Annotated in this window: 34 protein-coding genes, 1 pseudogene and 2 other annotated features (1 of these 37 cut by a window edge); of the genes and pseudogenes, 30 read left to right on the top strand and 5 right to left on the bottom strand. The window is 40.2% G+C overall.

From position 1 onward, the window contains the following. Positions 1 to 327: 327 nt before the first annotated feature. From BUB87_RS01315 to BUB87_RS01225, 20 genes are all read left to right on the top strand, one after another. Positions 328 to 3,093, top strand: coding sequence for an alpha-mannosidase (locus BUB87_RS01315; protein ID WP_073341270.1), 2,766 nt, complete (start codon positions 328 to 330; stop codon positions 3,091 to 3,093). Positions 3,094 to 3,264: 171 nt separating this feature from the next. Beyond that, complete coding sequence (locus BUB87_RS01310) at positions 3,265 to 4,281, top strand: zinc-dependent alcohol dehydrogenase family protein (RefSeq protein ID WP_073341269.1); 1,017 nt, start codon at positions 3,265 to 3,267, stop codon at positions 4,279 to 4,281. Positions 4,282 to 4,296: 15 nt separating this feature from the next. After that, positions 4,297 to 6,768, top strand: coding sequence for a beta-mannosidase (locus BUB87_RS01305; RefSeq protein ID WP_073341268.1), 2,472 nt, complete (start codon positions 4,297 to 4,299; stop codon positions 6,766 to 6,768). 12 nt (positions 6,769 to 6,780) lie between these two features. Next, on the top strand, positions 6,781 to 7,449 hold the full coding sequence (locus BUB87_RS01300; protein WP_234945918.1) for a helix-hairpin-helix domain-containing protein: 669 nt from the start codon (positions 6,781 to 6,783) through the stop codon (positions 7,447 to 7,449). 57 nt (positions 7,450 to 7,506) lie between these two features. Further along, positions 7,507 to 7,829, top strand: a binding site (T-box leader). 55 nt (positions 7,830 to 7,884) lie between these two features. Beyond that, complete coding sequence (trpE, locus tag BUB87_RS01295; protein WP_073341266.1) at positions 7,885 to 9,318, top strand: anthranilate synthase component I; 1,434 nt, start codon at positions 7,885 to 7,887, stop codon at positions 9,316 to 9,318. Beyond that, a complete protein-coding gene (locus BUB87_RS01290) occupies positions 9,319 to 9,897 on the top strand; it encodes an anthranilate synthase component II (protein ID WP_073341265.1) in 579 nt (192 codons plus the stop codon). Next, positions 9,887 to 10,903 carry an anthranilate phosphoribosyltransferase gene (gene trpD, locus BUB87_RS01285; protein WP_073341264.1) on the top strand — a complete coding sequence of 339 codons (1,017 nt, stop codon included), beginning with the start codon at positions 9,887 to 9,889 and terminating at the stop codon, positions 10,901 to 10,903. The genes BUB87_RS01290 and trpD overlap by 11 nt, the downstream gene beginning before the upstream one ends. After that, positions 10,900 to 11,715 (top strand): indole-3-glycerol phosphate synthase TrpC, encoded by an 816-nt coding sequence (gene trpC, locus BUB87_RS01280; protein ID WP_073341263.1) that lies wholly within the window; start codon positions 10,900 to 10,902, stop codon positions 11,713 to 11,715. Before trpD ends, trpC begins: the two co-directional genes overlap by 4 nt. A gap of 12 nt (positions 11,716 to 11,727) precedes the next feature. Continuing rightward, positions 11,728 to 12,366, top strand: a complete 639-nt coding sequence (locus tag BUB87_RS01275; protein WP_234945917.1) for a phosphoribosylanthranilate isomerase — start codon at positions 11,728 to 11,730, stop codon at positions 12,364 to 12,366. Positions 12,367 to 12,371: 5 nt separating this feature from the next. Further along, positions 12,372 to 13,547 carry a tryptophan synthase subunit beta gene (gene trpB, locus BUB87_RS01270; protein ID WP_073341296.1) on the top strand — a complete coding sequence of 392 codons (1,176 nt, stop codon included), beginning with the start codon at positions 12,372 to 12,374 and terminating at the stop codon, positions 13,545 to 13,547. After that, a complete protein-coding gene (gene trpA / locus BUB87_RS01265; protein WP_073341262.1) occupies positions 13,544 to 14,335 on the top strand; it encodes a tryptophan synthase subunit alpha in 792 nt (263 codons plus the stop codon). The genes trpB and trpA overlap by 4 nt, the downstream gene beginning before the upstream one ends. Positions 14,336 to 14,453: 118 nt before the next feature. Next, positions 14,454 to 14,849 carry a VOC family protein gene (locus BUB87_RS01260; protein WP_073341261.1) on the top strand — a complete coding sequence of 132 codons (396 nt, stop codon included), beginning with the start codon at positions 14,454 to 14,456 and terminating at the stop codon, positions 14,847 to 14,849. 151 nt (positions 14,850 to 15,000) lie between these two features. Further along, a complete protein-coding gene (locus BUB87_RS14305) occupies positions 15,001 to 15,165 on the top strand; it encodes a hypothetical protein (RefSeq protein ID WP_159432342.1) in 165 nt (54 codons plus the stop codon). Positions 15,166 to 15,296: 131 nt separating this feature from the next. After that, a complete protein-coding gene (locus BUB87_RS01255; protein ID WP_073341260.1) occupies positions 15,297 to 17,060 on the top strand; it encodes a Na+/H+ antiporter NhaC family protein in 1,764 nt (587 codons plus the stop codon). A 72-nt stretch (positions 17,061 to 17,132) separates the two neighbouring features. After that, entirely contained in the window at positions 17,133 to 20,147 is a 3,015-nt protein-coding gene (locus BUB87_RS01250) for an alpha-mannosidase (protein ID WP_073341259.1), read from the top strand. 165 nt (positions 20,148 to 20,312) lie between these two features. After that, a complete protein-coding gene (locus BUB87_RS01245) occupies positions 20,313 to 21,614 on the top strand; it encodes a phenylacetate--CoA ligase family protein (RefSeq protein WP_073341258.1) in 1,302 nt (433 codons plus the stop codon). Further along, on the top strand, positions 21,611 to 23,350 hold the full coding sequence (gene iorA / locus BUB87_RS01240; RefSeq protein WP_073341257.1) for an indolepyruvate ferredoxin oxidoreductase subunit alpha: 1,740 nt from the start codon (positions 21,611 to 21,613) through the stop codon (positions 23,348 to 23,350). Before BUB87_RS01245 ends, iorA begins: the two co-directional genes overlap by 4 nt. Continuing rightward, entirely contained in the window at positions 23,347 to 23,922 is a 576-nt protein-coding gene (locus BUB87_RS01235; RefSeq protein WP_073341256.1) for an indolepyruvate oxidoreductase subunit beta, read from the top strand. Before iorA ends, BUB87_RS01235 begins: the two co-directional genes overlap by 4 nt. Positions 23,923 to 23,928: 6 nt before the next feature. Next, entirely contained in the window at positions 23,929 to 25,227 is a 1,299-nt protein-coding gene (locus tag BUB87_RS01230; RefSeq protein WP_073341255.1) for a phenylacetate--CoA ligase family protein, read from the top strand. A 12-nt stretch (positions 25,228 to 25,239) separates the two neighbouring features. Then, positions 25,240 to 25,671: an ACT domain-containing protein gene (locus BUB87_RS01225; RefSeq protein ID WP_073341254.1), complete on the top strand. Its 432-nt coding sequence runs from the start codon at positions 25,240 to 25,242 to the stop codon at positions 25,669 to 25,671. A 65-nt stretch (positions 25,672 to 25,736) separates the two neighbouring features. On the opposite strand, the gene BUB87_RS01220 is transcribed toward BUB87_RS01225, so the two are convergent. After that, complete coding sequence (locus BUB87_RS01220; RefSeq protein ID WP_073341253.1) at positions 25,737 to 27,836, bottom strand: glutamine synthetase III family protein; 2,100 nt, start codon at positions 27,834 to 27,836, stop codon at positions 25,737 to 25,739. 246 nt (positions 27,837 to 28,082) lie between these two features. On the opposite strand from BUB87_RS01220, the gene BUB87_RS01215 reads away from it, so the two are divergent. Further along, positions 28,083 to 29,147: a tetraprenyl-beta-curcumene synthase family protein gene (locus BUB87_RS01215; RefSeq protein WP_073341252.1), complete on the top strand. Its 1,065-nt coding sequence runs from the start codon at positions 28,083 to 28,085 to the stop codon at positions 29,145 to 29,147. Here BUB87_RS01215 and BUB87_RS01210 read toward each other — a convergent pair whose 3' ends face one another. Beyond that, positions 29,148 to 30,146: a polyprenyl synthetase family protein gene (locus tag BUB87_RS01210; protein WP_073341251.1), complete on the bottom strand. Its 999-nt coding sequence runs from the start codon at positions 30,144 to 30,146 to the stop codon at positions 29,148 to 29,150. It abuts the gene before it with no gap. Between the two features lie 257 nt (positions 30,147 to 30,403). Continuing rightward, positions 30,404 to 30,634: pseudogene (locus BUB87_RS01205) on the bottom strand (helix-turn-helix domain-containing protein); the annotation flags it as partial. 134 nt (positions 30,635 to 30,768) lie between these two features. Next, positions 30,769 to 31,020 (top strand) — a binding site (T-box leader). Positions 31,021 to 31,092: 72 nt separating this feature from the next. Between BUB87_RS01205 and pheA the strand changes: the two are divergent. Together pheA and aroF are read left to right on the top strand one after the other, a co-directional pair. Continuing rightward, entirely contained in the window at positions 31,093 to 31,908 is an 816-nt protein-coding gene (pheA, locus tag BUB87_RS01200; protein ID WP_073341295.1) for a prephenate dehydratase, read from the top strand. Between the two features lie 23 nt (positions 31,909 to 31,931). Next, complete coding sequence (aroF, locus tag BUB87_RS01195) at positions 31,932 to 32,936, top strand: 3-deoxy-7-phosphoheptulonate synthase (RefSeq protein ID WP_073341250.1); 1,005 nt, start codon at positions 31,932 to 31,934, stop codon at positions 32,934 to 32,936. A gap of 208 nt (positions 32,937 to 33,144) precedes the next feature. On the opposite strand, the gene BUB87_RS01190 is transcribed toward aroF, so the two are convergent. Continuing rightward, entirely contained in the window at positions 33,145 to 33,432 is a 288-nt protein-coding gene (locus BUB87_RS01190) for a DUF503 domain-containing protein (RefSeq protein WP_073341249.1), read from the bottom strand. 214 nt (positions 33,433 to 33,646) lie between these two features. Between BUB87_RS01190 and BUB87_RS01185 the strand changes: the two genes are divergently transcribed. The 7 genes from BUB87_RS01185 (at position 33,647) to BUB87_RS01155 (ending at position 41,921) form a co-directional block, all read left to right on the top strand. Next, positions 33,647 to 36,157, top strand: a complete 2,511-nt coding sequence (locus BUB87_RS01185; protein WP_073341248.1) for a DsrE/DsrF/DrsH-like family protein — start codon at positions 33,647 to 33,649, stop codon at positions 36,155 to 36,157. A 50-nt stretch (positions 36,158 to 36,207) separates the two neighbouring features. Next, entirely contained in the window at positions 36,208 to 36,492 is a 285-nt protein-coding gene (locus BUB87_RS01180) for an ArsR/SmtB family transcription factor (RefSeq protein ID WP_073341247.1), read from the top strand. 111 nt (positions 36,493 to 36,603) lie between these two features. Continuing rightward, a complete protein-coding gene (locus BUB87_RS01175; protein WP_073341246.1) occupies positions 36,604 to 37,107 on the top strand; it encodes a hypothetical protein in 504 nt (167 codons plus the stop codon). Between the two features lie 59 nt (positions 37,108 to 37,166). Continuing rightward, entirely contained in the window at positions 37,167 to 37,373 is a 207-nt protein-coding gene (sspI, locus tag BUB87_RS01170) for a small acid-soluble spore protein SspI (RefSeq protein WP_073341245.1), read from the top strand. 138 nt (positions 37,374 to 37,511) lie between these two features. Continuing rightward, a complete protein-coding gene (locus tag BUB87_RS01165) occupies positions 37,512 to 38,585 on the top strand; it encodes a tartrate dehydrogenase (RefSeq protein WP_073341244.1) in 1,074 nt (357 codons plus the stop codon). Positions 38,586 to 38,598: 13 nt separating this feature from the next. Then, the gene (locus BUB87_RS01160) at positions 38,599 to 40,746 is read left to right on the top strand and encodes a Tex family protein (RefSeq protein ID WP_073341243.1); all 2,148 of its coding nucleotides are present in this window, start codon (positions 38,599 to 38,601) and stop codon (positions 40,744 to 40,746) included. Positions 40,747 to 40,766: 20 nt separating this feature from the next. Further along, positions 40,767 to 41,921: an amidohydrolase gene (locus BUB87_RS01155; protein ID WP_073341294.1), complete on the top strand. Its 1,155-nt coding sequence runs from the start codon at positions 40,767 to 40,769 to the stop codon at positions 41,919 to 41,921. A gap of 31 nt (positions 41,922 to 41,952) precedes the next feature. Here BUB87_RS01155 and BUB87_RS01150 read toward each other — a convergent pair whose 3' ends face one another. Further along, on the bottom strand, positions 41,953 to 42,305 hold the 3' portion of the coding sequence (locus BUB87_RS01150; protein ID WP_073341242.1) for a metal ABC transporter permease. 448 nt of this gene lie beyond the right edge of the window; the window shows 353 of its 801 coding nt (coding positions 449-801); its start codon lies beyond the right edge, outside the window — the gene reads right to left on this strand; it ends in the stop codon at positions 41,953 to 41,955.

Below are 42,305 nucleotides of genomic sequence, written 5' to 3'. Positions count from 1 at the left end.
ACAGAGACAACCTGAAGAAGAAAGAGGGAATACGTGTACTACAATACAAAATGCAGCAATCGAGCATACATCGCAGAGAGGATTATATGTTTGGTCGATGAGTAGTCAAGCCTAAAATGAACTCACTGCGTTCGGGCTTGACAACCCATCTTCCCAACCATGGGTAGTAGCTATGCGATGTATGCATAAGTATCAAGTGGCACTTGATAGATTTAATCATGGTGAAATTTAAAGAAACAATATTTAAATATCAAAGATCTTTATTAATCTTGTTAAAGGTCGACCTTTTTGGTTGATTACAAATCATATTATACGAGGGGGATTACCATGGATATATCATTAGAGAGTGTAAGCAAGTATCTGTCAACTTTGGAGGGAACAGTTGGCGATATAGAAAAGGATTTGAAGCGCTTTTTCTATGAGATAAAATTTGTGCAAAAACTAATAGAAGCATATCCCGAAAAAGAAGGACAATGGGCGGCTCAAGTACAGGATGCTGTAGAAGGCTTGAAAGAGGATATTGAAAAGGGATTGAGGATAAAAGATGCGGTGGCAAAGGCTGAAGATTCCTTAAAAGCTATTGCGGCAGTGGCAAAAGAATTTACTATACACTATATAGGCCATGCCCATATTGACATGAACTGGCTGTGGCCATGGCAGGAAACTGTAGACACTTGCTATAAAACCTTCAATACAGCAGATAAGCTTATGAGTGAATACCCAGATTTTAAATTTTCACAAAGCCAGACTTCAGTGTATAAAGCCATGGAAGACTATAGCCCTGAGACCTATGAGATGATCCACAGGAGGGTCAAAAGTGGACAATGGGAAATAACAGCCAATACGTGGGTAGAGGGCGACAAGAATATGGCGTCAGGAGAGGCATTAGTCCGCCAGATTCTTTATACAAAGAGGTATTTTAAAGAGAAGTTTGGTTTGCCCTATGATGCCATAAAAATAGATTGGGAACCGGATACTTTTGGCCATGCATGGACATATCCTCAGATACTGGCAAAAGCGGGCATAAAAAGATATTATTTCTGCAGAGCAGGCAAGGGCCATAGACTGTTTTTATGGCAAGCACCAGATGGTTCAAAAGTTTTGGCGTGGAATGACGAAAAGCTGTGGTATCTGGGAGCTGTGAGACCTGAGGACGTCGTGGAGGCAGTGGATCACTACAAAGCTACCGGTATGAAAGACTACATGATAGTTTACGGCGTAGGTGACCACGGAGGTGGGCCGACCAGAAGACATATCAACATGATAAAAGAGATGGAAAAATGGCCTGTATTTCCGAAAGTAAAATTCAGCACCACAGACGAATATTTCACCATAGCAGAGCGGTATATAGACAAACTCCCCGTAGTAGACGGTGAACTAAATTTCACATTCAGAGGTTGTTACACATCACAAAGTAACATAAAGAAAGCGAACAGATTTTCAGAAAACATGTTAGGCCAGGCAGAAGCTTACGCCTTAGTAGCCAACAAGCTGGTTTCAAAAGCCTATCCAGAAAAACAATTACATAAAGGCTGGATAAACACCATGTTTAATCAATTCCATGACATACTCCCAGGATCAGGTATTCACGCGACCTACGAATATTCCCAGGGATTGTATCAGGATACTAAGGCCCATGTGGACATGATAAAAGAGGCTTCATTTAAAGCTATTGTAAGCAAACTCAACACAAAAGGCAAAGGAGACTTATCCATTACAGTATTCAACCCACTGGCATGGACAAGGACAGATACAGTTACAGTAAACGTCTACGAAAAGTTTGATAGAGACGCCAGATTCATATTGGTTGATAATACAGGGAAGGAAATACCCGTGCAATATACCTTTAAGAGCTGGTTTGGATTTGATTTTCATGTTGTAACATTTACAGCAAAAGACGTTCCAGGCTGTGGGTACAAAACATATTACCTCAAAAAAACCTATTTGATGCCTGAAGAAAGCGGAGCAACAGTATCCTTTGACGGAGCTAACGAAAAGGTAATAGAAAACGAATATCTAAAATTGCGCGTGGAAGCCGGCTCTGGCACCATTGTAAGCCTTATTGACAAAAAGACCAATGTAGAATATGTGCCGCATGGCAAAAAATTGGGTTTGTTACAGGTATTGCATGAAGCTCCTAACGATATGTCCGCATGGGTTATAGGTCAGATTTTAGAAACAACCGATCTGGATAAAGGAGCACATATTGAAATCGTAGAAAGAGGCCCAGTAAAGGCAACAGTAAGGGTGAGCAGAAAGTACAACAAATCAGAAATTACAATGGATATAACCTTATGCAAAGATATGCCGAGGGTAGATTTCAAATTAGATATAAATTGGCTTGAGATAGGAGATAAGGTAAATGGTGGGCCGCTATTAAAAGTGGCATTTCCTCTCAATGCCTGCGATATATCTCCGACGTACGAGATACCATTTGGCAGCATAAAAAGAAATGAAAAGGTCGATGTGGCGTCATTGAGTGCTTCACCCAACAACATGTCATCCTTAAATGTAAAAGGAGAAGATGTACCAGCTCAAAAATGGGTAGACATAACAGGGAAAGACGACAAAGGCAACAGGATAGGGCTATGCGTAGTAAATAACAGCAAATATGGCTTTGACTACATAGAAGATACCATAAGGATGTCATTGATAAGGAGTACTTTTAATCCTGATCCACTACCAGAATTAGGTAAACACGAGATAGAGTTTGCTGTATATCCTCACAGCGGTCAGTGGAGAAATGCTGATTCCGCCAGATGTGGATATGAGTTCAACAATAGGCTGGAAGCTCATTATGATGACCCACATGATGGAACATTAAGTGATGCGATGGCTGTAATAGAGGTCATGCCAGAAAATATCATACCTGCGGCTGTGAAAAAAGCCGAAGATGATGATTCGATAGTGATCAGGATGTACGAAGTCGATGGTATAGAGACGGCAGCAGATATAAAGGTATTGCTTCCTGCCGTAGAGGCAGTAGAAACGGATTTATTAGAGCAACCTATAGGGAATGCAGTTAAGATTCAGGGTGGAATTTTTAGCACTGTGTTTAAGCCTTACGAGATAAAGACGTTTAAGATTAGATAATAATATGCAATGGATAAAAGTGAGCCGATCTATATATCAAAAGGATCGGCTTGCTTTTATATACTACACCATGTAAAGGTTGTTTGATGCTGTGTATAATGATATAATTAATGTAGAGGTATTGTTTTTCTGTTTATTTTTACATAGAAGATAAGGAAAGGAGGCGTGTTGATGAAGGCAGCGATATTTAATAAGCCTGGCGATATAAAGGTTTCGGATATACCTGTACCTGATATAAGTGAAGAGGAAGTTCTGATAAAGGTAAAAGCTTGCGGTATATGCGGCACTGATTTACATATTTATAGAGGTGGTGTTGGATCGGCACCTATAAAGCCCCCTATTGTTTTAGGACATGAGTTTTCGGGAGAAGTAGTCAAGGTAGGGGATAAAGTAGACAATGTAAAAGTGGGCGATAAAGTAGCTGTGGACCCCAACATATATTGCGGCAAGTGTGAATTCTGTCGTACAGGCAAAAAAGAACTCTGTGAAAATTTGAGAGCTATAGGGATAAATTATAATGGAGGGTTTGAAGAATATTGTGCAGTTCCTGCACAACAGGTATATAAGTTACCCGATTCGCTGGACTTTATAAGTGGCGCCATGATGGAACCGTTGGCTTGCTGCATACATGGAGTGGATTTAAGTAAAATCAAATCCGGCGATACTGTTCTCGTGTTGGGAGGGGGAGCTATTGGTCTTATCATCATGCAGCTGGCGCGATTGTCGGGTGCTTCAAAGGTCATAGTAAGTGAGCCTATAGAAAGCAGAAGGGCACTGGCATTGAAATTGGGAGCGGATCTTGTTGCAAACCCTGTCGAAAACGATTTAAAAGAAGTGTTAGAGATGAATGACATTCATGGAGCGGATGTAGTATTTGAATGCGTCGGTTCGAGAGTTACGGCAAGTCAGGCCTTTGATGTAGTAAAAAGAGGAGGCCATATCGTGCTTTTTGGTGTTGCTGGTGTAGATGATGAGATTGTTTTAAGACCTTTTGACGTGTACCAGAAGCAGTTAACAATAAGTGGTTCATTTATCAATCCAGATACTAACTATAGAGCTGTGAAACTCTTGGAATCAGGTAGGGTGAACGTAAAGGATTTAATCACCCATAAATATCGTATTGACGATATAAATGATGCATTTACTGAGAATATTAGTGAAAGAATAAAGACTATGATTGTATTTTAAGGGAAGGAGATAATTATGGAGAAACGTATTTCTTTAAATGGAACCTGGCAGTTCAAGGAAGCAAATGATACTCAGTGGTATGAGGGCAAAGTTCCTGGATGTGTTCAATTGGATCTCATGGCATTAAAGAAGCTGGAAGATCCTTTTTATCGAATGAATGAGATTGAATGCCATAAATTAGAAGAAAAAGAATGGATATACAAAAAAGAGTTTGATTTTGATGTAGATATGACTGAAGAAATAGATATGGTAAAATTAGTTTTTGAAGGTATTGATACCCTTGCGGATATATACTTAAATGGAGAATTTATCGGTAGAGCTGAAAATATGTTTATACCCCATATCTTTGATGTTACAGATATAATAAATTATGGTAAAAATACCCTAGAGGTCCATTTTGATTCGCCTATAAAAACTATAAAGGCGATAGAAAATGCCAGCCCTGTTAACTTGGCCTGGTCCGGTGAGAGTGCAAGGCCTTATGTGAGAAAGGCTCAGTACTCTTATGGATGGGATTGGGGTCCGAGGATAGCTCAGGTTGGCCTATGGAGAGGTGTATATCTGTCAATTATAAAAGATGCTGAGATCTTAAATCCGTTTTTCTACACCGAGAAAATTGAGGGCGATACTGCGTATGTAAATGTCAGTGCAGAAGTAGATTCATATATGGATCAGGATTTAGAAGCGGAGATTTTAGTTTCATATAATGGTTGCGTATGTGCTAAAAAAAGGGTGTCAGTCCAGAACGATAAAATAAAGGCTGTGCTTGAAATAAAGGAACCAAAATTGTGGTATCCCAACGGCATAGGAGAGCAGCCCCTTTATGATATTACGATAACACTCTTAATGGATGATGAAATAATAGATGAAAAAACCTTCAGGTCGGGAATAAGGACTGTAAAGTTGCTGAGAAATAGAGATAGTGAAGGCGAGAGCTTTATATTTGAAATTAACGGGATTAAGGTATTTGCCAAGGGGGCTGATTGGATACCAGCAGATAACCTATTGCCAAGGCTTACCCGGCAGGATTATTACGAATACATAAAGCTTGCTAAGGATGCAAATATGAATATGCTGAGAATCTGGGGCGGTGGCATATACGAAGATCCGGCATTTTATGATGCCTGTGATGAAATGGGCATAATGGTATGGCAGGACTTCATGTATGCCTGTGCGCAATACCCGGATCAATTTGAATGGTTTCAGGAGCTGGCTATTGAAGAGTCAGAAGCAGTTTTACTGGCATTGAGAAACCATCCATCTATTGTACTTTGGTGCGGAAATAATGAAAATAATTGGGGATTCTATTCGTGGTGGCATAATGGCGATCCGAAATATCTGGGCAACTTTATTTATAAGGAGATATTGCCAAAACTTTGTGCGCAATACGATCCATCAAGGCCTTATTGGGTATCGAGTCCATATGGTGGACAGGATCCTAATAGTGAAGCAGAAGGAGATAGGCATCAATGGAATGTCTGGAGCGGCTGGATGGATTACAGCGCCTATTTAGGAGACAGAGGAAGATTTTTGAGTGAATTTGGATTCCAAGCCATGCCTGATTGGAAGACCGTGTTATCTTATACGGCTCCTGAAGATAGGACTATTTTAAGCCCTGTAATGCTTGCACACAATAAGATGGCAGAAGGTATGGAGCGTTTGATCAGATTTATGGTGGGGCGTTTAGGTTTTCCAAAAGACCTTAAGAGTTTTGTCTACCTTAGCCAGTTTAATCAGGCCGAAGCTATAAAGACAGGGGTAGAGCACTGGAGGTCTCGCAAGTTCATGACGGCAGGAACGTTATATTGGCAGCTCAATGATTGCTGGCCTGTGGCAAGCTGGTCTTGCCTGGACTATTACAAGAGGAAAAAGGCTCTGTATCATTATTCCAAGAAATTTTATGCTGATGTGCTTCCGTACATTGTACAGGAAGGTGATGGCGTATCAATATATGGAATAAGTGATTTGCTTTACAATGCCGATGCTGAAGTAAGAATTGTGGTTTATAGTCTGGGCGGAAAGAAAATTTCAGAAAAACAGCTAAAGACGTCTTTGATTGCTAATGATGTGATGAAGATAGCCCATTACAGTACCCAAGACCTTAATATTGGCTATGCGCCAAAAGCTATGCCTGTAGATATACCAGGATGCACGCTGCCGATAGAGAAAAACGGAGAATTATTAAATAGCGTGATATACGTGCAGATTACGGTAAATGGCGTTACTTACGAGAACTATAAGGTATTTGACAGGTTTAGAAATTTGGAATTGGTACAGCCTAACATTAGCTGCAACGTTGATGGCAATACCATAACCCTCACTGCGGATGTACCAGCGTTTGGGGTGTTTGTAGAAACAGAAGAGGATGTGGATCTGTCTGACAATTGCTTAAATATGATACCAGGGGAAAAATACACAATAAAATGTTCAGGAACACCTGGTAAGATTGAGATATTTGACATAACGCGCATGATAGCGAAAATATGATGAGGGATTTTTGTGAACAAAAAGATACTTTATGCAATTATTATACTGCTTTCTTTTTCACTGTTAGGGAGCATTATAATCAACTATAATTTGCATAAACAGACAGATAAAATGATTATAGATGCAACTAACACAACAAATTCTGATACAAAAGCCAAGCCATCGCCATCAGCAGTCAAAGAGAATGGGGTCTCGAATGAAAGTAAAATCGATGAGGCCAAGTCGAATGATACACAACAAAATGAGATATACGTAGATGTAGGTGGTGCTGTAAAGAATCCGGGAGTATATAGATTTAAACAAGGCGAAAGAGTGATAGATGCTATAAACAAGGCTGGGGGACTAGAAGAGGATGCTGATACCTCTACGATAAATATGGCAAAAAAGCTAACTGACGAAGAGAAGGTGTATATTCCTAAAAAAGGAGAAACGCCTCCACAGGTTGTTTCCGGCACGAGCTCTGGAAATAGTGGCGTGCTGCCTACGAATGCCAAGATCAATATAAACACAGCATCTCTTCAGGAGCTGGATAGCTTACCAGGTATCGGGCCAGTGACTGCTCAGAGGATAATTGATTATAGAAATCAGAACGGTCCATTTAAATCTATTGAAGAGATCAAAAATGTAAGCCGTATAGGTGATAAGATTTTTGAACAGATTAAAGATAAGATAACGATATAAAAACTCTTGACATGTATTATTGTTTAGTGTATTCTAATATCAGAAAGTTGTATTCTGAAAAATCCGATGAACGGGAAGAGTAGATGATATACTCGGATTATAGAGAGCCGGGGATGGTGGAATTCCGGTATCCAGAGTGTCATTGAATGGGCCCGGGAGGAGTTGCGCGAAGCCTTAAAGTGTTTTAAGGTGTGTAGCGTTAATCGGGAGTCTACCGTTAAAAAGACAGGGTATCGGAGGAATCCTTCTGTACCCGGATGAGATGGCTATACATAGGTGGCTAGCGGATGCGAAAGCATTTCGCCCTAATGGGTGAAATGCTTTTTTAGTTACCTTGGTAGCCGAATTTGGGTGGCACCGCGAGGTACCTCGTCCCATGGGGATGAGGTACCTTTTTGATTTATTGGAGGATAAATTATAGAGAGGAGTGGTATTTTGATATTTCCATCAAAATCGGAGTTTGAGATCATGAGAACAAAAACAGGCATCATACCAGTTATGCTTACGATAAATGCCGATGAGCTTACACCGATTGGTCTTTTTTATAATTTAAAAGGAAAACGAAAATTTTTATTAGAGAGCGCAGAGAGCGGGAAAAAGTGGGGAAGATATTCGTTTTTGGGTTGTGACCCATATATGGTTATCTGCAGTTATAAAAGCGATATTCGCATAGAACGAGATGATAAAGTAGAGATGGTAAAAGGAAGGGTACTGGACGAGATTAAAAAGCGTATGGGGGATTATCCTGTTCTGACCAATGTGGAATTGCCACCGTTTATTGGAGGAGGAGTTGGTTATGTAGGGTATGATGTCATAAGGCAGTATGAAAAACTTCCTGACAAAAATCCCGATATGATAGGAACACCTGAAGCTTGCTTGATGTTTTACAAAGAAGTAATCGCATATGATCATTTTCATCACAACGTTTCGATTATACACAATGTAATGCCTTATGACAGTGAGGAGTATGAAGATGTTGTAAAAAGATTAAATGGTATAAAAGAGACTATCATGAGGCGGGATGAGATACACCCTATAAATAACCAAAGCCATCTGAAAAGCGTTAAAGCCAATTATGACAGAGATAGTTATAGTGCAATGGTAAGAAAGGCTAAAGAATATATTGTAGCAGGTGATATATTCCAGGTGGTTTTGTCCCAGAGGATAACCGCTGAAACGGACATTGATCCTTTTGACGCATACAGAAAACTTAGATCGCTAAACCCATCGCCCTATCTTTTTTACATGGACTTTGGTGATTTTCAGATCGTAGGATCATCGCCGGAAAGCCTCGTAAGTGTTAAAGATCGTATTGTCATGACAAATCCCATAGCGGGTACGAGGCCAAGAGGTGCATCTGAAGAGGAGGATCAAAGGTTGAAGGAAGAGCTACTGGCAGATGAGAAGGAACGGGCAGAACACGTGATGCTGGTAGATCTGGGGCGCAACGATATAGGCAAAGTCAGTCAATTTGGTACTGTAAAGGTTGAGAGATTTATGGATGTGGATATGTACTCTCATGTTATGCACATTGTATCGACGGTATCCGGCAAGCTCAAAGACGATAAGACATGTTATGATGCGCTTATTGCGTGCCTTCCGGCTGGTACTGTTTCAGGGGCGCCGAAGGTGAGGGCTATGGAGATTATTGATGAACTGGAGAATGTGAGAAGGGGGATATACGCTGGTGCTTCGGGATATTTTGCCTATACAGGTAATATGGATATGTGCATTGCTATAAGGACCATAATCTTTAAAGACGGAAAGGCATATATACAATCGGGTGCGGGCATAGTCTATGATTCGGTACCAGAGACAGAATATCAGGAGACATTAAATAAGGCCATGGCATTGAAGGAGGTTTTATAAATGATCCTCTTGATAGATAATTATGATTCATTCACTTATAATTTGTACCAGTATATTGGAGAGTTTTACCCTCGTATAGAGGTGGTTCGAAATGATGAAATAACGGTTGAAGAGGCTATAAATTCTGGGGCTGAGAGAATTATACTCTCGCCGGGACCGGGTAGGCCGGAAGAAGCGGGTATTTGCGTGAATCTCATAAGAGAGCTAAAGGGTAGAATACCATTATTGGGTATCTGCCTAGGTCATCAAGCTATTGGATATGCTTATGGAGGAAGGATCGTTAGAGCCGATAAGATACTCCACGGTAAGACTTCGATGGTAATCCACAATGGACATGGCGTATTTTACGGAATAAAAAATCCTATATGCGCTACAAGGTATCATTCTTTGGTGATAGATAAAGAGAGTTTGCCGCAGGAATTGGAGATTACAGCCTACACATCAGATGGAACGATAATGGGTATAAGGCACAAAAGCTTGCCTGTTTATGGGCTGCAATTTCATCCTGAATCTATTCTTACAGAAAATGGGAAACAAATATTAAAGAATTTTTTGGGGGGAATTTTAAATGTTGCATGAATTATTAAAGAAGGTTGTCATGAAGGAGGATTTAACTCAAGAAGAAGCATATATGGCAATGGATGCCATAATGAATGGCGAAGCAACGCCATCGCAAATAGGGGGATTTTTGATAGCGTTAAGAATGAAAGGGGAAGTTATACCTGAGATAACAGGTTGCGCCATGTGTATGAGGTCTAAAGCAAAAAGAGTTGAACTTCAGGAATACGCTATAGATACTTGTGGCACAGGAGGCGATGGCGGCAAGACTTTTAACATTTCCACTGCTGTGGCCATAATAGCTGCGGCTGGAGGTGTTAAGGTGGCGAAACATGGCAATAAAGCGGTGTCCAGTAAAAGTGGTAGTGCTGATGTTCTTGAGGCATTAGGCGTTAAGATAGATATGTCACCTGAGCAAGCTAAAAAATGTATTGAAAATATTGGGATTGGGTTTCTATACGCTCCATATTATCATCTTTCTATGAAAAATGTGGCGGGTCCCAGAAAGGAATTGGGAACCAGGACGATTTTTAATGTGCTCGGGCCATTGACAAATCCGGCATACGTAAAAGGACAGGTGTTGGGGGTTTATGATGGCGGATTAACTCATGTTATTGCCGAAGTGCTTAAAAATTTGGGCACGGAAAAGGCTATGGTAGTTCATGGTATGGATGGCTTGGATGAGATAACAATAACTTCCAATACCCTTGTAAGCGAAATAAAAGATGGAGAGATTATCGATTATGAAATAGACCCACGGGATTTTGGTATCCCATATGCCAGGATGGAGGATATTTCAGGTGCAGATGCCAGGTATAATGCCGAGCTTATCGTGCGAATCTTTAAGGGAGAAAAAGGCCCTGCCAGGGATATTGTGATATTAAATTCGGCTGCAGCCCTTTATGTGGGAAACGCCGTTGAAGACATGAGAGAAGGTATCATAAAGGCTAAAGATATCATCGATTCAGGAGCTGCCTACGAAAAGCTCAATGATTTTGTGAAAGTTAGCAGGGAGATTGCCGTATGATTCTGGATGAAATAGTAGCATACAAGAAATTGCAGTTGGAAGAAGAGAAACGACACGTTTCTATTGATACGTTGATGAAAGCAGTCAATATTCTTTTAGAGGATAAAGGCAATAAAAGCAGAGGTTTTAAATGCGCTTTATTAATAGGTAGAGAGGATATCAGTATGGTAAGAAACGGCAGTATAAAGATAATAGCGGAGATTAAAAAGGCATCTCCTTCAAAAGGGGCTATAAAGGAAGATATAATACCTGCTGATATTGCACGGATGTATGAAGCCGGAGGGGCCGATGCCATATCGGTGTTGACGGAAAAAAAATATTTTCTTGGAGATGATAGCTTTATAGGTGAAGTAAAAAACGCTGTTGCTCTACCTGTATTGAGAAAGGATTTTATCATAGATGAGTACCAGATATATCAGTCGAAAGTGATAGGTGCCGATGCCGTTTTGCTTATAACGGCAATACTGGGGAAAAATCTAAAAAGGTACTATGGACTTGCCAAATCATTGGATCTGGATTGCCTTGTGGAAGTCCACGATGAGGGAGAACTGGACATTGCCCTGGAAACTGGTGCTGATGTTATAGGTATAAACAACAGGAATCTCAAGGATTTTACCGTAAATTTGAAGAACACTGAAAAACTTATTAAAATGATACCACAAAATGTAGTAAAAGTATCAGAGAGTGGTATAAGAAATCCTGATGATATAAAATACCTGAGATCTATTGGCGTTGATGCGGTCTTGATCGGTGAGGCACTGATGAGGTCAAAGAATATTATAAAATCTCTTGAGGAATTAAAAATGGCATGATGAAGCGGTGATATGATGGTAAAGATAAAGATTTGCGGATTAAAGAGGTTGGAGGATATTGATTATGCCAATGCTTTGAAGATTGACTATGCAGGCTTTGTATTTGCCGAGAGCAAAAGAAAGGTAGATTTACCTCTAGCTAAAAAATTGGTATACAGATTGGATAATCGTATAAAGAAGGTAGGAGTTTTTGTCAATGAAAAAAGAGAAGTTATAGAAAAAGTTGTAGGCGAGTTAGGTCTTGACGTGATACAATTTCACGGCGATGAAAGCCCTGAGGATGTTGTAGGATACAATGTTGAGGTATGGAAGGCTTTACGGGTAAAAGATGCCCAATGCCTTGAAGAGATCAAAAATTATCCAGTTGACTGTATATTGCTGGATTCACCTCATGTGGTACAGTGTAACGCCCCTTATCCTGATTATACTCAGTACGGTGGGACAGGTCGCTCATTTGATTGGACTATTTTAAAATCCGTTTATATAAGACTTCCTATAATACTGGCGGGAGGGCTTAATCCTGATAATGTAGTTATGGCCATAGAACAGGTGAGGCCTTATGCTGTTGATGTTAGCAGCGGGGTTGAGACCGATGGCAATAAGGATTTTGATAAGATGAAAAAATTTGTGGAAAGGGTGAGAAATTTATGAACCATATACCGGGAAGGTTTGGCATATTTGGAGGGCAGTATGTTCCCGAAACAGTTATGAATGCTTTAATTGAACTTGAAAGAGAATATAATGCGGCTAAAAACGATGAAAAATTTATGGAGGAATACAGGTATTATTTAAGGGAGTATTCGGGCAGACCAACACCACTTTATTATGCTGAAAATTTAACTGCAAGCTTAGGTGGTGCAAAGATATATCTAAAGAGGGAAGATTTAAACCATACAGGAGCCCATAAGATTAACAATGTATTGGGTCAGATATTGCTAGCAAAGCGCATGGGTAAAAAAAGGGTTATAGCCGAAACAGGTGCGGGACAGCATGGAGTGGCTACCGCTACAGGTGCAGCCATGTTTGGCATGAAATGTGAGATTTTTATGGGCGAGGAAGATATAAGAAGGCAGGCTCTCAATGTATTCAGGATGAAACTTCTGGGAGCCAAGGTGACCAGCGTTCGGTCGGGTACGGGGACATTAAAGGACGCCGTAAATGAGGCTATAAGGAACTGGGTGACCCATGTAGAAGATACCTTTTATGTAATGGGATCGGTAGTGGGGCCGCATCCCTATCCTACAATTGTGAGGGATTTCCAGAGGATTATTGGAGATGAGACCAGAGCACAGATATTAGAAAAAGAAGGAAGGCTTCCTGACTACGTCATAGCCTGTGTTGGCGGTGGCAGCAATGCTATGGGTATATTTCATCCGTTTTTTGAGGATAAAGAAGTGAAACTAATTGGTGTGGAAGCTGCTGGACAGGGTATTGATACCGATAAACACGCCGCTACTATGGCGAGAGGCAGTGTGGGTGTTATCCACGGCATGAAAACAATGCTTTTACAGGATAAGGAAGGCCAGATAATGCCGGTGTACTCTATATCTGCGGGGCTTGATTACCCCGGAGTTGGGCCGGAACACGCCTATTACAAAGAAATAGGGCGGGCAGAGTATGTTTCAGCTACAGATAGGGAGGCGCTGGATGCCTTTGTGAAGTTGAGCCGGACTGAAGGCATAATACCGGCATTGGAAAGTTCTCACGCGGTAGCCTATGCGTTGAAATTGGCGCCAAAGCTCTCTAAAGATAAGATCATCATAGTAAATTTATCAGGTAGAGGCGATAAAGATGTAGAAACTGTAGCAAAAGTGCTGGGGGTGGAATTATGAACAGGATTGATGAAAAATTTCGCGTGCTTAGGGAAAAAGGTCGAAAAGCTTTGATAACGTATATTACTGCAGGTGATCCAAATATAGAGATGACCTATAGATTGGTTCTTGAGATGGAGAAAGCTGGTGCGGATTTAATAGAGCTTGGTATACCCTATTCAGATCCATTGGCTGACGGTCCAGTGATTCAAAGAGCATCGATGAGGGCTCTGGCTAACGGTATAAAAATACCAGATATCATGAATCTGGTAAAATCTTTGAGACAGGTCAGCGATGTACCTTTAATATACCTGGTATATTACAATTCGGTTTTTAAATATGGCATAGAAAAATTTGTAAGCGAAGCTCGTGATGTCGGTATAGATGGGTTGATCATTCCAGATCTTCCACTGGAAGAAAGAGGAGAAGTGTACGACATAGTGAAACAGCATGACATACACCTGATACCCCTGGTTGCTCCTACTTCCCATGAGAGGATAAAGAAAATTACAGAAAATGCTGGCGGATTTGTATACTGCGTTTCAGTCACTGGTGTAACAGGACAGAGGCAGGAGCTGGATACGGACGTGAAACGATACATGGAAGAAGTAGCTTCTTACACAAGTTTACCGCGGGCTATAGGGTTTGGTATATCTGGTCCTGATATGATTATGAAATTAAAAGATTATTGTGAAGGGATTATCGTGGGTAGTGCTGTGGTCAGCCAAATAGAAAGAGGAGAAGGCGATCGAGAAAGAATTGCAAAAAATGTACGGGATTTAGTTTATGATATGAAAAGTGTTTTATAGTCTAGGAAATAATAAATCCGGTTGGCTTTTAAACTTTTATGGTAATATGTAATTAACTATTAATAATTAGGAGAAAATCAAATTAACATGATAATTTAAAGGAAGGAGAAAATTTAAAGTGAAAAATATTATTCCAGAAATTCATGTGGAAAATTGCAAAGAAGCTATTGAATATTACAAAGATATTTTTGGCGGAGAAGCTAGGAATGTTCAGCTTGCCGATGGTATGGAAATGTTTAAAGGCTATGAAGGGAAAATTATACATGCAGAGATTCATATAAACAAAAGTTGTATTATATATCTTGTAGATAAATTTGATGACGAAACTGAGGCTAGCAATATTAATTTAGTGCTTGAGATGGATAGCGAGGATGAAATTAGAAGATTGTATAATAGCCTGTCTCAAGATGGAACTGTTAAGTTTGAGCTTCAAAAAACATTTTGGGGGGCCTATCATGCAATTGTAACTGATAAATTTGGTATTACATGGGCCTTAAACTATAATTTAAGATAAAGGTAAATTTCCCTTGCTGAGAATGAATAGAGACAAAATTGCGATGCATTATAGTTTGTGATATGTGCGATAGTATTTGTATAAAAGTTAAAAGTTAATACGTCTTATGAATAACTCTGTAGAGTGTAGAGCAGGGTGAAATTCCCGACTTATGGTTATTTGTGATATTAAAAAGGCTACTGGAGTATTTCCAGTAGCCACATCTATATCAGCTACTTTCTTAAATCCGAGAGCATCTATGATGCACTTCAGACACCATTTGACCGAATTTTGCGTCAATGACTTTGTTATTTACAGAGACGACCTTATCACATAACCGCAGTTTCTTATTTTTTACCTTGCGCTTATAAGCAATGGCTGGTATAATATGAAGGGTGCCAAACGTTAAGAAGGCACAAATCTGTAAAAAGTACACATTATTCAATTTTGTATATTGGAGGAATTTCAATGAAAAGACGTATGAGGTTATTTTTAGCAATTTTATTAGTGATGCTGTTTTCTGCAAACGTTGCTTTTGCCGAAGGAACGGATAACGTTGCCCAAAATGTACAAAGGTTTGGCTTCTGGACCTTGCTTCCACCGCTTGTTGCCATATTATTAGCATTCATATCTAAAAATGTGGTACTTTCGCTGTTTTTAGGTGTATTTACGGGGACGTTTCTTTTGAGCTTAAATGGTTCAGGTATTTTTAATGCTCTATTAAATGGTTTTTTGCTGATTATAAATAAGGTATTAAGCTCAATGGCTGACCCGTGGAATGCTGGTGTGATCCTTCAGTGTTTAACAATTGGCGGTGTTATAGCATTAATATCTAAAATGGGGGGAGCAAAAGCTATCGCGGAAAGCCTTGCTAAAAGAGCAAAGTCACCTACCAGTGTTCAACTAATCACATGGTTATTAGGAATAATCGTATTTTTTGACGATTATGCTAATTCTTTGATAGTAGGACCTATTATGAGGCCGATAGCAGATAAGATGAAGGTTTCTAGAGAAAAACTTTCATTCATAGTAGATGCTACAGCGGCTCCTGTTACAGGTATCGCACTTATATCTACATGGGTGGGTTATGAAATCAGTTTGATAAAAGACGGATATTCAGCTATTGGTCAAAATGTTAATGCATATGGTATATTTGTTGCGTCTGTTCCTTACAGATTTTACAATATATTAATATTAGCGTTCATAGCCTTTGTTGCCATATCTTTAAGGGATTTTGGACCGATGCTGAAGGCGGAGAGGAGAGCCAGGACTACAGGAAAGGTATTATCTGACAACGCCAAACCTATGGCTGCAATAAATACAAAAGAATTTGAGCCTGTGAAAGGAATAAAAATGAGTATATGGAATGCAATTGTACCAATTGGTGTTTTGATGGTGGCGGCGCTTTTAGGATTTTATTATAACGGTTATAATGCAATAATGAGCGGCAAAGACAAGGAGTTAATCAATCTGCTTAAGACCTCTCCTATGTCGTTTGATGCTATAAGAGAGGCATTTGGTGCTTCAGATGCCAGCGTTGTATTATTTCAGGCGGCACTATTAGCCAGTTTGGTAGCTATTGCGATGGGGGTTGGCAAGAAAATATTTACTCTAGGTGAAGCTATAGATACATGGATAAATGGTATGAAGTCTCTTGTTATTACTGGCGTTATACTGCTCCTGGCGTGGTCATTAAGTAGTACTATTAAAGAATTGGGGACAGCCCAATATCTGGTGTCCGTGTTGTCTGATGAAATACCTCGTTTTCTGTTACCATCTATAATATTTGTAATGGGCTCTATTATATCCTTCGCTACAGGAACATCTTTTGGTACAATGGGCATATTAATGCCGTTGACGATTCCATTGGCCTATGCAATATATCCAAATCCTCAATACATGGTAATATGCGTCAGCAGCGTTTTAACAGGAGCTATTTTTGGAGATCATTGCTCACCCATATCAGATACTACTATACTTTCATCAATGGGAACTTCCTGTGATCATATGGACCATGTAAATACTCAGATATGGTATTCAATTGTGGTTGGTATAATAACTGTGTTATTTGGCTATATACCGGTAGGACTGGGTGTTCCGGTTTATATAGAGCTTCCAGTGGCCATTATTATTACAGCTCTTACTGTATATTTATTGGGTAAACCCGTTGATAATATAAAAGCTGCTGAAATTAATAATGTAAAATCCACCAAAGTAGTAACAGATCAATGATCTGTTACTACTTTTAAGTGCAAAGAGAGAATGATATAATAATATCATGATTTTATAAGAGGGGGGATATATATGCCTTATTATAGTAAAGTAACGAAGTTTTGCTTGGAACAGGTTAGAAATAGGATTTTTAATGCTATTTATGAAAAAGTAGCAGAACTCAATATCAAGGCATGGGTTACACCTGAGCCTGTACCTTATGAAGAGAGGCAGAAAGGTGAAGAAAAAACGTTAAAAATCGGAGATAAATGGGGTAACTTATGGGATTGCGCATGGTTTCATTTTACAGGGGTCGTTCCTGAATCCCTGAAGGGCAAAAAGGTTGTTTTGTTGATTGATATCAACGGTGAGGCCTGCATTGTAGATGAAAATGGATGCCCACTGCAAGGATTGACAAATGTAAATTCAGATTTTGATTATTCGCTAGGTAGACCCGGCAAAAGGGTTGTGCCTGTTGCAGAACGGGCTAAAGGCGGTGAAATTATTGACATATGGGCGGATGCAGGGTGTAATGACCTTTTTGGTAAGTATAAAGGAAATGGCACGATAAAAGAAGCTCATATAGCTATATGCAACGAGGAGATGCGCAAATTATATTATGATTTTGAGGTTTTATATGAGCTTATGCAGCAATTACCTGAAGATAAAGCGAGACATCAGCGGATATTAAATGCATTAAATGAGGCTTCTATGGAGCTTAAAAATTATACAGAAGAAGAAGCAGCCAGAGCTCGCAGTATACTGGCTGTTGAACTCAACAAAAAAGGCGGAGATCCGTCATTAACGATTAGCGCTATAGGGCATGCTCATATTGATCTGGCATGGTTGTGGCCAATAAGGGAGACCATACGCAAAGGTGCTCGTACTTTTTCTACTGCATTGATGATGATGGATAAATATCCTGATTATGTTTTTGGTGCTAGCCAACCCCAGCTATATGTATGGATAAAAGAAAGATATCCACAACTTTATGAAAAGATAAAAAAGCGTGTAGCTGAAGGTCGCTGGGAGCCTCAGGGCGCCATGTGGGTAGAGGCGGATACGAATATATCAGGTGAAGAAGCACTGGTTAGGCAGATTTTGTACGGCAAGAGATTCTTTAGGAGCGAGTTTAATAAAGATATAAAGATATTGTGGCTTCCTGACGTGTTTGGCTACACGGGATCTCTCCCGCAAATTCTCAAAAAATCTGGTGTGGATTATTTTTCGACAATTAAGTTATCGTGGAGCATTTTTAATCAACATCCGCATCATACTTTTTACTGGCAGGGTATAGATGGAAGTAAAGTTCTCGTGCACATGCCACCTGAAGGCACTTATAACAGTTCTGCCGCACCTAGAGCTATTGCTAAAGCTGAAAAAGAATATCTAGATAAATCAGTTTCTGACAATTGCCTTCTGGTATTCGGTATAGGTGATGGTGGCGGTGGGCCAGGAGAAGAACATCTGGAATATCTTTTAAGAGAGAAAAACCTTGATGGCATTGCTCCTGTGAAACAGGAACCCACTATAGATTTCTTTAAGAAATTAGAGAAAAACGCTTCTAGGTACAAGACGTGGACAGGTGAACTATACCTTGAAAGGCATCAGGGTACATATACGACTCAGGCCAGAAACAAGCGATATAATAGGAAGATGGAAATTGCTTTAAGGGATCTGGAGTTTATAGCAGGTTTGGCTCATGTGTTGCTAGGCTATAGATATCCACAAGAAGAAATTGAACGTATATGGAAAGAAGTGCTCCTGTATCAGTTCCACGATATACTTCCAGGTTCTTCTATAACAAGGGTGTACAATGAGTCGCTGGAAAGATATGAAATTTTGCTCAACAAGGTAAAAGAACTGACTGAGGAAGCGTGTAAGGCCATAGCCGGCGCTGTAGATATTAAAGCTTCATCCGATCCTTTTATTGTATTTAACACCCTGTCGTGGGAGAGAAGTGATTGGATAAAATTGGATGGCAAATGGATAAAAGTAATTCTTCCGCCTATGGGCTATATGGTTGTAGATGCTTGTGCGGAAACAAGGATAGAGCAAATTTTGAGTGCTTCTGACAAAGCATTAGAAAACGATCTGTTAAGAGTAGAATTTTCTGAAGATGGTACTATTATATCAATATACGATAAGGAAAACCAGAAAGAGGTTATTCCTGAAGGATGCAGAGCCAATAGACTGGCTGTATATGAGGATATCGGAGATGCTTGGGATTTTCCGATAAACTATGATGAGAAGGCACCTGATTTCTTTAAACTGGTCTCTGCAAAAGGTTATATAGATGGACCTGAAGCTATTTTAGAACATGAATACGTTTATGGTGAATCTCGATTGTCTCAGAAAGTTATATTGACAGCTGGTAGCAGGCGCATTGATTTTGTAACAAAAGTTGACTGGCGCGAATCTGGCAAGATGTTGAGGACCTCATTCCCTGTAAACGTGTTTGCAGATGAGACGACGTGCAATATTCAGTTTGGTAGCATTAAAAGGCCCACACACAGAAATACCAGTTGGGACATGGCTAAGTATGAGATATGTGCCCATAAGTGGGTGGATATGTCCCAGCGCGATTACGGTGTGGCGCTGTTAAATGACTGTAAATATGGTCATAAGGTATATGAAAACATACTTGATCTAAATTTGCTAAGAAGCAGTTCGTACCCGGATCCTATAGCTGATAGGGCAGAACACCATTTCACCTATTCATTGTATCCTCATGCTGGCGATCATGTAGCCGGCGAGGTCATGAAGATGGGTTACGAATTAAACACTCCACTAAAAGCCATAAGGGTTGATACCAAAGGTAGGCAAGGGGTTCTGTCAGATGTTAAATCCTTTATAAAAGTGGATAAAGACAGCGTAATCATTGAGGCTGTTAAAAAGGCTGAAGATGACGAGGATTTGATAGTAAGACTTTACGAATCTACAGGTTCTGGAGTAAAAGCAAGGATATATTTTGATTTTGCTGTAAAGGAAGTCAAACTTGTCAACCTGCTGGAGGAACATCTTGCAGATGTAGATGTTAAAAATAATAGTGTTGAGCTTGAATTTAAGCCCTTTGAGATTCACACGCTAAAAGTAAAAGCCCTGTAAAATGTCATAAGTGCCCTTTTACAGGGCTTTTATGACGTTTTTATTCTTTTATTTCTTCTTAATTATTATTACAAAATTATAATATGCATTAAAATTCATGTTTAAAGGGTTTTTCGCATATTATGTCGAATATATAAACTCATACACTTTTAAGGGGGCATTGCTTTGATATGGTCTGATAATGAAAAACTGTCAAGAAGTGAAATCGAATATCTACAATCTGAAAGGTTAAGACACCTTGTTAATTATGTTTTTGAGAGGGTTCCTTTTTACAGGAGAAAATTTGAAGAAGCGGGGATAAAGCCTTCTGACATAAAAAGCACAAAGGATATAGTAAAACTTCCGTTTACAACTAAGGACGATTTAAGAAATAATTATCCTTATGGGCTTTTCGCTGTTCCGATGAAAGAGGTGGTGAGAATTCACGCTTCGTCAGGTACTACAGGAAGGCCTACGGTGGTAGGGTATACAAGAAATGATCTCAATACATGGGCTGAACTAGTAGCGCGTATTGCGACAGAAGCCGGGGTTTCGGATGAAGATGTGGCACAGATAGCATTTGCTTATGGCCTCTTTACAGGAGCATTTGGTTTGCATTATGGTCTGGAGCGAGTAGGGGCAACTGTGGTACCGATATCCAGTGGAAATACGGAAAGGCAGATAAACCTTATGAGGGATTTTGGCTCAACGGTTTTGGTCAGTACACCATCATATGCTTTGTATATGGCAGAAGTGGCTGAAGGAATGGGCGTAAACCCACAGGAATTGTCTTTACGACTTGGGCTTTTTGGAGCGGAAGGTTCGACGGAAGAGATGAGAGCAGAACTGGAAAAACGGTGGGGCATACTGGCTACAGAAAATTATGGTTTAAGTGAGGTTATGGGACCTGGTGTTTCTGGAGAGTGTATATATAAAGATGGTATGCATATAGCTGAAGACCATTTTATAGTTGAAGTTATTGATCCAGAAAGCGGTGAGCCGTTGCCATACGGTCAGGAAGGTGAACTGGTAATAACACCTCTTACAAAAGAGGCATTACCTATACTCCGCTATAGGACAAGAGATATCACCAGTATAAATCCAGAACCCTGTAGATGTGGCAGAACTTTGGCCCGCATGTCCAAAGTCAAGGGCAGAACTGATGATATGCTTATTATACGAGGCGTCAATGTATTTCCATCTCAGATAGAAGAAGTGTTATTGAATATACCGGAGATAGGGCCTCATTATCAGATAATTGTCAGGAAAAACGGGTACATGGATGAGCTTGAGATAGATGTAGAGGTACTTGATTCGTCTTTGCTTGAAAGATATGCAGAACTGGAGCGTTTGAGAGAAAAAATAAGGCATAAGTTGAAGGTGGCATTGTTGATAGATGCCAGAGTAAACCTGGTAGAACCCAGGAGCCTCAAAAGATTTGAAGGAAAAGCAAAACGAGTAATTGATTTGAGGGGTGATAGCCGTTGAAAGAATTGTTGTTAGGTAATGAAGCTGTTGCCAGGGGGGCATATGAGGCGGGCGTAAAGGTTGCTACAGCCTATCCTGGCACTCCTAGCACAGAGGTTACAGAAAATATTGCAAAATATAAGGAGATATATTCTGAGTGGTCTCCTAATGAAAAAGTTGCTATGGAAGTAGCTATAGGAGCATCTATTGCTGGTGCAAGGGCTATTGTATCTATGAAACATGTAGGTTTAAATGTGGCAGCTGATCCGCTTTTTACCGTTTCATATACAGGAGTAAATGGAGGACTCGTGGTGTTAGTGGCTGATGATCCCGGATTACATAGCTCTCAGAACGAACAGGATAGCCGTAATTACGCCAGAGCGTCATTTATTCCCATGTTGGAACCTTCGGATAGTCAGGAGGCAAAAGATTTTACAAAATTGGCTTTTGAACTCAGCGAAAAATATGATACTCCTGTTTTTGTCAGGATGACTACCAGGACGGCTCACTCCAGAGGATTGGTGGAGCTAGGAGAACGACAGGAGAATATAAAACCTTATAAAAAGGATATAAATAAGTATGTTATGATGCCAGGGATGGCAAAAGTGCGTCATCCAATTGTGTTAGAACGTGTAAAAAAGTTGAAAGAATTTGCAGAGAATGCAGATATAAATAAATTAGAGTGGAATGATACTTCAATAGGTATCATAACCAGTGGCATTTCATACCAATATGTAAAAGAGGCGGTACCTGAGGCGTCAATTTTAAAACTTGGCATGGTATATCCGCTGCCTGAAAAACTGATACGGGAATTTGCCAGCAGGGTTAAAAAGTTGTATGTCGTCGAGGAATTGGATCCGTTTTTGGAAACAGAGATAAAAGCAATGGGTATAGATGTTATCGGCAAAGAGGTATTTCCACAACTGTATGAGTTAAGTGCAGAGATCATAGAAAAAGCCATAAAAGGCTCGTATAGCTTCCGATATAATAAGTTAGATGAAAAAATTCCTGTAAGACCTCCGACGTTATGTCCTGGATGTCCCCATCGCGGTGTATACTATGTTTTAAACAAGTTAAACTTATTGGTAACAGGTGATATAGGGTGTTACACCCTTGGAGCGCTGCCGCCGCTTAGCGCGATGGATACGTGTGTATGCATGGGGGCCAGCGTTGGCATGGCTCATGGTATGGAAAAGGCTATAGGTAAGGATTTTTCTAAAAAAGTTGTGGCGGTAATAGGGGATTCTACATTCATACACTCGGGGATAACAGGTCTTATCGACATCGTATATAATAAGGGGACCTCGACGGTGATAATTCTGGATAATTCTACTACAGGTATGACAGGCCATCAGGATCATCCAGCGACAGGCTTTACGATTAAAAAAGAACCTACGTATGCGTTAGATCTGGAGACACTTGTAAGAGCAATAGGTATAAAGGATGTGGAGGTAGTAGATCCGTATAAGGTTGATGACGTAGAAAGAGCCGTGAAAAAAGCTATTGAGTCTGATCGTCCTTCTGTCATTATATGCCGGAGACCGTGTATATTGTTAGATAAAAATAGGACCTATAAGCCGTTTTACATCGATAATGATACATGTATAGAATGTGGCATGTGTATGGAGATTGGCTGCCCAGCTATAAAAAATGACCAGGGATTCTATAATATTGATGTGGCACTGTGTAATGGATGTGGATTTTGTTCTAATATCTGTCCGACGCAGTCTATAAAGGAAGCTGGTGATACTATATGAGCAAAACAAAGAGTATATTAATCGTAGGCGTCGGTGGTCAGGGTACTCTGCTAGCCAGCCGGATAATAGGAAAAGTAGCGCAGTTAAAAGGATATGATGTAAAGGTATCTGAGGTTCATGGAATGTCGCAGAGAGGCGGCAGTGTGGTTACTTATGTCAGGTATGGGGATAAGGTATTTTCACCATTGATAGAAAAAGGTCAAGCAGATATAATACTAGGATTTGAGCAATTGGAAGCTTTGAGGTGGATAGAATACTTAAAGCCGGATGGGACTGTGATTGTAAATACGCAGAAGATACTTCCGATGCCTGTGGCCCTTGGATTGGCTCATTATCCTGAAGATATCTTTGCATTATTTAAGAAATACAATGTCAATTATATATCCATAGACGCGTTAAAGTTGGCAGAACAGTGTGGAAGCGTAAAAGTTGTCAATACCATTCTAATTGGAGTACTGGCAAAGATATCGCAGATACCAAAAGAGATATGGCTTGAGGCTTTACAAGATTGTGTGCCGCCAAAGACAGTGGATTTGAACATTAAAGCTTTTAATATGGGATATGAGGGGTAGGGGAGAATGTACTGGAATAAAACCATTGAATGCATGGATAAAGAATTGCTAAAAGAACTGCAGCTTAAAAGGTTAAAAGAAACTGTTAAAAGAGTTTATCATAATGTTCCTCATTATAGGGATAAAATGCAAAAAATAGGGTTGACCCCTGAAGATATAAAGACGCTGGATGATATTAAATTGCTTCCTTTTACTACTAAGGACGATTTGAGACAAACATACCCATTTGGTATGTTTGCGGTTCCTCTAAGTGAGGTTGTGAGAATTCACGCGTCGTCAGGCACCACGGGTAAGCCCACGGTAGTAGGTTACACCAGAAAGGATATTGATACATGGGCTGAGCTGGTGGCAAGAGCTATTGTTAGTGCAGGGGGAGGAAAGGATTCTATTATACAGGTGTCGTACGGATATGGTCTTTTTACAGGAGGGTTGGGCCTCCATTACGGGGCAGAAAGGGTTGGAGCAGTCGTCATACCTACATCCGGTGGCAATACTAAAAGACAGATAATGTTTATGAAAGATTTCGGTACGACAATTCTTGCGTGCACCCCTTCTTATGCTTTATATTTAGCTGAAGTCATGGAAGAAGAGGGGATAAAGCCAGAAGAACTCAAGCTAAAAGCAGGGATATTTGGTGCGGAGCCCTGGAGTGAGAACATGAGGAAAGAATTAGAGCAAAAGCTTCACATAACGGCATTAGATATTTTTGGAATGAGCGAATTGATAGGTCCTGGTGTGGCTATGGAATGCCAGTATAAAAATGGTTTACATGTTTATGAAGATTGTTTTATTGCGGAGATAATAGATCCCGTAACAGGGGAGGTTTTACCTGAAGGGGAAAAGGGTGAATTAGTTATAACAACTATAGCTAAAGAAGCTCTCCCTGTTATAAGGTATAGGACAAGGGATATAACGGCATTGCATACAGATGAGTGCCCATGTGGAAGAACTCATGCCAGGATAGAGAAAATTCTTGGAAGAACCGATGATATGCTTATTATAAGAGGCGTGAATGTATTTCCTTCTCAGATCGAAACGGCCCTCTTAAACGTCGGTGAAGTAGAACCACATTATCAACTGGTGGTTGATAGAATAGATAATTTGGACCAGCTGGAAGTATGGGTTGAGATCTCTGATAAATTTTTCTCCGATGAGGTAAAAGAGTTGGAGGATTTAAAAAGAAAAATAACTCATGAGATTTACTCCACCGTTGGCATAAATGTCGCGGTTAAGCTGGTGGAGCCTAAAACCATTGAAAGGTCAGAAGGCAAAGCTAAAAGGGTTATTGATAAAAGAAAGATATAGGAAGGTGATTACATGCTGGTTAAACAGGTATCAGTATTTCTTGAGAATAAGCCTGGCAGGCTCGCTGATATTACCAGATTGTTGGGCGATAATGGCATAGATATAAGTGCATTGTCGTTAGCTGATACGACGAATTTTGGAATACTGAGGATCATTGTGAATGACCCGGATAGAGCGGTTCGTATAATTAAAGAAAACGGATTTACAGTAAAGACTACAGAAGTACTGGCCGTTGAAGTGGAAGATAGGCCAGGTGGTCTTGCAAAGGTATTAAAGATATTAGAAGAACAAAACGTTAGTATAGAGTATGCTTATTCCTTTGTGAAAAGAAATGAAGATAAGGCGTATGTTCTTTTAAAAGTTGAACAACCTCAAAAAGTGGTAGAACTTTTAAAAGATACAGATTTGAGAGTGTTGACAGACGAAGAGGTATACGGATTATAATAACTAGAAGGAAAGTATAATAGTAAAAAAGAGAGTTGAATTTCAACTCTCTTTTTTTGGGTTATTTATACACTGAACAACATATCGGAATATGAGGGCAACGGCCATAGTTCTTTGTCTACCAATGTTTCGAGTTTATCTGCAATTTTCCTTACTTCGCCCATCTTTACAAACACTACATCCCTATAATAACAGGCCAGCTTATAGGAATCGCCTTCCATCTCTGATGCCTTTTCTACAGTCTGCTCCAATTCACCTATGCTCTTTTTAAAAGCCGCCGTCAAAGAAGATACTTCTTTTAGCAGTTCGGCTTGTGCGCTGGTATCCACATCTAAGCCGGTAGCTTTGATGGAATTTATGGATTCTGCCAGTTTTGTTGTAAAGTATATTACAGCAGGCAAAAGCTGACGTTTTGCTATATCCAGCATAGTTAAGGCTTCTATGTTTATGGTTTTGCTGTAGTTTTCCAGCATTATCTCGTATCTGGCTTCCAATTCAACTCTACTCAATACCCCGTGCTTTTCCATGACTCTGATATTCTTTTCGGCGATTAAGGCAGGAATAGCTTCTACGGTTGAACGAAGATTAGGCAAACCTCTCCTTTTGGCTTCTTCTACCCATTCTTCTGAGTATCCGTTGCCATTGAATATTATTCTCTTGTGGTTCTTTACTATTTCTTGCAATAGGTTTTGCACTTCTTCATCAAAGTTAGATGCATTCTCCAGTCTATCTGCTATTTGAGATAGCTCTTCAGCGACGATGGTATTAAGTATATAATTGGCTGTTGCTATTGATGCTGAAGAACCGATCATCCTGAATTCAAATTTGTTTCCTGTAAATGCAAATGGTGATGTTCTATTTCTGTCGGTACTATCTTTGGGCAATGCCGGCAAGGTTGAAACGCCTATCTTCAGCACGCCGCCTTCTTTGCTGCTGGTGGCTCCGCCATTTTCGATCTGTTCTAATATATCTGTAAGCTGTTCGCCCAGGAATATGGATATAATGGCAGGTGGAGCTTCATTGGCACCCAGTCGGTGGTCATTTCCAGGAGATGCTGCGGCAACTCTGAGCAGGTCAGCGTACTCATCGATAGCCTTGATTACAGCGCAAAGAAATACAAGGAACTGGGCATTCTCATGAGGTGTTTTACCTGGATCCAGAAGATTTTGCCCGTCGTCTGTGCTCATGGACCAGTTATTGTGTTTGCCCGAGCCATTGACACCCTCAAAAGGTTTCTCATGTAGCAGACATACAAGCCCATGCCTTAAAGCCACCTTTTTCATGATTTCCATGGTCAATTGATTATGGTCTGTAGCAATGTTTGTCGTGGTGAATACAGGTGCCAATTCATGCTGCGATGGCGCGACTTCGTTATGCTTTGTTTTGGCTGAAACACCTAGTTTCCACAATTCCTCATCTAATTCCTTCATGTATGCCAGTACTCTCTCTTTTATTGAAGCAAAGTAGTGGTCTTCCATTTCCTGGCCTTTGGGCGATTTTGCCCCAAAGAGGGTCCTACCAGTGAGGATAAGGTCTTTCCTTTTATCGTACATGCTTTTATCTATCAAGAAATACTCCTGTTCAGGACCAACCGTGGTAATAACTTTTTTAGCCGTGGTGTTGCCGAATAAACGCAACACGCGAAGTGCCTGTTTTGAAAGTGCCTCCATTGACCTCAGCAGAGGAGTTTTAAGGTCCAGAGCTTCACCGGTATAAGAACAAAAGGCCGTAGGAATATACAGTGTATTATCTTTTACAAAAGCCGGCGACGTGCAATCCCATGCGGTATATCCCCTTGCCTCAAATGTAGCTCTGAGACCGCCAGATGGAAAGGAGGATGCATCGGGTTCACCTTTTATCAATTCCTTGCCGGAAAACTCCATAATAACCCTGCCGTCAGAGGTGGGAGATATGAAAGAATCATGCTTTTCAGCTGTTATACCTGTCAGCGGTTGAAACCAGTGGGTAAAATGAGTAGCGCCTTTTTCTATCGCCCAATCTTTCATAGCATTGGCGACCACTTCTGCCACCTGTGGATCAAGAGGAAGCCCTTCGTCGATAGTTTTTCTCAATGCCTTGTATGTGGCCTTTGGAAGCCGTTCTCTCATAACTGAATCGTTGAAAACATAAGAGCCAAACATTTCGCTTGGTAAGTTTTGCATCATCAAATATCCTCTCCTTCAGAAAATATTAGTTTACTGGTAAAACAAAAAAACAAAGGCACTCCACCCTTCCGAATGAAACGCCTTTGTTTCATTTACAATCCATATATTATTTTTCTGATATTAATCATAGCATCTTTTTCTCTAAAATACAAGTATTTTTTAAAGATAAAGATAAAAATTCTGCAACAACGTTAACAATAAAATTGTAAATAATATAAATAAGTACAAATTTAGAGGAGGATATTAATGGAGATAAAGGATAATTTATACCAAGCGAGATTGATATTTGATTACGTTACAAAGGTATTCCCCATTGTAGATAATGAGGTAAATGATTATATGGCGCTGGCTAAAAATATACCAGACTTTGAGTTGCAAAGACAGGCTTTGAATAGCATTGAAACTAAAAAATTTCACTGTATCGGCGGGAGTGTTTATGCACTTTATCCGTCTGTCGATAAAAAAAATATGGTTCATTTTGTGACGGCATATCAGACGATAAGCGATTATCTGGATAATCTATGCGATAGAGCAGGAGAATATGATGAGATGGCTTTTAGACAGCTGCATAAAGCCATGACGGATGCGCTGGATCCTGAATCAGAGCTGGTAGATTACTATAAATACTATCCATATAAAGATGATGGAGGATATCTAAATTATCTTGTGACTCAGTGCAAAAATTATATTGAAATGTTGCCTTCATATGATGTCATTAAAAATGATGCTTTGTATCTTGCCCAATTGTATTCGGACTTACAGGTATATAAACATATATCGCTGGAAGCAAGGGAAAAGAAGATGCGGCAATGGTTTAATAAGTACATTTCAGAACATCCCGATATCAATGGATGGGAATTTTCTGCGGCTACAGGTTCTACATTGGGTGTATTTATGTTGGCAGCCTTAGCCCATAAAGCCGACTTAGATCAGGAAGAAGTAGAAGATGTTCTCAAAGCATATTTTCCCTGGATATGTGGTCTACATATTTTGTTGGATTATTATATTGATTTATATGAAGATATAGAAGAAGGGGATTTAAACTTTGTAAGCTATTATGAAACCAATAAAAAATGCGAGGAGCGCTTAAGCTATTTTTTGACGAACGCATTACAACGATCTATGAAACTAAAATATCCTCTATTTCACCATACTATAGTGGAAGGGCTTATAGCTATGTATTTATCTGATCCAAAGGCAAAGATAAATGCCCACAAAGAAATAACCCGGCGGCTTATAAAAAAGGCAGGGAGGTTTGCCGGATTACTATACTATATATGCCTTGGTTTGAGGAAAGCGTCAAAATTATAATCAAAATGTTCTGTAGAGCACTTCGTCAGATAAGCGCATTAGCATTGTTTTATACACCGAATCAGGAATTCCATCTAGGGCTTCTTTGGCTTTCTGCACAAAATATGTTGCTTTTTGGTAAACTTCTGTAATAATCCCTGATTGCTCCAAATCATTTATTAATTCAAGTTTGATATCTTTTGTTATGGTTTTATCTTTTAGTTTTGTCATATACTTATCCTTAATTCGAGGGTTTTGTAATAGATATATAAAAGGTAGGGTTAAATTGCCCTGCTCTATGTCTTGGGCAAGAGGTTTGCCTATCATTTCTTTTTTCCCCATAACATCTAACAGATCATCGATTATTTGAAAGGCGTACCCTATAAATATGCCGTATTCGCCCATCTTTTTTATTTCATCAACGGAGGCATTGCTACTTTGAGCACCTGCTTTACAACAGGCCGATAGAAGTGACGCTGTTTTTTTGCTTATTCGTTCAAAGTAGTGATCTTCAGATACTTTTATATTGAAGAGGTCACGGGCTTGAAGCATTTCGCCTGCACATAATTCCTGAATTGCTGTGACTACGTATTCCATCTGCTTGTACAGTTTATTTTTTGATAGTATCTCAAAAGCTTTGGCAAATAAAAAATCACCGGCCAGTACTGCTGCATGGTTCCCTAAAAGACTGTTAACTGTTGGCATATTCCTTCTATAATCTGATTTATCAATAATATCATCGTGTATCAGCGAAGCAGTGTGTATTACCTCTGCTACTACTGCGGAGTTGATCATCTCGTCATTCATTGCAGAAAAACACAAACCAGATAATAGTACTAACTTTGGCCTGATTTTTTTGCCGGATAAGAGAAATTTCCTTAGCAAGACCTTGATAAAATCATCGCATTCTTCTACAATGGATGATAATCTATTTTCGACAATTTTTATGGCACCGGTTATGTCGTATAAATTCTCTATATCGAGATTTTCTACAAAAGCATTATTTTGAGTTGAAAGCATATGTCACCACTCCATGATCTATTTATAAGTTATTTTTTCTATGGTTTCTAAAATTTATACGCTTTTTTGTACACTTCTCTTTGCAATCTAACTGGGACAAGGGCTGATATAACACATCTCAAAGTTATTTACCGATGCTACTGAATTTTTGGGAAAGTGACCTATTTGGAGAAACATAATAAAATACGAATTGTGGGTCTTAAATTGCAATATTAAATGCGACACATTTTTTGGAAAACCGATGTGTCGCTCATTAGAAGTATCTTTTGCTCAGCATATTTGAGGAAGGATTCAACTTGGGGGATCTTACTTTTTCGGCCACAGAAAGAGCGATTCTTCTCATATACCGCCTGGCCAGTTTCAGGGAAATATGCTTCATACGTAGTTAGATCTGTGCGGCGTTGAGTTGTAGTGCCACGTTTTATTTCGCGGTAAATGGTGCTGCGATGACGGCCAAGTTTTTTAGCGATTTGAGTCGGTGAGAATCCCGGGTTTCATGCTATGGTTCAACTATTTTTTGGTGTCGCATTTAATTTTACAATTAACCTTATGATAGAGTTACGTAAAAAACTGTTGACATGGAAGCAAGATTAATATATTATATTAGAAAAGACAGAAAATAATAAAAACGATGACAGAGGAAAGTAGGTATACCGGAAGGTTATAGCGAGTCAGGGATGGTGGAAGCCTGATACTGCGATGGTATATTGAAGTTCCCTCTCGAGTTGCCAGTTGAAAACCGCTATAGGCGGTGAGTAGATGGGGCCGGAGATTTCACCGTTAAAAGAAATGGAGTATGTTAGTACTCTTAATGAGCGAACCTGTCTATACAGGTTAATAAAGGTGGTACCGCGGGTAACCTCTCGTCCTTATGGATGAGAGGTTTTTTAGTTATAAATTTAGTTATAAAAAAGCTGGCCAGCTTAATGAAAGAGGAGGGTGTGACTTGAAATTATCTTTCCTTGGTCCAAAAGGCACGTTTACAGAAGAAGCCTGTATAAAATATGATAGTGTGTCTGAACACATAGAATATCCTACCATTGATATGGTTGTGGCATCTGTCAGGGATAGAAAAACCGATGAAGGGATTGTACCTATTGAAAACTCTATAGAAGGTTCTGTAAATCTTACACTGGATACCATACTGGAAGAACAGGAGTTGTTTATTAAAGGCGAGGTACTGTTGCCAATAAGGCACAATTTGGTTTCAAAATGCAGTGATTTACAAGAGATAGAAATAGTCATATCCCATCCCCATGCGTTGGCCCAGTGTTATAGGCATATCAAGGAACTTTTGCCTGGAGTAGAAATCGCAACGGCAGAGAGCACTGCAAAGGCAGCTTTTATTGCATCGCAGGAAGGAAGGGGTATTGCTGCTATTGCTACCCTTAGAGCAGCTCAATTATATGATTTGAATGTACTTGTAAGAGATATTCAAGACTTTGATAACAATATTACGCGATTTATAGTTGTATCCCGAGAAGAAAATTCTGTGAGGGGCGATTGCAAAACCTCTATAGTGTTCTCTACCGAAAATAAGCCGGGTAGTCTTTACAATGTATTGAAAGAATTTGCGATTAGAGGTTTAAATTTAACAAAAATTGAATCCAGACCATCTAAAAAGAGTTTTGGCGAATACATTTTCTTTGTAGACGTGGATGGACATAAAGATGATGAACTTATGAAAGAAGCTCTTAAAGCGGTTAGATCTATAACCAGCTATTTCAGGATCTTGGGTTGTTACCCGAAAGGTAGATTATAATAAAAGGTGAGGGGGATTGCAATATGGTAATTGTCATGAAGCCGGAGGCTAAAAAGGCGGATATAGATAAAGTAGTAAGATATGTAAGCAACCTTGGCCTGACACCTCATGTAATAGAAGGACAGGAACGTTCAGTTATAGGGGTTATTGGTGATGTCAGCATATTGCTAGACAAACCTATCACAACCATGGATGGCGTTGAAAATGTGGTCAGGATATCTGTCCCGTATAAACTTGCCAGCAGGATGCTTAAACCTGAAGACACTGTGATTAAAATAGGTAGTGTAAAAATTGGCAGTGGAAACTTCGTCATAATGGCGGGACCTTGTGCGGTGGAGAGCTATGAGCAGATGATTGAGACGGCAAAAGCGGTTAAAAAATCAGGAGCGACGGTATTGAGAGGTGGTGCGTATAAACCTAGGTCCTCACCTTATTCTTTCCAGGGTTTAGAAGAAGAAGGTCTGAAGATATTAAAACAGGTTGGCAAAGAAGTGGATATGCTGACTATAAGCGAGGTTGTGAATACTCAGCATGTGGAATTGGTTGCGGAATATGTTGACATACTTCAGATTGGTTCTAGAAATATGCAAAATTTTCAACTACTAACAGAAGTGGGCAAGGCTAAAAAGCCTGTGATGCTCAAAAGGGGATTGTCGTCCACTATCGAAGAATGGCTTAATGCAGCTGAATATATCATGAAAGAAGGTAATTATGATGTGATCCTCTGTGAAAGAGGGATAAGAACCTTTGAGACCTATACGCGCAACACATTGGACCTAAATGCGGTGGCCGCCGTCAGGCGCTTGAGTCATTTACCTGTTGTGGTAGACCCAAGTCATGGTACAGGCAGAAGAGAACTTATAGGGCCCATGTCCAGAGCGGCAGTAGCCGCAGGAGCTGACGGTCTTATTATAGAGGTGCATCCTCATCCTGAGGAAGCTTTATCTGATGGAGCTCAATCCTTGACACCAGCTGAATTTGATGTGGTATGTCAAGAGGTTCAGCGCATTTTAAGCGTGATGAGATAGTGAATGGGGATAAAGTTGTGACATAATGTTAAAACCTCCGTATTATAATAAAGGTTTTTAGGAATGAATTAGAGGGCATCCGAGAAAAGATGCCCTTTATGTGTGAACGCGACATGCACGCAATCTGGACGGCAAGAGTCTGTTTTGAAGACAGGATGATAGTGATTCTCTCATGGATTTTCTTAAGATGAAAAGAGCTCAACATTTTTCACAGTGAAATTATTTCTTTTTCTACATTACTAACATAAGCATCTGTGCTCTTTTCAATAAAGTTCAAAACATCCTCAATTATATTATCGGCATAAACGTAATCACTGCCTATACAGGCGATTCCTAGCACAATTGATTGGTGCAAATCCTGATTTCCTATTTCTGCAATCGAGACATTAAATTTATTTCTTACTTTACTCGCCAGGCTTTTTATAATCATCCTTTTTTCTTTTAAAGAATGTACCCAGTTAGCTACGAGATAAATCTTTATAGTTCCCACGTACATAAGAAAAAATAAGTTATCTCCTTTCTTTCATCACAGTTGAGAAAACTTCTTTTTATCTTACCTCATTATAAACCAGTTTGACAAGATTGTAAATTCAGCGGCTGCTTCCAAATTTATTTGTATATTGTTTAAAATAGAACGATAAATTATTGACAATTTATAAAGTATATCGTAATATTAATATATACAGATAATATGATAAGAGGTGTTAGCCATGAAGGTACTGATTGTAGGAGGCGTGGCGGGCGGTGCATCTGCTGCAGCCCGTTTGAGAAGGTTAGATGAGAATGCGCAGATAATTATGTTTGAAAGAGGGCCATATATCTCTTATGCCAACTGTGGCCTTCCTTATTACATCGGTGAGGTAATAAAAGAAAAGTCGAAGTTGCAGGTACAGACTCCGGAAGCCATGTCTAAAAGATTCAACATAGATATAAGGGTAAACAGTGAAGTAATAAAAATTTTGCCACAAGAAAAAGCAGTTCTGGTTCACGATCTGGTTAATGATAGGATATACAAGGAAACCTATGATAAGCTTTTGCTGTCGCCGGGAGCTGAACCTATAAAGCCCAACATACCGGGCGTGGATAGCGACAGGGTGTTTACATTGAGAAACATACCTGATACCTACAGAATAAAAGATTTTATCGATAGTAAAAAGCCTAAAAATGCTGTTGTGGTTGGAGCTGGATTTATTGGGCTGGAGCTAGCTGAAAATCTTCACAACGTAGGGATAAATGTAAGCATAGTGGAACTGGCTGATCATGTGATAGGGCCTATGGATTTTGATATGGCAGCTTTGGTTCACCACCATATAGAATCGAAAAATGTGGGATTGTATTTAAATGATGGGGTAAAAGCGCTGTATCATTATGACGACTATTCTGAAGTAGAATTAAACAGCGGGAAAAGAATTAAAACTGATATGATTGTGTTGGGAATAGGTGTAAGGCCTGAGGTCAAACTGGCTAAGGAGGCAGGTCTCGCGTTAGGCAGCAGGGGTGGCATAAAGGTCAACCAGTATATGCAGACATCTGATCCTGATATATATGCAGTCGGTGATGCCATTGAAGTAAAAGACTTTATAAACGGCAGTGATACATTGATACCGCTGGCAGGTCCTGCTAACAAACAGGGGCGAATTGCTGCTGACAATATAGCGGGTCGAAAGTCAGAATACAAAGGGACTCAAGGTACATCCATCTTAAAAGTTTTTGATCTCACTGTGGCTTTTACGGGCAATAATGAGCGGGCTTTGAACAACGCAGGGTTAAAATATCAAAAAATTATAATACATCCTAGTTCTCATGCGACCTATTATCCTGGTGCTCTGCCTATGTCTATAAAGTTGCTTTTTTCAGAGGACGACGGAAAGGTGCTGGGGGCACAGATAGTAGGTTATGAGGGTGTGGACAAGCGCATAGATGTTATAGCTACTACGATTCGTGCGGGCATGACAGTTTTTGATCTTGAAGAACTGGAACTGGCATATGCACCTCCATATTCATCAGCCAAAGACCCCGTTAATATGGCAGGCTTTGTGGCTGCTAACGTGTTAAGGGGCGACTGCGACGTCATTCACTGGGATGCTGTTGAGAAAAGGGATAAAGAGAGGACATTCCTCATCGATGTGCGTACGCCTTTGGAGTATAGCCTTGGAACCATTGAAGGTGCTGTAAATATACCTGTTGACAATTTAAGAAATAGATTAGAGGAGATTCCCAGGGATAAAGAAATAATCATTTTCTGCCAGGTAGGATTGAGGGGCTATATAGCTTGTAGAATATTGATGCAACATGGATTTAAATCTGTAAAAAATCTCAGCGGTGGATATAAGACATATGAAGCTGTAACCAAAAAATTGACTCATGAGGGTATAATAGAGTATGACGAACAGATGAATCCGGAAAAGGTTGATGAATCGAAGTTGAAGGATTTAGAAGCAAAAAAAAAACTAGATAACCAGATCAATAATAGTGTAGTTGATGGCAATATAAAGGTGACACTATCAGTGGATGCCTGCGGTCTTCAGTGCCCTGGACCTATAATGCAGACGTATAATGCTATAAAGTCTATGAATACCGGTGAGATTCTTGAGATCAAGGCATCAGATCCCGGTTTTGAAAACGACATAAAGGTATGGTGTGAGAGAACGGGAAATCAGCTCCTTGATTTGAAGTGGGAGAATAAGACCATAGTTGCCCTCATTAAAAAGGGTGAGGAAGAAAATAAATCCGTAGCTTCAGAATCAGTTAACCACGATAAAGCAATAATAGTATTCAGCGGAGATCTGGATAAAGCTATAGCTTCATTTATAATAGCCAATGGCGCTGCATCAATGGGACGGAAGGTGACCATGTTCTTTACATTCTGGGGATTAAATGTATTGAGGAAACCTGAAAAAGTATCGGTATCCAAGGATTTTATAAGCAGGATGTTTGGTATGATGATGCCCAGGGGCTCAAAGAGGTTAAAGCTTTCCAAGATGAATATGGGCGGGATAGGCGCAAGGCTTATACGTTATATCATGCAGAAAAAGAATGTTACCTCTTTGGAGGATCTGATTCAGCAAGCTATGAAAAATGGTGTAAAGATCGTAGCATGCAATATGTCTATGGATATCATGGGTATAAAAAAAGAAGAATTGATTGATGGCGTAGAAGTCGGTGGCGTAGCTTCATTTATAGGTGCTGCTGAGCGTTCAGATACTACATTATTTATCTAAGAGTCTTTTTGCGGTAAATAAAATTACTTGCATAAGAAAAAGGTGAAATCATGAAAGAAATTGTAGATATAGAAAAATATGAAGCAATTGTTCATAAGCTGAAGGCTATTGCGCACCCTTACAGGTTGTGTATTGTGCGTGGTCTTATAATGGATGATGGCTGTAATGTATCTACCATGCAAGAGTGCTTAAAGTTGCCCCAATCCACGGTATCACAACATTTAGCAAAATTAAAGGCAGCGGGGATCGTAGAGGGTGAACGCAAAGGCCTGGAAATATGCTATAAGGTGGTAGATGAGGACATCAAAAAAATAGTTAAGGTCCTATTTGATTGATTTTAAACAAAGGACTGTGAATATTTTTGCTAAGTAAAACATTCACAGTCCTTTTTGTTATGTTCAAAAATTTGGGGTATGATATAATGAAAGAAAAAAGGAGAGATTGGAATGGGTAGAGTTGAAGGAAGGATAGGAGGGGCAATTGGAGGATATGATATCAGAGCCACGGTTCAAAATGGTAAAATAACGGGTAGAATAGGTGGAGTTTTCGTAGGTGATGATTTAAATATAGAGTATTCTCTGGAAGGCGGATATATAAAAGGCCGTGTAGGAGGAATATTCATAGGTAGAAACATAGAAGGGCGTATAAACTTGAGCAGCCTTAACGCGAGAATCGGAGGAATATTTGATGGCAACGATATAAGGCTTAGTATAGAAAATGGCCGCGTAAAAGGGCGATGTGGAGGAGATGTATTGGGGTTTGATGTGGACTTGAGCTTTGATGGCGATAGAGCCGTAGGCAGGTTGGGTGGAGAAGTTATTGGGATGGACGTTAACGCTTTAGTGGAAGATGTGGAGCCTATTGTGGCATCTACGCTTTTTGTTGTCACGTATTACATGTATCAGGTAAATCACAGAAACAGCGGCAGCGGGAGTTCCTCTGCTAATTAATAATATTATTGTTTTTATCAGGGAACTATATATAATGAATTGGCGAGGAGGTGTATGAGGTGGATATAATAGCTGCTGTGATAAATAATTTGAAAGGAAAAACCAAGGATGAATTGAGAAACATAATCGACGATGCCGTAGCTAGCAAAGATGAGAGCACAATACCAGGCCTCGGTGTGGTATTTAGTGCCACGTGGAAACACATGAGCGAGGTTGAAAAAAATCAGGTAATGGATTATGTGGATAGAGGATTAAAGGCTACATAATCAATAGAAATTGTTTAAGCTGGCATAGATAAGAGTTCTTTGCCAGTTTTATTTTTTTATTATATAATATGATTGTGATTTTAATGTAAAATTGCATATCCATCATAAGGTTAATAAATTGGGAAGGAGTAAACTGATATGAATAAACACAGGATAGCGGTGATACCTGGTGATGGTATCGGCGTTGATGTGATAAATGAAGGAATAAAAGTAATAGATACCGCAAAGGAATTGACGGGTGGCTTTGATGTGGAGTACACTCACCTGCCCTGGAGCTGCGAGTATTATCTGAAAACAGGCAGGATGATGCCGGAGGACGGCCTTGATATATTGAAAGATCACGAGGCCATATACCTGGGAGCTGTGGGATTTCCCGGAGTGCCTGATCACATATCCCTCTGGGGACTATTATTGCCTATAAGAAAGGAATTTGATGAGTACATAAATTTGAGACCGATTAAGCTGTTGAAAGGTATCCAGAGCCCTTTGAGGAAAGGACCTGAAGACATAGATTTTGTGGTTGTAAGGGAGAACGTAGAAGGGGAGTATTCTGGTGCCGGTGGAATTGTTCATCAAGGGACCCCATCTGAGACTGCTATTCAAACCTCTATATTTACGCGAGTAGGTACTGAAAGAGTTATAAGATACGCTTTTGAGCTGGCCAGGAAAAGAGGTGGTAAAAAGAGCCTTATATCAGCTACTAAATCCAATGCGCTGAACTACAGCATGGTGTTCTGGGATAGGGTATTTAACGAAGTGGCAAAAGATTATCCTGATGTGACTGCAAGGCTGATGCACGTCGACGCCCTGGCGGGCTATTTCATATTAAAACCTGAGCAGATAGACGTGGTGGTGGCGTCCAACCTGTTTGGCGATATTCTTACAGACCTGGGTTCTGCCATGCAGGGCAGCATAGGCATCGCGCCCAGCGCTAATATAAACCCTGAGAAGAAGTACCCCTCTATGTTTGAGCCTGTGCACGGTTCTGCTCCAGATATAGCGGGCAAAGGCATAGCAAATCCTATAGGAGCCATATGGACTGCATCAATGATGCTGGATTTCTTAGGTGAAAGCGATGCTGCAAGATTGGTATTTAAAGCCATGGAGGCCGTAACAGAAGAGGGAACTTATCTCACAGCCGACCTTGGTGGGAAAGCTACTACGCAGCAGGTAGGAGAAGCGGTAAGAAACAAAATGAGACAACTGGTGTAATGGGGTATTGGCTATGGATTTGATTGTGCAGCTGTTGTGCGATGAGTTTAAATTAAAAGAATTTCAGGTTGTCAATACTATAAAGCTCATAGATGAGGGAAATACCATTCCCTTTATAGCCAGGTACAGAAAAGAAGTCACAGGTAACCTGAGCGACGAGGTATTGAGGGATTTTTACGATAGGCTTACTTATTTAAGAAATTTAGAGCAGAGAAAACAGGACGTCATAAGGCTTATCGATGAACAGGGTAAACTCACCGATGAGCTTAAAGAAAAAATATTATCTTGTGTAACCCTTCAGGAGGTAGAGGACCTCTACAAGCCTTACAGGCCCAAGCGCAGGACCAGGGCTACCGTCGCTAAAGAAAAGGGATTAGAACCTTTGGCTGTTTTTCTCATGGAACAGAGGGCTTCAGGTGATGTGATAAAAGAAGCTGAGAAGTATATAGATTCTGAAAAAGGTGTAAACAGCGCAGAGGAGGCAATAGCCGGTGCTATAGACATAATAGCAGAGAATATATCCGATGATGCTGACATCGTAAGGCTTATAAGGTCGGTTACATATAAGGAAGGATTGATAGTTACAAAAGGGCAAAAAGATGAAGGTTCCCCTTATGATATGTATTATGATTACAGTGAGAAGGTATTTAGCATCGTATCACACAGGATTTTAGCTATAAACCGTGGAGAAAAAGAAGGTTATCTGTCTGTAAAGATACAGGTGGACGAAGAGAAGCTCATCGACATGATAAAGAAGCGCATCGTAAAAGGAGACAGTATATCCCGAGGCTATTTAGAAAAAGCCTGTGAAGATGCCTATAAAAGGCTTATAGCTTCCTCAGTAGAAAGGGATATAAGGTCCCAGCTCACGGAGAAGGCCGAAGAACAGGCTATAAAGGTATTTAGAGAAAATCTGAGAAGACTTTTACTGCAGCCTCCTGTAAAAGGAAAGGTAGTCATGGGCTTTGATCCCGCTTACAGGACCGGATGCAAGATAGCGGTAGTAGATGAAACCGGTAAACTCCTGGATACAGCTACGGTTTATCCCACGCCGCCGCAAAACGAAACCGAAAGTGCAAAGCAGATTTTAAAAGAATTGATTTACAAATATGGTGTTGATATCATATCTTTAGGGAATGGGACGGCATCCAGAGAAAGCGAGCTTTTTATATCTGAGCTGATATCAGAACTGGATAGAGATGTAAAATACTGTATTGTGAGTGAGGCAGGAGCGTCGGTTTATTCAGCATCAAAGTTGGGCACGGAAGAGTTTCCTGACATCAATGTCTCATTGAGGGGAGCTATATCTATAGCCAGAAGGCTTCAGGATCCGCTGGCAGAATTGGTGAAAATAGATCCTAAATCTATAGGAGTAGGACAGTATCAGCACGATGTAAATCAAAAAAAGCTGGAAGAAGCTTTAAATGGGGTGGTCGAAGATTGTGTGAACAGCGTGGGAGTTGACCTGAATACTGCGTCTTATTCTCTTTTAAGATATGTGTCAGGGATAACACCTGCGCTGGCAAAGGCTATTGTGGAATATCGATCTGAGATAGGGGCTTTTACTTCGAGAGAACAGCTAAAGTCCGTGAAAAGGCTAGGAGATAAGACCTTTGAGCAATGCGCAGGGTTTTTGAGAATACCTGGGGGTGAAAATATTCTGGACAATACAGCGGTTCATCCTGAATCTTATGGGGTGGTTGAAAACCTCGTGGCACTGTATGGCTACAGGATGAAGGATTTAGATGAGAAGAAGTTGCAGGAAATCGCTAATGACGCTAAAAGACAGGACATAGAAGATCTAGCACAGAAGCTAGGCATAGGTGTTCCTACTTTAAGCGATATATTAAACGAGATGGCCAAACCGGGTAGAGACCCCAGGGATGAATTGCCACCGCCTATATTTCATAAAGAGGTTATGACCATCGAACAACTGAGACCTGGTATGGTGCTGACGGGTACCGTAAGAAATGTGGTGGACTTTGGGGCTTTTGTGGACATCGGTGTCCATCAGGATGGCCTTATTCACATATCGGAGATAAGCGATAAATTCGTAAAACACCCGCTGGATGTCCTTTCTGTAGGGGACATCGTGAAGGTAAGGGTGCTGGATGTGGATTTAAAGCGCAACAGGATTTCTCTGTCTATGAGAGGAATATAAATGTGGGAGGAGGAGAGAAATTGCTTCTTATCAAAAACGGAAGGATTTATACCATGTCAGGTGAGGACTATGAGTGCGGCGACGTACTAATTGATGGCCAAAAGATCGTAAAAGTTGGTAAAGATCTGTCTGCGCCTGGTGCCAAAGTCATTGATGCTGAGGGAATGATTGTCATGCCAGGCATCATAGATGCTCACTGCCACATAGGTATGTGGGAGGACGCAGTGGGTTTTGAAGGGGCTGATGGCAATGAAGCTACAGAACCTGTAACTCCTGAGCTCAGGGCCATTGATGGCATAAACCCCATGGATCGCAATTTCCAGGAGGCCAGGGAAGCGGGCATAACCTCTGTGGTAACTGGGCCTGGCAGTGCCAATGTCATAGGAGGGCAGTTTGTTGCCATGAAGACCTATGGTCACAGGGTTGATGATATGATCATCAAAGAGCCTGTGGCGGTTAAGGTGGCCTTTGGAGAAAACCCCAAATCTGTTTACAATGATCACAAGAAAATGCCCACTACCAGAATGGCTATTGCGGCGTTGTTGAGGCAGCAGCTTATAGAGGCGCAGGAGTATATGGAAAAACTGGAGCACGGTAAGGAAGATCCTGATAAAAAGCCTGAGCGGGACCTGGGATTAGAGGTGCTTATAAAAGTGTTAAAAAGGGAAATCCCATTAAAAGCCCACGCTCACAGGGCTGACGATATATTCACCGCTATAAGGATAGCCAAGGAGTTTAATGTCAAATTGACGCTGGATCACTGCACTGAAGGACACCTTATAGCAGAGGATCTGAAGAAAGAAGGGTATCCGGCCATAGTAGGTCCATCCCTTTCGGAGAGGTCGAAAGTAGAGCTGAGAAACCTTACGTTTAAGACGCCGGGCATCCTTGCTAAAGCCGGTGTTACAGTAGCTCTTATGACGGATCATCCGGTGATACCCATACAGTACCTGCCTTTGTGTGCTGGTCTGGCGGTAAGAGAAGGCATGGACTATTACGAGGCTCTAAAGGCCATCACCATAAATCCTGCCAGGATAATCGGGATAGATGATCGAGTAGGCAGTATCCAAGAGGGCAAAGATGCAGATATTGCTATATTTGATGGAGATCCTCTGGAAATAAAAACCAGGTGTGTTTATTCTATTATAAACGGTCAGATAGTGTACGAGCGATAGGTGGGAATATAAAATAAAACCCCTAGTTTTCTCAAAGACGGGGCTTTAATATGTTTGTAAAACCTAAAATCAAAAGAGCGATTGCTACAATAGTACCACCTGGTGATAGATTTAAATAGTAGGATACTATTATACCAACGAATACTGATATGAATGAAAACAGTATGGAATAAAACAATGTCTGTTTAAAACTCTTGGCAATTTTAAGACTGGCAGCAGGAGGTATTACCATGAGAGCTGATACCAGAAGCGCACCTACTATCTTCATTGAGACCGCGATGGTGATGGAGACTAGTATAGTAAATACCATATTTATAGTGCTTATAGGTATACCTGATACGCCTGCTGCTTCTTCGTCGAAAGCTATGTAAAGCAGTTCTTTGT

This window comes from Caldanaerobius fijiensis DSM 17918 (assembly GCF_900129075.1).
Taxonomy (GTDB): domain Bacteria; phylum Bacillota; class Thermoanaerobacteria; order Thermoanaerobacterales; family Caldanaerobiaceae; genus Caldanaerobius; species Caldanaerobius fijiensis.
The sequence above is the reverse complement of the archived record's forward strand: the minus strand, read 5'-3'. Positions and strand labels throughout refer to the sequence as shown.

What these genes read in the sequence shown, in the direction of transcription:
- BUB87_RS01225 (WP_073341254.1), top strand. Translation starts at nt 25,240, where the DNA reads ATGCTGGTTAAACAGGTATCAGTATTTCTTGAGAATAAGCCTGGCAGG.
- BUB87_RS01180 (WP_073341247.1), top strand. Translation starts at nt 36,208, where the DNA reads ATGAAAGAAATTGTAGATATAGAAAAATATGAAGCAATTGTTCATAAG.
- BUB87_RS01160 (WP_073341243.1), top strand. Translation starts at nt 38,599, where the DNA reads ATGGATTTGATTGTGCAGCTGTTGTGCGATGAGTTTAAATTAAAAGAA.
- BUB87_RS01210 (WP_073341251.1), bottom strand. Translation starts at nt 30,146, where the DNA reads ATGCTTTCAACTCAAAATAATGCTTTTGTAGAAAATCTCGATATAGAG.
- BUB87_RS14305 (WP_159432342.1), top strand. Translation starts at nt 15,001, where the DNA reads ATGGTTATTTGTGATATTAAAAAGGCTACTGGAGTATTTCCAGTAGCC.
- BUB87_RS01190 (WP_073341249.1), bottom strand. Translation starts at nt 33,432, where the DNA reads ATGTACGTGGGAACTATAAAGATTTATCTCGTAGCTAACTGGGTACAT.
- aroF (WP_073341250.1), top strand. Translation starts at nt 31,932, where the DNA reads ATGGTAATTGTCATGAAGCCGGAGGCTAAAAAGGCGGATATAGATAAA.
- BUB87_RS01305 (WP_073341268.1), top strand. Translation starts at nt 4,297, where the DNA reads ATGGAGAAACGTATTTCTTTAAATGGAACCTGGCAGTTCAAGGAAGCA.
- trpD (WP_073341264.1), top strand. Translation starts at nt 9,887, where the DNA reads ATGTTGCATGAATTATTAAAGAAGGTTGTCATGAAGGAGGATTTAACT.
- BUB87_RS01175 (WP_073341246.1), top strand. Translation starts at nt 36,604, where the DNA reads ATGGGTAGAGTTGAAGGAAGGATAGGAGGGGCAATTGGAGGATATGAT.
- BUB87_RS01275 (WP_234945917.1), top strand. Translation starts at nt 11,728, where the DNA reads ATGATGGTAAAGATAAAGATTTGCGGATTAAAGAGGTTGGAGGATATT.
- BUB87_RS01310 (WP_073341269.1), top strand. Translation starts at nt 3,265, where the DNA reads ATGAAGGCAGCGATATTTAATAAGCCTGGCGATATAAAGGTTTCGGAT.
- BUB87_RS01215 (WP_073341252.1), top strand. Translation starts at nt 28,083, where the DNA reads ATGGAGATAAAGGATAATTTATACCAAGCGAGATTGATATTTGATTAC.
- BUB87_RS01290 (WP_073341265.1), top strand. Translation starts at nt 9,319, where the DNA reads ATGATCCTCTTGATAGATAATTATGATTCATTCACTTATAATTTGTAC.
- BUB87_RS01235 (WP_073341256.1), top strand. Translation starts at nt 23,347, where the DNA reads ATGAGCAAAACAAAGAGTATATTAATCGTAGGCGTCGGTGGTCAGGGT.
- BUB87_RS01185 (WP_073341248.1), top strand. Translation starts at nt 33,647, where the DNA reads ATGAAGGTACTGATTGTAGGAGGCGTGGCGGGCGGTGCATCTGCTGCA.
- BUB87_RS01250 (WP_073341259.1), top strand. Translation starts at nt 17,133, where the DNA reads ATGCCTTATTATAGTAAAGTAACGAAGTTTTGCTTGGAACAGGTTAGA.
- BUB87_RS01220 (WP_073341253.1), bottom strand. Translation starts at nt 27,836, where the DNA reads ATGATGCAAAACTTACCAAGCGAAATGTTTGGCTCTTATGTTTTCAAC.
- BUB87_RS01165 (WP_073341244.1), top strand. Translation starts at nt 37,512, where the DNA reads ATGAATAAACACAGGATAGCGGTGATACCTGGTGATGGTATCGGCGTT.
- BUB87_RS01315 (WP_073341270.1), top strand. Translation starts at nt 328, where the DNA reads ATGGATATATCATTAGAGAGTGTAAGCAAGTATCTGTCAACTTTGGAG.
- trpC (WP_073341263.1), top strand. Translation starts at nt 10,900, where the DNA reads ATGATTCTGGATGAAATAGTAGCATACAAGAAATTGCAGTTGGAAGAA.
- BUB87_RS01230 (WP_073341255.1), top strand. Translation starts at nt 23,929, where the DNA reads ATGTACTGGAATAAAACCATTGAATGCATGGATAAAGAATTGCTAAAA.
- trpA (WP_073341262.1), top strand. Translation starts at nt 13,544, where the DNA reads ATGAACAGGATTGATGAAAAATTTCGCGTGCTTAGGGAAAAAGGTCGA.
- BUB87_RS01255 (WP_073341260.1), top strand. Translation starts at nt 15,297, where the DNA reads ATGAAAAGACGTATGAGGTTATTTTTAGCAATTTTATTAGTGATGCTG.